The organism is uncultured Planococcus sp. (genome assembly GCF_947501725.1).
In the GTDB taxonomy this organism is placed as follows: domain Bacteria; phylum Bacillota; class Bacilli; order Bacillales_A; family Planococcaceae; genus Planococcus; species Planococcus donghaensis_C.
Window position 1 is genome coordinate 457,915 of record NZ_CANMXD010000001.1, and the last position, 57,671, is coordinate 515,585.

Sequence of the window (57,671 nt, forward strand, 5' to 3'; positions counted from 1 at the left end):
CCCGGATCGCTGGGAAGTCTTCCTGAACGGCAAAGAACTGACTGAAAATGCAGCGACGCCTGCAGACGAGTCATTGGCACCGACAGTCACGAGCTTTGCGGTGACGGAAGAGCTGAAAGCAGGAGACAAACTGACAGCGGTATTCTACGACACGGCCGGCAACAAACAAGTGGTCGACCTATCGACGGCAACACCTGAAACCGTCAAACCGGTCATCTATATCGACAAGCCGGATGTCCTGTCGGTGCATAAAACCAAAGAAGTGGCAGTCGCTGGACGCGTGGAAGAGGATTCGAAAATCGTTTCCCTGACAGTCAACGGCGAGCCCGCAACTGAATTTGACGGCAAGACCTTCAGCCACAAGCTGATAGTGGCGGATGGCTCCCATTACGTCAAAGTCAAAGCCATCGACGAATTCGGCAACGAAATGGAAATTCGCCGCCAAGTGCTGGTCGATACCACTCCAGCGGTCATCACCTTGACAGACGTGCCGAAAACAGTCGGCCTTGACCAGGACGAAGTGGAGATCACTTTCAACGTCAAAGACAATTTCGACGAAATCCGCGCGTATTACTTTGACAGCGAAATTTTCGCACAAGACCTGACAGCCCCTTACCAACTGAAGAATTTTGACCAGGACATCACCACCACCGTGCCGGTACCGGCCGATGGAGCAAATGAAATCAAGCTGAAAGTCATCGATTTGGGTGGCCACGTAACAGAGGCCGTCTTCACCATCACGAAGGCAGCTCCAACCAAGCCAGGAAAACCGGACAAGCCAGGCAAGGGCAAACCCGACAAGCCTGAGAAACCAGGAAAAGGCAAACCCGATAAGCCAGGGAAGCCTGTTAAAAACTGAGTAGGAATGGAGTAAGAGCAGATCAAGAACAGATCAAGAGCGTGAGAATATTTTAATAGAAAAAGCCGGAAGCAGCTGCTTCCGGCTTTTTCTATTGAATTGTGTGGGAATTGTGCGGGTGCCAGGCACCGATTACTGTACTTTTATCAATTCTGACGAAATTTTACCATCGAGGCCGACGGTTTTAACCGCGCCGAACCCTTCGACCATATAATATTTATAGCCCGTATCGTGGTTAACGGAAGAATCATACGGCACTGTAACTTCGACTGCATTGGTAAAGGTTTTATAAGGTGTTTTGACAGTGACGTCGACTCCGGTAATTTTACTTACTGGTGCAAAAGGGTTGTCGATATTAAACACTTTTCCTTTTTTGATCGGATAAACCAATTCGGTTATATATTCAGAGAAAGGGAAGCCGATATTATACATATCGTAGGTTTCGTCTTCCGTATAGAAAATATCTTCTACGTCTTCATTATAGTTTTCCCAAAGGAAGCCGAGTGGTTCGCCATTAAGGTGTGAATCGTCCGTATAACGCGCATTCAGTACTACACCGTCAGCTGAGCGATAGGAATAAACCTTTGTTTTATCACGCAAATAAGAATTTTCCATGTGGGTATCGTTCTTGAATACAGGTTCCAATCCGCGGGCAAGGAATGCCGAGAACTGGCCGCGGGTCACGTTGGTTAACGGACGATAGGTTCTGTCGGGATAACCGGCGGTGATATTGTAGGAAACCAGTTGTTTAATCGGCTCGAACGCTTTCATATTCGCAGAGACATCCTTAAAGTCAGTGGCACCCCAAAGAGGCATCGTGAAAATATTCGACAGCAGGATTGCCATGTCCCCGCGGGTGATGGGTGCATCCGGACGGAAGGTCTTATCGGGATAACCATTCAAATAACCGGCTTCTTGTGCAGCAGCAATATAGCCGCTCGCTTTACTGGATTTACTGACGTCTTTAAAGCCAGTCGCTCTCTGCGTGCCATCCAAATCCTTCAATTGGCCGATCATGATTGCAGCTTCTGCGCGGGTGACGGTTTTGTCAGGACGGAACGTGCCATCCTCATATCCGGTGATGACTTTCTTGTCGACAAGATAATCGATCTCGTCATAGAAACGGTGGTTCTCAGGCAAGTCGGAAGCAGCCAAAGCAGGCGTGCCCATTAAACTGAACGCCAGTACAGCACTACTCAGAATCAATGTCTTTTTCACAGTTATCCATCCTCTCGGGTATCTGAAATTTTCTACATGAACAGTATACCCATAAGAGTTACAAAAATGGAATTATTAAGAAGATTTCTTTTTGAATTGTTCGAGAATTGTGTGGGTGCCTGGCACCCACACAATTCTCACACAATTTAACTCATCAGAGCAAAGGCGCGTGCACCATCGCCGCCGAGCGATTCCAGAACCGCTCACTCACTTCTCATACCACAACTCAGTAGACAGGTCGCGTATCCCACAACATTAAGCTGAGGTGCGCCACCGGAGTGGACGGAGCGATAAGACTGGCAAGCAGAGCGCTGCCCGGCTTATCGCGGGAGTCCACTCCAGAGCACCGAAGCGGCTTATAAAAAATTCTCACTCCATCCCGATCAGTTGATTTACTGTATCCCCTTGAGGATTATCCACACGGATCCGCGCATGCCCTTCCGCGTAATAATGCTTGTAGCCATTGACCGTGACTTCCACAACATCCTCAAATGTTCCGTAATCGGTGGTGACCGTTTGGCCGACAGCTGTGACCGTGAAGACTTGATTGTTTTCATCTGTGAAGGAATCACCCAGCCGCACCGGATACTGAAGATCCAGCACATAAATATCTTGCGGGATGAATTGAAGGCCAAACGTGCGATGCGTTTCAATTTCCCCGTACAAAGCTTCACCTGTGCCGATGTCCGAAACGACAGACCACATGAATCCGTACTCACGGCCGCTCCGGTCAGGCACATAAGCATAGCTGTGGCGTTCGATTCCTTCAGGCGTTTGGTAGATATAGGTTTTTGTCTTGTCTTTCATAAATGAAGCCGGAATCGCTGCTTTATTCTTGAAAGCAGGCTCAAGCCCGCGCCCTAAAAATGCCGCAAACTGTCCGCGCGTCACGGATGCAGACGGACGGTAAGTATTGTCCGGATACCCGATGGTGATGTTGCCGGCCAAAATACGCGAAATGGCTTCATAAGCTCTCATGTTTTGCGACACATCTGTGAAATCCACTTGTGCAGTAAGGCCAAGACTGAAGAGGCGGTCGACGATGATGGCCATATCTCCGCGCGTAATCGCAGCATACGGACGGAAAGTGCCATCCGTAAAGCCGGAAACATAGCCGGCTTCTTCAGCCGAAGCAATATAGCCGCTTGCCCGTTGGTTGGCCGTTACATCCGGAAACTTCGTCTCGCGTTGAGTACCATCCAAATCCTTCAGACGGCCAATCATAATCGCCGCTTCGGCACGGGTGACAACAGCATCCGGCCGGACCGTGCCATCCGGATAGCCGGTGATCACATCACGCTCCATCATATAATTGATCTCTTCATAAAACGTATGCTGCTCAGACAAATCAGGAGCGGCCAAAGCAGAAGGAACAACCAGCAGCAGGACCAAAAAGAACATCGTGACTTTTCCAATTTTCTTCATAGCTCTCATCCTTTCTAAAACTTATTTTCGTATCCTTACCTGCATTTTAACAGGGAAGGAAGCCGATAACCATAAATAATACTGATTATTCTGATTAATTAGAGGCATTTGGATGGGGAATGCTGGGATACTTTACGTCCGAGAAACCTAAAGAAAATTGTGTGCGTGCCAGGCACCCACACAACTCCCACACAATTTAACCGGCTCAAGCGAAGGCGCGTGCACCACCGCTGCCGAGCGATTCCAGAACCACACACTTACTTCCATAGCACCACCCAATAGACAGGTTGCATATCCCACAACATAAAGCTGAGGCGCGTCCCCGGAGTGGGTGGAGCAATAAGACTGGCAGTGTTTAGCTGCCTGGCTTATTGTGGGAACCCACTCCAAAGCGACCGAAGCGACTGATAGAACCCTGCAAAAGCTACCATTGCCCACACAACTCCCAAACAATTTAACCGGCTCAAGCGAAGGCGCGTGCACCACCGCTGCCGAGTGACTACAGAACAGCACACTCACTTCTCGTCCAACCACAAAGTGGATATGTTGAGTAATACCCCACATCCAGCGGCAGGTGCGCCACCGGAGTGGACGGAGCGATAAGACTAGTAGCGTACTTCAGCTACTCGGCTTATCGCGGGAGTCCATTCCAGAGCACCGAAGCGACTGATAGAACCCGGATGAATTGTGTGCGTGCCAGGCACCCAAACAATTCCCACACAATTCCACTCTATTTTCTTTTTGTAAATATCTTTTAATATTTCGGTTGTCGTATATAATTTAGTTGTTAGACTATTTAGTCATAAAGAAGAGGAGATGAAAAGATGGCGATCAGCAGAAAAATTTCCATGATTCTCGCAGCGTTTGTCCTCGTTCTCAGCGGGTTGTTTACAGCCGTTCCAACACAGGCGGCAGCCGACGAAGTGACGAGAGGCGAGTTCATCAAGCATTTGGTGACGTCCCTGAAACTGGATTTAGGGGACGGCTCGACCATCAGCTTCAAGGACGTCGATAAGGAGCTGGCTCCATACGTTGAAGCGGCTTACGACCTGAAGTTGACGAGCGGAAAGTCCAAGACGGTCTTTGCACCGGATGAAAAACTGTCCCGTGAGCAGGCATTCTCAATCGCTTCACGCGCAGTCATGACGGACAAAGTCTATTCGACAGGCTTATTGAGAAATTTTAAAGATAATCGTTACTTAAGCAAAAGCCTGTTGAAGGACCTGGCCAAAGGAGTCGGCATCGGCCTGCTCAAAGGTTATGGTGACGGCACCGTAAAACCATCGAAGCCGGTTTCTCCAGGCGAGATGCGGGCGATTGTCCAGCGCTTGCTGAAAGAATACCAGCCGGTCGGCGGCAAGAATGTCACCTTGCGAATCCTAGGGACCTCCGACCTCCACACCAACTTCGTCAATTACGATTACTACCAGGACAAAGTATCGAACAGCCTGGGCTTGGCGAAAACAGGTGTGCTGATCGAACAGGCGCGCCAAGAAAACAGCAACACGCTCCTATTCGATAACGGCGACTTGATTCAAGGAACGCCATTCGGCGGCTATAAAGCAACCGTTGACCCAATCGAAGAAGGCGAGTTGCATCCGGCCTATGCCGCACTTGATTCGCTTAATTTCGATGCTTCGACTTTAGGCAACCATGAATTCAACTTCGGCTTGGATTATTTGGACGAAGCCTTGGACGATGCACCGTTTCCAGTGCTGAACGCCAATGTCTACGACGCTGAAACGAATGAAAACCGTTACGAACCCTACACGATCATCGACAAGGAAGTGGTCGATGGCAAAGGCAAGAAGCACACGATCCAAGTAGGTGTCATCGGAGTCGTCGCTCCGCACATCATGAAATGGGACCGCGCGCATCTTGAAGGAAAAGTGATTGCAGAAGACGCAGTCGAATCAGTCGAGAAATTTCTTCCGGAAGTGGAAAAAGCGGGAGCAGATGTAGTCGTCGTCCTGTCCCACTCAGGAATGGGTGACGAAACCCATGAAATCGGTGAAGAAGACATCACCTACCAGCTTTCTGAAGTGGAAGGCGTCGACGCCATCATCACCGGCCACAACCACGATGTGTTCCCGGGCTCTTACGGCGACTTGAAAAACGTCGACCAAAAGCAGGGAACCATCAACGGCACACCAGTCGTCATGCCGGGCAACTTCGGCAGCCACTTAGGCATCATTGATTTGCAGTTGTCGCAAAAAGGCAAGGAATGGAACGTCGAATCGGGCAAAGCGCAATTGCGTGAAATCGATGCCGAATCCGACGTCGTCGCACAGCAAGTCATTGACGCTGTCAAAGAAACACACGAAGCGACCATCGAATACGTACGCAGCCCAGTCGGTGAAACCACAGCGCCGATCAACAGCTACTTCTCATTGGTTCAGGACGATCCATCTGTCCAGATCGTCAACAATGCACAAACCTGGTACGTCGAGCAGCAGGTAGCAGGTACAGCCAATGCCGACTTGCCGATCCTATCCGCAGCAGCGCCGTTTAAAGCAGGCGGACGCAATGGCGGCAATTACTACACAGACATCGAAACCGGTGAAATCGCCATCAAAAACGTCGCCGACCTTTACGTCTTCGACAACACGGTATTCGCCTTGAAACTGACAGGCAAAGACGTCAAGGAATGGCTGGAGATGTCAGCAGGTCAATTCCAGCAAATCAATCCGACAGCGACAGGCGAACAGCCATTGATCAACAACGATTTCCGCACCTATAATTTTGATGTGTTGGACGGCGTCACTTACGAAATCGATGTCACCACTCCTCCAAAATACGACGCGGAAGGCGTTTTGATCAATCCAAACTCGAACCGCATCAAAAATCTTTCATACGACGGAGCGCCGGTAACCGATGCCCAGGAATTCCTGGTCGCAACGAATAACTACCGCGCAACCGGCAACTTCCCAGGTGTCACCGATGCCGTAGAAGTCATCGACTATGCCTATGAAAATCGGCAGGTCATCATCGACTACCTGCTGGAAATCGGAACCATCGACCCTTCAGCAGACGCCAACTGGAAATTCGCACCGATTGCGGGCGACCAGAACATCGTCTTTGAAACCTCGGCCAACGCACAAAGCCTGATCCCAGAAGGCAGCGGCATCACTTACGTAGCCCCAGCTGCCAACGATTTCGCCAAGTACCGAATCGTGATCGAATAACACAAAAAGAGCTTTCCGCCCATTGCGGAAAGCTCTTTTTATTAATTGTGTGCGTGCCTGGCACCCACACAATTTGGACAGAATTCTATAATTCGCTTCGGCGCTTAGGAGAGGGTTCCCGCAAGAAGCCAGGCAGCGCTCCGCTTGCCAGTCTTCTTGCTCCACCCCCTCCATTGACGCGCTTCAGCTTAGAGTGTTGCTGGAATACGCAACAAATTTCTTTTGTGAGAGGGAGAAGTAGGCGTGGAGTGAATTGTGTGAGAGTTGTGCGGGTGCCTGGCACCCACACAATTTGGACAGAATTCTATAAGTCGCTTCAGCGCTTAGGAGAGGGTTCCCGCAAGAAGCCGGGCAGCGCTCCGCTTGCCAGTCTTCTTGTTCCACCCCCTCCATTGACGCGCTTCAGCTTAGAGTGTTGCGGGAATACGCAACAAACTACTTTTGTGAGAGGGAGATAGTGGGCATGGAGTTCTAGAATTGCTCGGCAGCGGTAATGCACGCGCCTTCGCTTAGTTGTTTAGGGCGCGACGGGTTCTATAGGTGGTTTTAATCTTTCTAGATGAAGAGGTGACGTTTCTATCTCACCTTTTGTTGTCTTTACCTGAACCGTTCTCCTTCTTACATGAATTTCATGAAAAAAATCATATTTTCTATGTGGGCAAAGCCTGGCAACAGAGCAACATTCCCTATTCCCGGCTGTTCGCCACGCGAACAGCTTCCATTCAGGGGCCTGAACTCCTTAGAACCAGTGAGATCCATGTAGAAATGGAGTAAGTTCAGGTAGAGAGTGAAATGCTTCAGGTAGCCGCTCTAAAGATTGAGATAGGAACCCCGAAGATGAAGGTACAGCCGCACAACGTTCATGTAAAGTTTTCAATACGTCACTACATCGATCCAGTTCACTTTCCATGATGCCGGCTTTTCGTAAACGAAAAGCAAAAGTACAGGAAACCACTCTCAAACAATTCCCTCCACCCAAGCGAAGGCGCGTGCACCACCGCTGCCGAGCGATTCCAAAACCCCACGTTCACTTCCCACACACCACCGAGTAGATAGACTAAGTATCCCCACACCACCCAGGTGAGGCGCGTCCACGGGCTGGGCGGAGCTATGAGACGAGTGTTCTTCTCGGCTCATGGTGTGAGCCATGCCCTAAGCGACCGAAGCGGCTTATAGAACCCGGATGAATTGTGTGCGTGCCAGGCACCCACACAATTCCCAAACAATTCAACTCATCCAAGCGAAGGCGCGTGCACCACCGCTGCCGAGCGATTCCAGAACTCCTCACTCACTGATCACACACCACACCCAGTAGACAGGTTGCGTATTTCACTACACCAAGCTGAGGCGCGTCAATGGAGTGGGTGGAGCAAGAAGACTGGCAAGCGGAGCGCTGCCCGGCTTATTGTGGGAACCCACTCCTAAGCGACCGAGGCGACTTATAGAATTACCCGAAACCTACTCAAACTCCGCAGCCAAACCTCTGACCATCTCCAGATGCGCTTCGATATTCTCTTCCGTCACCAACACACCAAAATCCTCCGGCACATCCGCATCCGCATCCGCATCCACATCCACACCTTGCTCCATACGCTTGGAAATCAATGCGCCGATCTCCGGATAGAAATGGTGGCCATCATAATAATTCGTAATTTCGTTCGTCACGCTATTCGGGTACATGAAGTTCCACACACTGCCGTTGACCTCCACCAAATCGCGGAGCCACGTTTCGTATTCATCCAACAGGCCGGTCCCGACCAGCGATTTGAACAACTCCGTAGAAATCGGAGTCGTGTAGATGATCTTTTCCGCTTCCGGATGGCTGTCACGAACCTTCTGCATGATTTCCTTATACTTGGAATAATAAACATAATTGTCGCCGTAGAAAGTGTTTTCAAAACGCGTAATCTTAGCGGCAGTATCTTCTTTGATTTCCTCTTCCGACAGCCTCTTCGCAAACGCATCACCGTTGCGGTTGTACAACCGGTCCGCATTGACCTCGTCCGTTGCGGACAACTCCAGGTTATCGGCGGCATAGCCCAGTACATCAAAAGATAATAAGTTCTTAGCGCGGTAGAACGGCTGCTGGACTTTCGTTTCATAGCCAGTGATGGCGCGGGCATTTTTTGCCTGCTCCTCACTGGATTTGAAGAAATCAACGCCGATCAACACCCGTTCGTAATCGGGATTCTGGTCAAACGCATACAGCAGCATCGTGTAATATTCACGCATCGATAAATTGGCCACTGCGTAATTATAGACATCCCATTCCGCGAATCCCGCCGGCTGCACATAGGTGCTGCGGCTGCTGCCGAGAAGGAGGGTATCCGCATGGGTCGGGTGGTAAAGCTGCTGTGCCGTCTTTTGTTCGCGCTCATCGGCGACAATCTGCACATCGTTGAGTCCGTGGGCGTGGCTGTAATGCCACAACGGATCCATCCAAAAATTAAAAGCGGCAACAGTTAAAGTCAATACAGCGAAAATCGCCATAACGGTAATGCTGAATTTTTTATCGTTCATGGGATCATCTCCTAGAAATTAAAGTACAGGAATTCACTGACTTGCTGCAGTTGCATGACGCTATAGAAAAGCAGAACTGAAATAAAAATCGCCGTGCGTGTATTGTTCTGTTTCTGCTCCATGATTTCAATGGAATTCTTCGCAAAGAACACCAGTGCCAAACCGACCGCCATCGTCAAAGCGATTTCCCAGGACGACGCAGTGAACGGCAAGGCTCTCAGCCACTCTTCGCCGAGAGAAGGGAACAGGGAAACAAACCCGCTTGGCAAGTAGAATCCGTTGAATCCGAACATCGCTTTCAGGACAATCACCGCATCCGACAGCGTCAACGCACGGAAGAACACCCATGATAGGTGGACGAATAAAAACGTCAGCATCCAAGCCGAGACTTTATTCATACTGTAGCCGGCACGTTTCCACCAGCGGCAGATGACACTGGCGAAGCCGTGCATCGCGCCCCAGATCAGGAACGTCCACCCCGCACCGTGCCAAACACCGCTGATGAAGAAGATGATCAGGATATGGATATAGGTGCGGACGGCGCCTTTCCGGTTGCCGCCGAGCGGAATGTAGATATAATTCGTCAGGAAATGGGACAACGTAATATGCCAGCGTCTCCAGAAATCCTGGATATCGAGTGCCTTATAAGGTGAATTGAAATTGAGCGGCAGGCGGATATTGAACAGCAGGGCCAGTCCAATCGCCATGTCCGAATAGCCGCTGAAATCGAAATACAATTGCAGCGTATAGGCCATCGTCGTAAACCAGCTGTCGACGAAAGTCAGCGACTCGACATTGCCATAGCCTTGATTGGCCCATTCTGCAAACGTATCCGCAATCGCCACTTTCTTGAACAGGCCGACCGCAAAAATCAGCAGCCCTTTGGAAATGTTCTCATAGACGATGCGGTATGATTCCTTCGCCGAAAACTGCGACATCACTTGGCGGTGATGGACAATCGGCCCCGCGATCAATTGCGGGAAAAACGATACGAACAAACCGTAATTCAGGAAATTGTATTCCTTCGTCTCCAATCGGTAAGAATCCACCAAATACGCAATTTGCTGGAACGTGTAGAAACTGATCGCGAGTGGCAATAAAATATTCTTCAGGACCAGATCTTCACCGAAAACCACATTGATGTTTTCAACAAAAAAGTCATAATACTTATAATAGCCGAGCAGCAGCACATTAAAGAGAATGCCGACAGTCAAAATGCCTTTCCGGAAAGCTCCTCCGCGGTTACGCCCAAGAAAAACCCCGATGGCATAATTGAGCAGCATCGAAATCAAAATCAGCGGCAGATAGGCAGGGTTCCAATAGCCATAAAAAAACAAGGAAGCCACCAGCAACCAAGTTTTCGCAAACGGAATATGGATGCGCCCAAGAACGTAATAGAGAACCCAAACAATCGGCAGGAATAAAAAGATAAATTCAAAAGAATTGAAAATCATGTTCGGACACCTTCACTATACTAGTATTAATCGCTTGAAAAATCAGTTGCTTACAAAATCTCACCAAAAACATCCAACCAAATCAACAGGAAAGCGATCATCATTCCATATCAACCAAGTAAAGTTTCATAACCCATTTATTATAACTTGCCCCCCATAAGTTGTCATGAAAATTTTAGTGGTCTATAAGACTCAAAAAGCATTAATTTCTAAAGGGGGATGTGAAGAGTTTCTTCTATAATAGCGAATTGTGTGAGAGTTGTGCGGGTGCCTGGCACCCACACAATTTGGACAGAATTCTATAAGTCGCTTCGGCGCTTAGGAGAGGGTTCCCACAAGAAGCCGGGCAGCGCTCCGCTTGCCAGTCTTCTTGCTCCACCCCCTCCATTGACGCGCCTCAGCTCAGAGTGTTGCTGGAATAAGCGACAAATTTCTTTTGTGTGGGAGGGAGAAGTAGGCGTGGAGTGAATTGTGTGAGAGTTGTGCGGGTGCCTGGCACCCACACAATTTGGAAAGAATTCTACAAGTCGCTTCAGCGCTTAGGAGAGGGTTCCCACAAGAAGCCGGGCAGCGCTCCGCTTGCCAGTCTTCTTGCTCCACCCACTCCATTGACGCGCCTCAGCTTAGCGTGTTGCGGGAATATGCAACAAACTATATTTGTGAGAGGAGGTAGTGGGCATGAGGTTCAAGAAACGCTCGGCAGCGGTAATGCACGCGCCTTCGCTGGGCTTGGACAAGGCGTGATGGGTTCTAAAGGTGTTTTTTCTCTCTCTAGATGAAGAGGCGACGTTTCTATCTCACCTTTTGATGTCTTTACCTGAACCGTTCTCCTTCTTACATGAATTTCATGAAAAAATCATATTTTCTATGTGGGCAAAGCCTGGCAACAGAGCAACATTCCCTATTCCCGGCTGTTCGCCACGCGAACAGCTTCCATTCAGGAGCTTGAACTCCGTAAAACCAGTGAGATCCATGTAGAAATGGAGTATGTTCAGGTAGGAAGTGGGATGCTTCAGGTAGCCGCTCTAAAGATTGAGATAGGAACCCCAAAGATGAAGGTACAGCCGCATAACATTCATGTAAAGTTTTCAATACGTCACTACATCGATCCAGTTCACTTTCCATGATGCCGGCTTTTCGTAAACGAAAAGCAAAAGTACAGGAAGCATCCCTCACTACCACTCTCATGGGTACAACAGGGGAATTGTGTGGGTGCCAGGCACCCACACAATTCCCGAACAATTCACTCCACCCAAGCGAAGGCGCGTGTACCATCGCTGCCGAGCGACTCCAGAACCGCTCACTATCTTCCGCCCACAAAAAGAAGTTCGCTAAGTATCCCCACAACACCCAGCTGAGGCGCGTCCACGGGCTAGGCGGAGCTATGAGACGAGTGTTCTTCTCGGCTCATGGCGTGAGCCATGCCCTAAGCGACCGAAGCGCCTTATAAGAAAACTACTCAAAAAAACCACACAATCTCCCTCCACCCAAGCGAAGGCGCGTGCACCACCGCTGCCGAGCGATTCCAGAACCGCTCGCTATCTTCCACCCACACAAAAGAAGTTCGCTGCGAGTTCCCACTACTACCCCCAGCGGCAGGTGCGTCCAGGAGTCCATTCCAGAGCACCAGAGCGACCTCCAGAACCCAACTCAAATTGTACGTATGCCAAACACACACCCCCAACCCAAAACCAATTTCACTAAATCCTGTAATCATGATATGATAGTTTAGTTAATGCTTAAGAATAAAAGGAGAACATGTCTATGAAAATTGCGGTATTATTGCCTTGCTACAACGAAGAAATGACGATCGGCAAAGTGATCGACGACTTTAAACGAGAACTTCCAGAATCGACAATATACGTCTACGACAACAACTCGAAAGACAAAACCACCGAAGTGGCTTTGGCCCACGGTGCAGTCGTGCGCCAGGAACCGCGCCAAGGAAAAGGGAACGTCGTGCGTTCGATGTTCCGTGAAATCGATGCGGACGTCTACGTCATGGCCGACGGCGACGATACATACCCGGCGGAATTCGTCCATAACATCATCAAGCCCGTGATCGATGGGGAAGCCAATCTGGTCATCGGTGACCGCCTGTCCAACGGCACGTATTTCAATGAAAACAAACGGAAATTCCACGGGTTCGGCAACACCCTTGTCAAAAACCTGATCAACCGTCTGTACAAGAGCAACATCAACGACATCATGACCGGCTATCGCGCGTTTGACCGCTTGTTCGTCAAATCGCTTCCGGTCACAAGCCCGGGCTTCGAAATCGAAACCGAGATGAGCATCCATGCGCTGGACAATAAATTCCTCATCAAGGAAGTCGCCATCGATTACCGCGACCGTCCGGAAGGCAGCGAATCAAAACTAAACACCATCCAAGACGGCATCAAAGTGCTGCGCATGATCTTCACGCTTTTCAAAGACTACAAGCCTTTATTGTTCTTCTCATGCTGGGCAGTCCTGTTCTTTATCCTGGGCCTCGCTGCAGGAGTTCCTGTCATCGTTGAATACATTCAAATCGACTTTGTAACGCGTATCCCATCTGCAATCCTGGCAGTCGGTTTAATGATGCTGGCCACACTGGCATTTGCCTGCGGACTCATCCTCGATACAGTCGCCGGCACGCACCGGAAACAATTCGAACTTGAATTGATCCGCATCAGTGACCGGATAAAAGGTGATAAAACTCTATGAAAAAAACGTACCTACTGGGTGCTGCATATTTTGTTGCAGCACTTTTCCTTGCATTTACAGCCATTTTTTATTTCCAACCAATCCGAAACGCGCATCCGGTACTGATCGGTGCCGTGACGCTCGTGCTGTTCGGACTGCTTTTTTACAGCCGTTCGTTCGTCCAAACCGTCAAAAGCTGGCCGCGCGGCAAGAAAATCAGCCTGGCTATTTTCATGCCGTTGTTCACTGTTCTCGCAGGGCTCAGTCTGCTCGGCAACCAGGAATACCTGGCTGATAACCATTGGCTGGTCAAAACAGCCGTCTACATCGGCTTGTTCCTGACGATCGCAGTTATCGTCATTTCCATCATCAAGCTGCTGCTCAGCATCCGGATGCCAGAAGGCGAACAGAAAGTGTCGCCGCTCTATGTGCTGCTTTACATGCTGCCGATGCTCGGCGCTTCGCTTGTGATGTTCATCGCTTTCTATCCGGCCGCGATGACACCGGATTCCCTGTCGCAATGGGAACAATCCGAAACCCGTGAGTTCACCAACTGGCATCCCGTGATGTTCACGTGGCTCATCATGTTCCTGAGACAAATCTGGGACAGCCCGGGCATCATCGCTTTATTCCAGATCTTCGCCTTGGCGTTGACGATGGGGTATATGGGCTACCTGATGAAACGCTTCAAGGTCAATCCGTGGATCATTTGGGCCGTGCTCATCGTAGCCGCCATCGTTCCGGTCAATTCGATCATGTCGATCATCATCTGGAAAGACGTTCTCTACAGCGTTTCTTTATTATTTTTCTCATTATTGATCTTACTGCTCGTCAAAACGAAAGGACTGGAGACCAAGAAAGTTTCCTTCGTTCTTTTATTCCTTTTAGGGTCGTTCATGCTGGTATTCTTCCGGCACAACGGTTTCCCGGTATTCGTCATCACCATGATTGCGGCGCTCATCATGTACCGCCGCATGTGGAAGCAGCTGCTTCCGATGACGCTCGGCATCATCATCCTCCACCAGGTCATCACTGGCCCGGTGTATACAGCGCTCGACGTCGTGCCATCCGATCCGCAGGAAGCACTCAGCATTCCGACCCAGCAGATCGCCAACATCGTCACCAAAGACGGCGACATGACCGAGGAGCAGCGGGAATACATCAATCGCCTGATGCCGCTCGAGCTGTGGCCGGAGAAATACAATCCGTCCAGCGTCGATCCGATCAAATTCTCATGGGGCGAATATGATCGCTTTGTAATCTACGACGATCCAAAGCTTTACGCCAAGCATTGGTCGCAGCTGGTCATGCAAAATCCCGGCCTTGCCATCGAAGCCTTTCTTGATGAAACGTCCTTGGTCTGGCAGATGCGCCTGGAAGAAGACGGCCACATGAACCGTTTCGTCACCAATATCTACCATGGCAATGAATTCAAGCTGCTCAATACCGTCATTTATCCAAAAGTCACGTACGGCGCCCAGCTTTATTTGAAAGTGGACACGGAAGCCGAAGAGTTCCTGTGGCGTCCGGCTGTTTACCTGTTCCTGATCACGCTGTTCATCTATGTCGCTTATCTGCGCAACAACTGGCGCATCTGGCTGATCCTGTTGCCGATCGCCTTGAACACGGCAGCGGTCATGGCAACGATGCCGGCCCAGGATTTCCGCTACTTGTTCAACACATCGCTGTTCATGTATGCGGCTTTCCTGATCAGCCTCATCAATTTCGGTCCCAAAGGTGGACATCTTCGTGAATAAGCCAGAAAAAACGGCACCCATCGGCATCCTGCTGATGATCCTTGCCGCCGTTTCGACGGCGACCGGCCAATTGCTGTGGAAAATGTCAGACGCCATCCTGGATTTGCACATGCTCGGCGGCTTCATGCTGTACGGCATGGGTGCAGTCCTGATGACCGCGGCTTTCCGTTTCGGCAAACTGTCCGTGCTGCATCCATTGCTCAGCCTGGGCTACGTCATCGCCATCTTTTACGGAGCTTTGTTTCTGAATGAAGCCATCACGTTCAATATTTCGATCGGCACCTTGCTGATTTTGATCGGCGTCATCGTCATAGGGGGTGACAGCGATTAACATTCTCTTGATTTTATTGCTGGTCATCATGACCTGGGTAGGCGCATTCGGCGGCTACTTCCTGAAAAAAGCATCATCCTTCAATATCAACATGGAACGCAAAGCCTTCATGCTGCGTCTGCTGTTCGGGGTGTTCCTCTATGGCGTCAGCGCCATCCTGAACATTGTCGCGCTGAAGTTCCTGCCCTATACGGTCGTCTTCCCATTGACGGCGATCACGTATATTTGGACCATGCTCATATCGTATTTCCTATTAAAAGAAAGCATCGGCACCCGCAAAGTCGTGGGCGTCCTGCTGATCGTCACCGGCGCTTTTGTGCTGGTGGGCTAATAGACAAAAGCTGCAGAAAGACTCGGATTGCCGAGCTTTCTGCAGCTTTTTTTGAATTGTGCGGGTGCCTGGAATTGTTTGAGAATTGTGTGGGTGCCTGGCACCCGCACAATTCTCAAACAATTCATCAGGGTTCTATAGGTCGCGTTGGTGCTCTGGAATGGACTCCCACGATAAGCCGAGCAGCTGAAGTGCGCTACTCGTCTTATCGCTCCGTCCACTCCTGGATGCACCTGCCGCTCGGTAGCGGGGATTAGGCGGCAAATCTACTTTGGTTAGGGGAGGGGGAGTAGGTGTGTAGTTCTGGAACCGCTCGGCAGCGGTGGTGCACGCGCCTTCGCTTGGACAATGACAGTTTTAGGTGGGTTCTAGAAGTCGCGTTGGTGCTCTGGAATGGACTCCCGCGATAAGCCGAGTAGCTGAAGTACACTACTAGTCTTATCGCTCCGTCCACTCCTGGACGCTCCTGCCGCTGGGTGTCTGGGATTACGCAGCAAATCTACTTTGTTGGGGGGATGGGAGGTAGGTGTGTGGTTCTGGAATCGCTCGGCAGCGATGGTGCACGCGCCTTCGCTTGGACAATGACAGTTTTAGGTGGGTTCTAGAAGCCGCGTTGGTGCTCTGGAATGGACTTCCACGATAAGCCAAGTAGCTGAAGTGCGCTACTCGTCTTATCGCTCCGTCCACTCCTGGACGCACCTGCCGCTGGGTGGCGGGGATTAGGCGGCAGATCTAACTTTGTTGTGGGGAGGGGAGTAGGTGTGTGGTTCTGGAAACACTCGGCAGCGGTGGTGCACGCGCCTTCGATTAGCGAAAAAAATGAACCGGGTTCTCTAAGCGGAACACGTTGAATTGAGATAAGGATGGAGATTGTTTATATAAAGGAGCAAAAGATTCAGCTATACGTATGAAGAGTTCATGTAGCCGCTCTAAGAGTTCAGGTAGAAGCTTCAAAAGTTCTAGTAAAAGCCTCAAATATTCAGTTAGAACTCCCGAAAACACAGCTGTTTTGCGGAGTAGCAGCTAATATAAAACACTTCATCAACTTCATGCATACATAATTTATTTCCACTATCCTCCATCTTACCCCCAGAAGAAGCACATGCCCAACGAACCACTCCTCGGTACCTAAAGTATTATACACAATTTCGTAAATAAACTCTCAAGGACAAAAAAATATAAAATATTTTCCATTTAACTATATACTCACTACCATTTAGGAAAAAATTATATCTAAAGACTGGTAAATATTACGATTTATGATGCAAATTAGCCAATAACGTTGTATACTAATTAAATATTTAGAAAATAACGTCTTTTAACCTACATTTAACTTTAAGATTTTATTATATAAGCAATAACTGGTACAAAAGACGTGTCGAGTAGGGATATACAACCACTCAGCTCGTCCCGAAATCACCTAATCGAGCAAGGGAGGCGGACAGCTATGAGCGCCAAAACTATATTGATCACCGGTGGCCACGGATTTATCGGTTCCAACATGATCCACTACTACTTAAATAAATACCCGGATTATCAAATCGTCAACATCGACTATAACACCGAAGCCGCTAATCCGGGAAACATACATTGTCCGGATCAGAAAAACCGCTATGCCTTTCGCCGAGTCGACATCCGGAATGTCTATGCCATCAATCATTTGTTCGAGCAGTATGACATCACCGATATCCTCCATTTCGCAGCGGAAACGCGCAGCAGGGAAAGTGTCGGGGAAATTCGCCTCTACGAGCAGACCAATGTGCTTGGCACGATGAACCTGTTGTATGCCGCGCAAAGTGCATGGATGGATGATGCCCATCAGCCGAAGCCAGCCTATAAAACAGCGCGTTTCCATCACATTTCCTTGATGGACTCGGGACATAACACGCTGTATACCCTGAGTAAAGCCAACGCCGATGAAATGATCCAAAGCTTCCATAAAAAATATGGGTTGAACATCGTCACCACCGCAAGTCCCGAAATCTTCGGGCCGATGCAGCAGGATGACGCACTTGTTCCTCTTTCAATCCAGCAAGCGCTGGACGGCAAGCTGGAAATCCCGGGAACAGATGGGAAAGAGCGGGACTGGCTGTTTGTCAGCGATTTATGCGAGGCGATCGACACCGTCTTCCATTTAGGCGACGCGGGGAAACGATACGAAACAGGCTCCATTGCACGGTTATCGGACAAGGCGATTGTCCAGCAGATCCATGCCTTATCGAATGGAGATTTCCCGGGAAATAATCTGGATACATCACATGTCGGACAAACGGATGTACCAATCGAGCCTGCAACCGCTTCCATCAATCAAAGCGAGATCCCAGGATTTGAACCTTCGATTCCGTTTCGAACCGGGTTGTCGATTACGCGTGACTGGTACACCGAAAAATACAAATATGCAGACTTGGCCAAAAAACAATAGCAGACATTTCATCAGATGAGGTGATTTCATGATTACATTCAACAGCGACAATATCTTCAATATAGAAAGACGGACACAGCCCATAAAATCGATTGCGCTCATCCACAAAAACATGAAAATAGGCGGGGTGGAAATGCTGGTGGTCCGTATGGTCAAATGGCTCAGTGCCCGCGGTTACCATGTGACGCTTTTCCTGTTCAGCAGCGGGGGGCCTTTGTTGCGTGAGCTCGAGTCGGTCAAAGGCGTGACCATCGTCGTTGATGAAGATCCGAAAGATCCTTCAGTCAATCTATGGCTTCTCACCAAAATGCTGAGTATGCGCCTCGACAAACAATTCGACCTGGTTTATTCGTTCGGGCCGATGTCGTTCCTATTGTCTTATCTATTGCCTGCGACAAAGCGGATGTCCGGCGTCTACCATCCGGAAAGCTACAAGCAGGAGCGCATGGGCGGAATCGTCAAAACCTTGAAGTTGATCGATCCGAAATTCTACAAAAAACTACTATTTATGAATCCTTCCATAAAAAAAATGACAGAAGAAGCCATCGGTGCGCCATTGGACAATGCAATCTTCCCGATGCCGCTCGATTTTTGCGGCCCAACGAAAAGCTTATGCAACTTCAACTCGCGGCGCATCGTCTCTATTGGTCAGCTGGCGCATTTCCGCACTTATAATTACTATATGGTCGATATCATGGAAAAGCTCATCAAAATCGATCCGGAATTTACTTATCACATTTACGGAACAGGGCAAGGCGAAGACGACCTGCGCAATAAAATCGCCGAATCTCCTGCGCGCGACCATATTTTCATGCATGGGGCATTCACCTATGCAGACAAAAAACGTGCCTTGCAGGATACGTTTTGTTTTATCGGCATGGGGGTTCCGTTGATTGAAGCATCTGGCTGCGGCATTCCGGGAATTACAGCCAAGATCAACGATTGGGACGGAGTAACAGAAGGTTTTCTTCATCAATTGCCGCCATACGAAAGCGGCGATTCGTTCTCGAAAAACAGCGAACTGTTCAGTGTCCAGGCACAAATCGAGAAATTGCTGTCGAGTGAAAAAGAGTACCAGAAAATCTCCAAATGGGACCGCATCAAAGCGCGTGAATTTGAAAGCGATCACGTGATGGAGAACTTCATCAAAGAAGCGGAAACCAAGCGGTATACGTTCCGGTTGCATTAAAAAAGCCACCGCAACCTTGAAGTCCGAGTTGACTGAAAGTTTAAACGATAAAAGTAAATAGTTCAAATATCAAGAATTTACAAACGAAAACATGACATATAGACTAGTAATGAAGAACTGGAAGCCTTATAATGTAAATATAAGAAGAGAAAAGATGCGCAAGACCTATATAAACCAGTGGGAAGTGAGGTGAAGGGCTTATGACGAAGTATGACTCTTATAGAGAAAAAGTAGAGCAGCGGCATAACAAAGCCTTGGTGGAAGTCATGAAGGACCTCTATATCAAGGACAATGTGGGCCCCTCTGTTGGTGCCAAACAGCTTGGCATGCCGAGACAGGCCTTTGTGTATTTTGTTCGTGAATACGATTTAAAGACACTCAAGTTCGGCGATCCTAAAAAAAAAATGATGATTTTGCCGATGCGCCAGATGATCCGGTAAACTGAATCATTCACCTGAGCCCGCTCCTGACCACAGGAGCGGGCTTTTGTGTGGGGAAAAAAGGGGCAGGGGTGAAGAAATCGTTCCAGGCCGTGTACTTTCGCAGAAACGTTTGTTTCTGCATCATTTTGTGTGTTGAACTGGAGAAGAGGGCGATGCTCTTTATTGGTAGCTGCTTGTAGAATCGCAGCCTGGGAACACATCCCTGTGTCGGCCGCAAATTGAGGAGCATTTGAGTCCGGCACAGGGACGAAAACGGATGAGCCACAAATTAAAGAACATTGGTGGCTCATCCCAGTACCCCGCATCATTTTCTTCACACAAAGCGAAGGCGTGTGCACCATCACGCCGAGCGATTTGAGAACCACATGCTAACTTTCCACCCCCAAAAACACACAAGTTTGCTGCGAGTTTCCACAACCCCCAGCGGCAGGTGCGTCCAGGAGTGGACGAAGCGATAAGACTGGCGAGCGAAGCGCTGCCCGGCTTATCGCGGGAGTCCATTCCAGAGCACCGGAGCGACTTCTAGAATTCATCAAAACCTACTCCGTTAATCTCTCTTTATTCATAACTCCTTGAAGAATCTTAGCTTGGGAGCACATCCCTGTGTCGGCCACAAATTGAGGAGCATTTGAGTCCGACACAGGGATGAAAACGGGTGAGCCACAAATAAAAAACATTTGTGTCTCACCCAGCAATCGACAAACCCAAACCATTTCTTCTCTTCAAGCGAAGGCGTGTGCACCATCACGCCGAACGATTCCCCAGAACCACGCGCTAACTTTCTACCCCAAAAAACACACAAGTTTGCTGCGAGTCCCAAATCATCCAGCGGCAGGTGCGTCCAGGAGTGGACGGAGCGATAAGACTAGTAGCGCACTTCAGCTACTTGGCTTAGCGCGGGAGTCCATTCCAGAGCACCAACGCGACTTATAGAAAATCTAAAAAAATCCTCTACCAAAAGAAAAAGAGCGCCACCCCGGGACGGGGTTGCACTCCTCACTCAACACTTTTACATATTCAAATGCTCTTTCAACGTCGACTGGATCTCCGCCAACTCGGCATCATCCATTATATAATACCAGATGCCATTGATCGTCTCTCCATACCCATCCTCCACCATCAGCTGCTCAACCGTACCGATCGCGTCGCGGTAGTTCGACTGCACATCCATCATCTCGTCGAACGTCATATTCGTGCGGACGTTATCACCAAGGGCAGTAAAGATATCTTTGTAGTTCAGCAAGCTATTCACAGACGCACCTTTTTTCATGATGCCCTGGATCACTTGCTTCTGGCGATTCTGTCGGCCAAAGTCGCCTTCCGGATCCTGTTTGCGCATTCTTACATAATCCAATGCTTCTTCGCCGTTCAACTCCAGCGTGCCTTCAGCAAACCCGTCAAATGCTAATGTATTATTGACTTCAACACCATCAACCGCATCAACAATGTCCTTAAAACCTTCCATATTCACCTGCATCACATAATCAATCGGAATATCCAACAGATTTTCTACAGTCGCCATCGACATTTCGATGCCGCCGAATGCATACGCGTGGTTGATCTTATCCATCGTGCCGCGTCCAACAATCTCCGTGTACGTGTCACGCGGAATCGACACCATCTTCGTCGATTGTTCCGCTGGATTAACCGTCATCACAACCACTGTATCCGAACGGCCGCGGTCATCTTCGCGTTCATCGACACCCAGCAGCAAGACCGAAAACGGATCTTCCTGACTCAGGTCAACAGCCTGGTCCGTCGTGCGCTTCTCAGAGGCTTCGCGTTCAATCGGCTCGTGGATTTCTTCGAGCGTGTTCGTGAACGTGCTATATACCGTAAACAGGTAAATCCCGAGGCCTATAACGATCAGTCCAAGAATCCCTACGATCCACGGCCATTTTTTCTTCTTATTCTTTTTGTCTCTTCTGCTCATCAAGCTTTGCCCCTTTTAGTTGGCGATGAAATACGCCTGTAATTCTTCTGCCCATACCTGAGCGCCTTTGGTGTTCGGTAATCCGTCTTCCGCCAAATATTCCTTCAGCAACTCATCATCTGTATCTGGCCAAGCGGACCAGTGATTAATATAAGCATAACCGTTTGTCGACGCAAATTCATTCAATGCAGTCACTTGCGACAAATAATAGCCAGCGCCATAAATCGGCTGCGGGGGATGGAGGACTACAAACGCGTCTTCCTTCTCAGCAGTCAGTGCAGCGTCAAACTCTTCGATATGCTCACGTTCTTGTTCGATGGCGATACGGTCGTTGTTCATCAACGTCATCGGCTCAAGCAACACCACATCATAGCCTGCCGACAGATCGACATTCGCCAGGGACTCAGACGTTCCTTCTATAGAAACGATATCCGCCTCGATAAAGTTGCCATACGCTTCCGCTAAAGAAGCTTCCAATTGCTCCGCGTAGCCGGGTTCACCCGATTCCAAAGCGGCAGAACCCGCAATCAGCAGCTTCACGCTTTCGCCTTCGCTATTTCGTGTTTCAAAAATCGCCTGAACCTGTGAGTCCATATTAGCGATCAATCCTTCGATGTTCACAGAATTGTCATTTGTTTCGGTTTCCGGTTCTTCGTCTGCTTTATCGGAGGACTGGGCACGCGCTTCCTCCGGTTTATCCAATACATTCTCAAGTTTATCCTGCCAGGTCAAATAGCTGAATACTAATGCAATCACACACACAAGTACAGCCAAAACGGCTCCAATTTTATACAATTTCATCGAATACTCCTTTCAAAAAACATCCATACTTACAAATAAAGATAGCATAAATCATTCTAATAGCCTATAAAACATTTTAAATTTGGAAGTTCTTTCGACTCTTTCCTATGCTATACTATTTTAAGTTGTTTATAAAAGAGACTGGCAAGAATATGCTAATTAAAGGAGATACTTACTACATGGAAGAAACCATCAGCTTACAAGACCTGTTCAAGACCCTGAAAAAACGGGCTGGGTTAATTGCACTCATGACGATATTAGCCATCACCATCGCGGGCGTTGTTTCTTTTTTAGTCCTGACACCGATGTATCAGACATCCACACAGATCTTGGTCAACCAGGAACAGACTGAAGCCAGCCAATTGACGAACCAGAACATCCAAACCGATCTTCAATTGATCAATACATATTCAGTCATCATCAAAAGCCCAGCGATATTAGATGAGGTATCAAGCCAATTAGGCCTTGATATGTCCGTCGAGCAGCTGAACAGCAAAATTACCGTCGCTACCGCTGAGAACTCTCAAGTGGTCAACGTGACGGTACAAGACGAAGACCCGGCACAGGCAGTGGAAATCGCCAATAAAACCGCGGAAGTCTTTGAAGGCGAAATCATGGGATTGATGAACGTCGATAACGTTTCGATCCTATCACCGGCCGTACTGAAAGAAAACCCATCACCGGTTGCACCGAACCCGATGCTGAACATGGCAATTGCCGCAGTAATCGGTTTGATGCTTGGCGTTGGTATTGCGTTCCTGCTTGAATACTTGGATACGTCCATTAAGACAGAACAGGATATCGAAGAATTCCTAGGCGTACCGTTGCTTGGCGTTATTTCTCCAATAAAAGAAGAAGCAAAACTGGAACAAACCACATCAACGAAGAGAAGGGTGGGCTAACGCAATGGCGAGAAAGAAAAAAGTCCTGCAGGAAACTGCACGTAAACTCATCGCATTCACAACACCCCGCTCGTTTGTAGCGGAACAATTCCGTACCTTGCGCACCAATATCAACTTTTCATCACCAGATGCAGAAATCCGTACGCTCGTCGTAACGTCTGCAGCTCCATCAGAAGGAAAGTCGACAACGTCGGCAAACCTGGCCGTCGTTTTCGCACAGGAAGGCAAGAAAGTCTTGTTGGTGGACGGCGATATGCGCAAACCGACGACGCATTATACGTTCCGTATGGGGAACACAGTCGGCTTGTCGAGTGTATTGACGCGCCAAAACTCCATCCAGGAAGTTATCCGCCCAACAGCGGTTGAACGCCTGGACTTGATGACGTGCGGTCCGATTCCGCCGAACCCGGCAGAGCTGCTTGCTTCCAAGTCAATGACAGCGTTGATCGAACAATTGAAAGAAATGTATGACTTGATCATCTTCGATGCACCGCCTGTTCTTTCCGTAACCGATGGGCAGATCTTAGCGAACAAATGCGAAGGCACGATTCTGGTCGTCAGCTCAGGCAATACCGAAAAAGAAATGGCGCTAAAAGCCAAAGAAGCCATCGAGTCATCAAACAGCCGTCTGATTGGCGCGGTACTGAATAATTACGCTCTGGCAAAAGACAGCTATTATTATCAATATTACGGGAATGCAGAGTAAAAAGGATTTTCCTTTTTACTTTTTTTTAAGCGCACAAGGAGGAACAAGAAATGATCGATACCCATGCCCATATCCTGCCCGGACTTGATGACGGAGCGGAAACGATGGAACAGACAAAACGAATGCTGGAGAAAGCTGTTGACGAACAGCTGACCGGCATCATCGCCACACCACATGCTTTTCACCCGAACTTCCAAACAAACCTCGCAGCGCTAAATAGGCAATTGGAGCTTGTCAATAGCTATATTGCACAAGAACAGCTGCCGATTAAAATCTACAGCGGACAGGAATGCCGCCTGGGTGAAAAACTGCCGGAAAAGTTGCTGGCGAAAGAGGCGTTGACGATGGCGGGTTCCCGTTACGTTCTTTTGGAGCTTCCGTCATCTGGCATACCCGCTTACACCGTACCGATCATCCAACAATTGATCACCAATAATTACGTGCCGATTATCGCCCACGCAGAACGCAACCAGGGCATCATTGAAAAGCCGGAGCGTTTAAAGAAACTCTTGCTCCACGGAGCCATGGCACAAGTCACAGCGGGATCCGTTGCCGGAAGCTTCGGCAAAGCCATTCAGCGTACGGCCATGACCCTGATCGACGCCAACTTGATCCATGTCTATGGCTCGGATGTCCACAGCCTGGACAAGCGGCCATTCCTGTTCAACGAAGGCCTCGATTACCTGGAGAAAAAGAAGCAGCATGACATGGTCGATATTTTTTTGGAAAACAACGAACGCATCCTGTTGGATGATCATCTGCATGTGCTGGAACCTGATGACATTCAAAAAGGGAAATGGTGGAATATATTTGCTTAATAAATAATAAAAAAGTATTAATTTGTTTTAAAAATCCTATCATTTCCATTTCATAGTATGTTAGAGTTAGATAAGATTTTTACAAAGCTATGTATATAGTACTGGGAAATGAAAGGATTGACTGCGTTGTCGTTGAAAAACCGTGTATCTTTATTACTAATCGTTGACTCATTAATTGTATTTTTCTCAATATTCGTCGGTTATTATGTGCTTTACCCTTACCAAGCTGTTCTGCAGAACCAATTCCTGATGGCAAGTGCGTTAACCATTTTCATCGCACATCACGCATTGGCGATGTACTACGGCTTGTACCGGAAAGTCTGGGAATACGCTTCAATCGGGGAATTGACGTCCATCTTTAAAGCGGTCAGCTGGTCCATCGTCGTAATTGGTCTAGTCCAATACATGTACAGAGGCGATGTCCTATTCCGCGCTTTAGCCATTACCTGGATGCTGCATCTTATCCTGATCGGTGGATCGCGCTTGTCTTGGCGGCTATTCCGTGATAACAAGATGAAACCCAAAGGTTCAGAGCTGAAGCGAACTTTAGTGGTGGGTGCCGGGAAAGCGGGCAGCTTAGTAGCTCGCCAATTGTTGGCCAATCCCGAAAACGGCTTGTTGCCTGTGTTATATGTCGATGACGATAAGAACAAACAAGGCCTTGATATTTACGGTGTCCGGGTCATCCACGGCACCACGAAAGACGTTGCGGAAATCGCCAAGGACAACCTGATTGATACGATCATCATAGCCATTCCTTCACTCGGCAAGCAGGAAACAGCCGAGCTGATCAAGACCTGTATGGACTCCGGTGTTCGGACACAAACGATTCCCCTTATTGAAGACATCATGACTGGGAAAGTGTCCGTAACGGATATCCAGGACGTTAAAATCGAGGATCTGTTGGGCCGTGATGAAGTGAAGCTCGATATGGACAAGATTGCCAATCAGCTGACCAGCAAGACGATTCTCGTGACAGGCGCTGGCGGTTCAATCGGCTCTGAAATTTCACGCCAAATTGCACGCTTCGGACCGAAAAAGCTCTTGCTTCTCGGCCACGGGGAAAACTCGATTTACTTGATCGACATGGAGCTGCGCCAAAATCTGTCTCCTGATACGGAAATCATCCCGATCATCGCAGACGTCCAGGACCGTGAACGTATCCTGGAAATCATGAAGACCTACAAGCCGGATGTCGTCTATCATGCAGCGGCGCATAAGCATGTGCCGTTGATGGAAGGAAATCCGATGGAAGCGGTCAAGAACAATATCTACGGCACGAAGAACGTCGCAGAAGCGGCGCATTTGAGCGGAGTAGGCAATTTCGTTATGGTGTCTACCGATAAAGCGGTAAACCCACCGAACGTCATGGGCGCCACGAAGCGCTTTGCAGAAATGATCGTCCAGAACTTGGCGAAACGCAGCGACACGAAATTCGCAGCGGTACGCTTCGGTAATGTATTGGGTTCTCGTGGATCGGTTATTCCGTTGTTCAAGAAACAAATCGCGGCAGGTGGACCGATTACGGTGACAGATCCGCGAATGACCCGTTATTTCATGACCATTCCAGAAGCATCACGCTTGGTCATTCAAGCCGGAACGCTGGCTGAAGGTGGAGAAGTATTCGTATTGGATATGGGCGAGCCTGTGAAGATTGTCGACTTGGCACAGAACTTGATCCGTCTATCCGGTTATTCAGAAGGCGAGATCGGCATTAATTTTTCTGGTATTCGTCCTGGCGAGAAGTTGTTTGAGGAATTGTTGAATGATAACGAAATCCAGACCGAGCAGGTGTTTCCGAAGATTTATATTGGGAAGGCGAATCCGGTTAGTGAGGGTGAGTTGACTTATCTTTTGGAGAAACTGCCTGATATGGGGAATGATGAGGTTAAGGATGTATTGGTTGGGTTGGCGAACAGAAAAAATGTAGCAATTCCAAAAGCAGAAGTTGGTTCTGCGTAATACTAAGTAACTTGAAAAATTGCAGATAGAAAGGAGAACATGATGTTCTCATTTACGAAAAGAATTATAGATTTTACTTTATCCCTATTAATTGTTATTGGTTTATCTCCTGTTCTTCTGCTTCTATGTATTTTGATAAAGATAGACTCGCCAGGCCCCATACTTTTTAGACAGAAAAGGATTGGGAAAGACAAGAGGGATTTTAATATCTTAAAGTTTCGGACGATGAAAATGGATACGCCAAACGATATGCCAACACACTTGCTAGAAAAACCTGACTTTTTTATTACGAAAACAGGTAAGTTTTTACGCAAGACCAGTTTGGACGAATTGCCTCAACTATTTAATATCCTTAAAGGTGAAATGAGCATCATTGGTCCGCGGCCGGCACTTTGGAATCAGTATGATCTAATTGCGGAGCGAGATAAATATAAGGCGAATGATATTTTGCCTGGTTTGACTGGTTTAGCGCAGATTAGCGGTAGGGATGAATTAGCGATTGAGGTTAAGGCGAAGATTGATGGAGAGTATGTTGAGAAGATGAGTCTGGTATTGGACTTTAAGATATTTTTTGGGACTTTGTTTAGTGTTTTGAAGAGTGATGGGGTTAAAGAAGGAAAATAAGAGGTGTGCTAATATGCGTATTTTAGTAACTGGTGAAAACAGCTATGCAGGCCGACAATTTGAGAAGAGAATGCTAGAGCTCAATAGTGATTGGGAAATAGATTTTATATCGGTTCGCAACAATGAATGGAAAATGAAAGAGTTCTCGAGTTATGAGGCTATCTACCATGTTGCTGCTATCGTTCATCAAAAAGAAAAGTCAGAAAATGAATCATTGTATTATAAAATAAATCGAGATTTGACATACGAACTTGCGGATAAAGCTAAATTAGAAGGTGTTAAATCATTTGTCTTTTTAAGTACAATGGCTGTCTATGGGCTTATTGGGAAAATTGGAGAGGAAACAATCATTTCTAAAGATACTGTGGAAACTCCTACTTCTTACTATGGCAAAAGTAAATTAGAAGCAGAACACAAGATAAGCGTCCTTCAGTCTGATGATTTCCAAGTTTCTATGTTACGAATTCCTATGATTTATGGTTATGGCTGTCCAGGTAATTATGCTTCTTTAAGTAAGTTAGCTAAAAAAACGCCTCTTTTCCCTAAAATTAATAATAGGAGAAGTTTAGTTTATATAGATCATTTATCTGACCTTGTAATGTATTTAATAGACAATAAAGCACATGGATTATTCTTAGTGAAAAATCCTGAAGATGTTAACACTTTAGTTATGGTAAATGAAATCGCAAAGAATAATAACAAAAGAATTATAAATTCTAATATATTATCATTATTTATTAAATCATTTGGTAACAAGTTCAGTATTACAAGAAAAATGTTTGGAAATATTATTTATAAAAATGAAGATTGTAAAATAGATGGTTTTCAATACACTAAATTGAGTTTCGAGGAAAGCATCACTCGAGCTGAAGGTAAAGAACTGGGTGGTTAAAATTAAAAAAGATGTAGCTATACTTTGTCAATATTTTTATCCTGAACATGTATCTTCTGCTACTTTACCGACCGAATTAGCAATAGGCTTACAAAAGAAAGGTTTAGCAGTGGGGGTCGTAAGCGGCTATCCCCAAGAATACATTAATGAAAAAAAAGAAGAAAAAGAACTGCCAAATGATTTAGATGGCATTGATATAAAAAGAGTAAAATATACTACATTTAATAATAAAAGTAAGTTTGGTCGGATTTTTAATTTCTTTTCCCTATTTCTTGCTATGATTACAAAGGTTTTTTATCTCAAAAATTTTAAAAAAATCATTGTATATTCTAACCCACCAATTTTACCGTTAATTCCATATGTATTAAAGAAGATTTGTAAGATTGAATTCATTTTTGTGGCTTTTGATGTTTATCCAGATAATGCTTTGAAAATGAAAGGGATCAAAGAGAATGGTCTAATCCATAAACTTATGGACTTCGTGAACAAAAGAGTTTATAAAAATGCATCTCATGTAGTTCTTTTAGGGAATGAAATGAAAAAATATGTTATTGAAAACAGGATTGCTGAAAAAGAAAGTAATTTAACAGTAATTCCAAATTGGTTCTCTAATGAAAAAGTTTTGGAAAGCAACATTGTTTTAAATACAGAATTTAAAGAAATTAAAGCGCAATATCAATTTGTAGTCTTATATTCTGGAAATATGGGTTCTTTCCAGGATATTGATACAATATTAAATGGCATTTTAAACTATAAGAATCGCAAAGATATATTCTTTGTTTTTTCTGGTCACGGTAATAAAGTTGAAAATGTTAAAGGGTTTTTAAAGGATAATGATATTACTAATGCAAAAGTGTTTGGGTTTTTAACGGGACAAGATTATGCGGATGTATTAGCTATAAGTGATTTATGCTTAGTGAGTTTAGAAGCAGGTATAGAAGGTCTTGGAGTGCCAAGTAAAACTTATGGATATTTAGCAGCCGGTAAACCTGTTCTGGCTATAATGAGTTCAGAAACAGATATAGCAAGAGATTTGAAAGAATTTAATTCTGGAGAGAACATTCAACAAGGTGATATAGATGGATTTGTTGACTCAATCAAAAGATATTATGAAAATAGAGAACTTACGAATAAACAGTCTTTGAATGCAAGGACTTTATACGAATCTAAATATACGAAAGAAATCAATGTAGATAGATACTATAAGTTACTGGATTTATAATCTAAAGAAAAGAAGTGAATTAACATGTTTAAAGATAAAACTTTACTTATAACAGGCGGAACAGGTTCATTTGGCAACGCAGTTTTAAATAGATTTTTAGATACGAATATCAAAGAAATCCGTATCTTCTCAAGAGATGAAAAAAAGCAAGAAGACATTAGAAAACGTCTTAATAATCCTAAAGTGAAATATTATATTGGGGATGTTAGAGATATAAATAGTATAAATACGGCTATGAAAAATGTTGATTATGTATTCCATGCAGCAGCTTTAAAGCAAGTACCTTCTTGTGAGTTTTTCCCTATGGAAGCAGTCAAAACAAACGTATTAGGCACAGAAAATGTTCTTAATGCTGCTATTCAAAACGAAGTGAAAAAAGTTATTTGTCTTTCGACAGATAAAGCTGTTTATCCAATCAATGCGATGGGGATTTCAAAAGCTATGATGGAAAAAGTAACTGTAGCAAAATCTCGGACTGTAGATGTTAATGACACTAATATCACAGGTACTCGTTATGGAAATGTGATGGCGTCACGTGGATCGGTAATTCCTCTATTTATTGATCAAATTAAAGCTGGTAAACCTTTGACTATCACGGATCCAGAAATGACGAGATACTTAATGTCGTTAGAAGATGCAGTTGAATTAGTTTTATTTGCTTTCTTGAATTCAAATCAAGGAGATATTTTTGTTCAAAAAGCGCCGGCCTCTACGATCGGGGAACTTGCTCAAGCACTTAAAGAACTGTTTAAAGTCGAAAATCCAATTGAAGTGATTGGAACTCGTCATGGAGAAAAATTGTATGAAACTCTTCTAACCAGAGAAGAAATGGCTGTCGCTACAGATATGGGCGGCTATTATCGCATTCCGGCCGATAACCGCGACTTGAACTACAATAAATACTTTACTGAGGGTGAAGAAGAAATCTCAGAAGGTTGGGAATATAACTCTCACAACACGCACCGTTTAACAATGCCGGAGATTAAAAAACTTTTACTTACATTAGATGTTGTTCAAGAAGAACTAGCAAAAATGGGTGTGACGCAATGACCAAAATTTTAGTGACAGGTGCCAATGGATTTGTCGGTAAAAACTTAGTAGCAGAATTAAAAAATCAGGGATATGAAGAGTTGTATATATTTAATAGAGAGAACTCTTCTGAGGACCTTGAACAGTTCACGAAAGATTGTGATTTTGTCTTTCATTTGGCAGGCGTCAACCGTCCTCAAAATGAAAGTGAATTTATGGAAGGCAACCATGGGCTAACTTCTCAATTGCTTCAGCTTCTAGAAAAAAATGAAAACAAAGCTCCAGTATTAATTACTTCTTCTATCCAGGCTGAAAATGATAATCCTTATGGGAAAAGCAAGAAAGCCGGAGAAGATGAATTGTTTGCCTATGCTAAACAAACAGGTGCAAAAGTATTTATCTACAGATTGCCGAACTTATTTGGAAAATGGAGCAAGCCAAACTATAATACAGTAGTTGCTACATACTGCTATAACATCGCTAGAAATTTAGATATCCAGGTTAACAATCCTACAGCTTTACTGGAACTGGCCTATATTGATGATGTGCTTGAAGAGTTTCTCCGAGCTTTGGAAGGCAATCCAACCATCAGTGAAGATCTATGTGTTGTGCCGGTCACTCATAAGATTGAGTTGGAAGACCTAGCTGATCGGATTAAGAGTTTTAAAGAAAGTAGAAGGTCTTTAGCTGTACCAACAATGAGTGATGAAATGACGAAAAAATTATATAGTACATATCTTAGCTTCTTGCCAGAAGATAATTTCTCATATGATTTGAAAATGAATGTCGACAATCGAGGTTCTTTCACAGAATTCCTACGCACGCCTGACCGCGGTCAAGTTTCGGTTAATATTTCTAAATCAGGAATTACAAAAGGAAATCATTGGCATCATACGAAAAATGAAAAGTTCCTTGTGGTGAGCGGCAATGGTCTAATCAGATTTAGAAATATCGACTCAGAAGAGATTATTGAGTATTACGTAAATGGCGAGAAATTACAGGTAGTTGATATTCCAACAGGCTATACACATTCAATAGTGAACGTAGGAGAAACAGATTTAGTTACAGTTATGTGGGTGAACGAAAGCTTTGATCCAGAGAAGCCTGATACTCATTATTTGGAGGTATAAGGATGAAGAAGTTAAAAGTAATGACTGTTGTAGGAACAAGACCTGAAATCATCAGACTTTCGGCAGTTATTAATAAATTAGAAGAATCAACTGCGATTGAACATATTCTTGTACACACAGGACAGAACTATGACTACGAATTAAATGAAGTATTCTTTGAAGACTTCAACTTAAGAAAACCAGATTACTTTTTGAATGCTGCAAACGGTACGGCCGTTGAAACAATCGGTAATATCCTTGTGAAAATTGATCCGATTCTTGAAGAAGTTAAACCAGAAGCTTTGCTTATCCTAGGAGATACAAATAGTTGCCTATGTGCCATTGCGGCTAAAAGAAGACAGATTCCAATCTTCCATATGGAAGCTGGAAATCGCTGCTTTGACCAACGTGTACCAGAAGAAACAAATCGAAAAATTGTTGATCATACAGCAGATATTAATTTAACGTATAGCGATATTGCCAGAGAATATCTATTAAGAGAAGGCCTTCCTGCAGATCGCATAATTAAAACTGGAAGCCCCATGTTTGAGGTACTTAACTCAAGAAAAGAAGATATTGAGAAGTCTAATATAGTTGGAAAACTGAATCTTGAGGAAAACCAATACTTTGTAGTATCTGCTCATCGCGAAGAGAATATTAGTTCTGAAAAAAACTTTATGGATTTATGTGATAGTTTAAATGCCATTGCAGATAAATATAGTATGCCAATTATTATTAGTACTCATCCAAGAACACAGAAAATGATTGACGCAAAAGGCATTAAATTTAATTCTTTAATCAAGACGATGAAACCTTTAGGCTTTAATGATTATGTGAAGCTTCAGATGAAGTCAAAAGCTGTTCTTAGTGACAGTGGGACAATTAGTGAAGAATCATCTATTCTTGGATTTAGAGCACTTAATATTAGACAAGCTCACGAAAGACCGGAGGCTATGGAAGAAGCTTCTGTGATGATGGTTGGGCTAGAGAAAGAAAGAATAATACAAGGGTTAGAAATTTTAGAGACACAAAAAGAAAACACCTTGAGAAAAGTTGAAGATTATAATATGCCTAATGTTTCCGAGAAAGTAGTTAGAATAATCCTCTCTTATACTGACTATGTTAATAATGTAATTTGGAAAAAGGAAGTTTAAATTGATATGAAAATTATGATTATTGCAGACGGACATTACTTTAAAGATTCCAAAGGTGATATTTATGTTCAGTCAATTTATGACTACAATTATTTTCGGAGATATTTAAAAATATTTAACGAAATTTTTGTTTTGGTGAGGGTTACACAAGTTAATAAAATAGATCCGAAATATAAGCTCGTTTCTGGACCAGGATTACATTTTTTAGAAATCAGTAATTTTAAAGGGCCGGTAGAGTATGCAAGAAATTACTTTAAATTAAAAAAAGAAGTATTAGAATATACTCATGCAGTGGATGCAGCTATTTTTAGAATTCCTAGCGCAATTTCAATGCCGTTTATAAAACAATTTATTAAACAAGGTAAGCCATTTTCTTTAGAAGTAGTGGCTGATCCATGGACAACCTTCGCTAAAGGTACTATAGACAGTATTTTTAGGCCTTTGATTAGAATTAGTTGGACTTACAAGCAAAAAAAATATTGTAAAAAAGCTAATGGCGTTGCATATGTAACGAAAGAATATTTGCAAAAACGCTATCCTTCTAAATCGATTCTTAATGAGGAATCGGCACGTTTTTTTCATACTAACTATTCTTCTGTAGTTATTAACAAGAATTTGATAGGAGAACCAAAGAAGTATCTAATTCCAAATAAACTTACGATATCACATGTTGCAAATTCTTTTAGCTCATATGGAAAAGGTCACGTCATACTTATGGATGTTGTAAAAAAGCTCAATGATAATGGAATTGATGCTAGTATTATATTTATTGGTGATGGTCCGATGATGTCCGAGTTTAAGAAGTACGCATTTGAGAAAGGAATTCAGAAAAATGTTTCCTTTTTAGGATTTTTATCAAATAGTAATGAAGTTATTACCGAAATAAAAAAGACTGACTTGTTTGTATTTCCCACAAAAGCAGAAGGCTTACCAAGAGTCGTAATTGAAGCAATGTCAGCAGGTTTGCCAGTTATTAGTTCACCAGTAGGCGGGATTCCAGAGATATTGAAACCTCAATTTATGGTTGACTTTAATGATACAGAAAAGTTGTATGAAAAAATAGTTTACTTATCAAAAAACATTGATTTACTAGAAGCAGAGAGTAATAATAATATTGAAATTGCTAAAGAGTATACAGTAGAGAAATTATCTAAAAGAAGAAATGAATTTTATTCTAGATTTATGGAATTTATATCATAGGGCATTGAGAGACATATATCTTAATAAAATACTTTTCGAGGAAAATAAAAGTAATAATCAAAGCCGTTTTGGAGGATATCTAATGAATCTAAGCAAAAAGAAAGTGATATATTCCAAATATTTGAACTGGACTTACATAGATATATTTTTATTTCTTCTAGGAATTGTAATGATTGGATTTTTACCTGAGCATGATTTAGCTTTGCAATCGGTTGGTTTCTTTATTGTCATAATTTCTTTATATTTATGTTACAAATTTAAAGATAATGAGTTGTTATTATTTTTATTTGCTATTATTGGGTTTATTAATATTTCAATAGGTGTGAGTGATGGGATTTTAAAAGGCATACATGTTGCAGAATGGCAGTTGCAATTGAGAAGTACGATCTATAATGTCTATACAATGAAAAGTGTTCTTTTGTTACTTTTAGTAATTAATATTTTTCTGTCATACTCATGGAGTAAATCGCTCGATAATCCATTAGAATTTAAAAAAATAATAAAAAGAGATAATTTTGTCATTTCAATTACAGGAACATTTATAATGTATTTAATATTATTCACTGGTTATGATTTTTCTGCTTACAATAGTAATTCTTACATTAGTAATACAAATCCTCTAATTGAATATGCAGTAGTAATTTTTGTATTTGTTTGGTTTTACTCTGGTGAGAATAAGGTGTTGCATTATCTCAGCATTCTGTATGCAATTCTATATATATTTCTGTCGTTAACACTAGGAGATCGCTCAGCCTCTTTTTTGATGGTGTTGGCACTTTATTTATTGTATATCAGAAAAAAATCTCTCAGATTTTGGAAAGTAGCAAGTCTAGCAGTCTTAGCCATAGTATTAGCTAACTTTTTTGCAGAATATAGAGAAGGAATGAATTTAAGTATAATTTCTTCTATAGAAAATCTTATGAATAGGGGCTTATATTCTGACACAGTTTCATATAGTTACTATGCTTCTATCACCTTAAGTGCAACTTATCATGTAGAGGATACTCTAATCTATTTTTTTGAATACTTAAAGACTTGGTTTCTGGGATCGAGTTTTGACGGAAAAGGTAATATTGTTAATTACGTAAAAGATAATTTTTTCTATAACGTAGGTGGTGGCATATATCCAGCATATTTTTATTTTGGTTTAGGTTATTTTGGGGTGTTAATAAGCGGGATAGCACTATCACTTATACTAAAATATGTTTACTTATCTAAAAACATCTATTTTTTTCCAATTCAAATATTGATACCTATTATGTCATTGAGATGGTATTTATACGGTCCAACCACTTTATATAGAAGTATTTTTATAATTACTAGTTTATTAATTATCATATGTGTTGTTGTAGACAAATTAACAAAGAAAAAAGTATATAAAAAAAGTCAAACATCGTAAAGTGAAATTAACAGAATTGACGTGATTTAGATGTTTAAAAAAAATACAACAGTATACAATGTTTTCATTCTTGGAATAGGTACTATACTAGCTCAAACAATAAATTTAATTGTTCAACCAGTCCTTACTAGAATAGTTAGTCCAGAACAAATAGGCATATATACTTTTCTGATTTCAATTGCTAATTTGATAATTCCTGTCGCTTCATTGAAATTAACTATGTTAATTGTAATAGAAGAAGATGATCAAGAGGCTGAATACTTAACAGACATAAGCATAATAACAACTATTATAGTGACCATTATGTGTTTTATCATTTTATTAGTATTTTTTTTAATAGGTAATAATATTTTTACTGAAATAGGGCCTCTGATATTTTTACTCCCACTTATCATACTAACCAGTGGAATGAAATTTATTTTTTCTAGTCATAATAATAGATTCAAAATGTACGGACTCATGGCAAAAGTAGATATATTAAGAGAATTTTTTAAAGGTATTGTTCAAATAACCGGTGCTATATTTACTAATGGAGGAAATGCACTAATTATAGGATATCTAGTAGCTCCACTTTTGGGATTGAAAATACAGACGAAAGACTATTTTAAAAATTTGAGTAAAAGAAAATTTATATCTTTAGAAAATGCATTTAAAATTTTTATTTCGAATAAAAGACATGTATTTTATACAGTACCAGCACAATTTGTTAATTCTTTTTCTTATACATTAATCACTATTTCAATTATTACATTATTTTCTCCAAAAGAAGCAGGATATTATGCAATAGCTTATATGGTATTGGGTTTACCACTGGTTTTAGTCTCGAGCAATGTTAGCAAAGTATATTTTCAAAATCTTAAGAGTCTCAAGAGTGAAGGGAAATCAATTTTCAATAGTTTCCTAATTTTCACTTCTATTCTGAGTATTACATCTTTATTTTTCTTTTTAATTTTAAGTTATTCAGCTCCCATGCTCTCCAAAATTATTTTTGGAAATGGATATGAAGAATCAGGAGTATATATATCTATTCTCTGCTTGATGTATGGATTACGTTTTATTGCAACATCTATTAGTGGGGCATTTGTTTTCTTCAATAAACAAAATTGGGATATGTATTTTCAATTTTCATTAGTAATGATGGGTTTGTTAGCTCATATTTTTACGGTCTATCTTAGTTTGAATATATATCAATATTTATTAATGATAAGTACCGGCTATGGTGCTATTTATGCACTAATAGTTTTGGTAATTGGAATATATTCAAAAAAAATAAATTATAAATCTATAACAATGTAGATTATCATATTAAGTCGAACGGCTAGGAAATAAAAATAGCTCAAGTGGGTACACAGTAGTTAACGCGAATCAACTAAGGAGTGTCCCCAAATGAGCTATGCCCATATCGTAACACGGGAACGTGTGTTAATCGAGAGTTATTGCCTGGAAAAGAAATCGCTGTCCTTCATCGCCACGCAGTTGAAACGAAGCAAGAGCACCATCAACTATGAGTTGAAACGCTGTAAGCCGTATAACGCCTTGTTGGCGCAGTTCGATTACGATGCCAAGCGGGAAAACTGTGGCTGCCGGCGATCGGTAAATCAAGAAGACATCGACTATATTTTGTCCAAACTCAAGCTGGTTTGGTCGCCTGAAAGCATTGTCGGCCGGTATTGGGAAACGCAAAAGAAACCCTTTCCCATCAGTGTCTCGAGCACCTATCGGTACACGGTACTCAGCCTGTTCAAGCTGTCCCAGAAGCTCCTGATCCGCAAAGGGCGGAAGCTGAAAAACAACGTCACGGAGACCCGGAGCGAGGTCGGACACTGGGAAGCCGATACGGTCATCGGCAAGTCCCACAAGAGCCAGATTCTCACGTTGACTGAACGCACCAGCCGGTTCGAGATTATCTACAAGCTGGCGGCGAAGACAGCGATTGAGACCGCGCAGGCCATCATCCAGGTGTTGAAAAACTTGCCAAAGAAAGTGGTGAAGTCCATCACCTCCGACCGTGGCAAGGAATTTCATCTGTGGGAAGAAGTCGAGAAAGGACTGGAAGTCCCGTTTTACTTCGCCGATCCCGGCGTACCGGGTCAGCGCGGCACCAACAAAAACAGCAATGGCCGCATTCGGCGCACCTATCCAAAAGGAACTGACTTCAGCCGGATGACTCAGAAGGAAATCATGGATTTTCTCTTGACGTTCAACTAGGTCCCTCGGAAAGTTTTGAATTATAATACGCCCTTTGAGGTATTCATGAGTTTCTTGCCGCGTTCGACTTGGATTGACGATTTACATAATAAAAAATGGTAGAATTTTAATAATACAGAATGGGGTTTTTATATGAAAATATTGATAACTGGAGCAGCAGGTTTTATAGGATCAACATTAAGCAAGAAATTATTGAATTTAAATCATAAGATAATTGGTATTGATAATTTGAATGATTACTATTCGGTTTCATTAAAAGAATCTAGATTAGAGTTATTAAGTAATAATAATTTCACTTTCTTTAAAACTGATTTAGAAAATAATAAGGAGATTGATGAAATATTTAAAGAAGAAAAACCAGATGCAGTAGTAAACTTAGCTGCTCAAGCGGGAGTTCGATATAGCATTGAAAATCCTCGCGCTTATATAGATTCAAATATTGTAGGCTTTATGAACATACTCGAGGCTAGTCGTCACAACGAAGTTAAACATTTAATTTATGCTTCATCTAGTTCAGTATATGGAGCAAATACATCATTGCCTTTTTCAACTCATGATAATATTGATCATCCACTCAGTTTGTATGCCGCTACTAAGAAAGCAAATGAATTAATGGCCCATACATATAGCAGTCTTTACAATATACCTACAACTGGATTAAGATTCTTTACGGTCTATGGACCATGGGGGCGTCCAGACATGGCATTATTCATGTTTACTAAAAATATTCTTGAAGGCAAGCCTATTAACGTCTTTAACAATGGTGAAATGATGAGAGATTTTACATATGTTGATGATATTGTAGAAGCTATTACGCGTTTGGTAGAAAAACCTGCTCAACCAAATCCTGAATGGACAGGAGAAAATCCTGATCCAGGTACGAGTTATGCACCTTATAAAATTTACAATATCGGAAATAATAGCCCTGTTCGTTTAATGGACTTTATTGAAGCTATTGAAGAAAAAACTGGCAAGAAAGCGATTAAGAACTTTATGCCGCTACAAGCAGGAGATGTTCCAGCTACTTATGCAAATGTAGAAGACCTCTACAGAGATATTGATTTTCAACCAGAAACAAATATCAAAGATGGCGTAGGGAAATTCGTTGACTGGTATGTCAGCTATTATGGAGTGAAATTATAATGAACAGAAAAATTGGCGTTGTAGGGTTAGGGTACGTAGGTTTACCAGTAGCAGTAGCATTTGGACATGAACATCATATTGTAGGATTTGATATCAATGCAAACCGAATTTCTACTTTAATTGGTGGTACAGATTACACAAATGAAGTAACTGATGAAGAATTGAAAGAAGTAAACATCGACTTTACAGCGGATGCTTCAAAATTGAAAGATACAGATTTTATTATTGTAGCGGTACCAACGCCGATTAACGAGCACAACCAGCCAGATTTAACGCCTCTTCTTAAAGCTTCAGAGACTGTTGGTAAAAACTTAAATAAAGGAACAATTGTGGTATTTGAATCTACAGTTTATCCTGGAGCAACTGAAGAAGAATGTGTACCAGTACTTGAAAAGTTTTCTGGATTAAAATGTGGTACAGACTTTTTTGTAGGCTATTCGCCAGAACGTATTAACCCAGGTGATAAAGAACATACTTTTACTACAATTACTAAAGTAGTTTCAGGACAGACTCCTGAAGTTCTTGAAATTGTAGCTGATACATATTGCAGTGTAGTGAAAGCTGGAGTACACAAGGCTAGCTCAATTAAAGTTGCAGAAGCTGCTAAAGTCATTGAAAATACGCAGCGTGATGTTAACATCGCATTGATGAATGAATTGGCATTAATCTTTGATCTTCTTGACATTGATACCGCTGAAGTGTTGGCCGCAGCAGGAACTAAATGGAACTTCCTTAACTTTTCACCAGGGTTAGTGGGAGGACACTGTATTGGAGTAGATCCGTACTATCTTACTCACAAAGCTCAAGCTGTCGGGTACCAACCAGATGTGATTTTGGCAGGGCGTCGAATAAATGATGATCTTGGTAAGTATATTGCAAGAACTTTAGTAAAAAAATTAATCAAAAAAGGTATTGGCGTTCAAGGAGCAAAAGTTACTGTATTAGGTCTTACCTTTAAAGAAAATGTTCCAGATTTACGTAATTCAAAAGTAATCGATGTGATTCGCGAATTGCAAGAATATGATATTGATGTGCAAGTAACAGATGCAGAAGCTGGTTCGAAAGAAGCCGAGCATGAATATGGAGTGACTTTAATTCCTTATGATGATTTAGAAAAAGCTGATGCTGTAGTATTAGCTGTTCCACATAGAGAGTATGTACAGAAGAGCTGGGGAATTATTCGGTCTTTATTGAAAAATGAGAAAGGCATACTTGTCGACGTGAAAAGTATTTTACCACAAAATGAAAAGCCTGAAGAGGTTGAGTTATGGAGATTATAATTTCCCTATAGTTCTCTATATTACATTTTTACAAAATCCAGTATTGCTAAGCGTTTTGCTTTCATTGGAGAAAAACTCTCAGAAGATTAGCTATTTGTAATCTCTCGGAAATGACTAGAAAAATGTATAGAGAAGGAGAAGAAATGATTTTAAGCGTTATATTAGGAGTTACTGTGGATGCACCTATGTGGATTGCGCATTTAAGCGAAAGCGAAGCAAATCATATCGTGGTATTGGATTATGATTATGTAGGAGAGGCGGAATATAAAGGAAACGTTCTGTATCTATCTCCACTGGATGTAAAAAACTATATGAACAAATTTGACTCAGTGAATTTTTATAAATCCTTGTATGTCTATCCAGGTATGGGAGGCAGAATGTCCTCTTAATAAAATCGCGCCCCTGTGTTGAAGAAGATTCAGTTTATTCACGAAATATGTAGACCCGAAAAACCAAAGCTAGACCCAGAAAGGGGGTTTAAGCTTTGGACTGGGTATAATTAAGAAATCGCGCCCCTGTGTCAGAGACAATTCAGCCTATGCACAACAATTGCATGCCAAAAAAACCGCATCGAGGAACCCCAACGGTTTCGAGGTGCGGCTTTAGCATGTTTATGGGAAGTGCTAAATAGTCATAACTGTTTCGTACACAGGGACCGTTTGGGAACTGCTGGAAAAAAATGCAACAGCGGCTCCTGTATGTTTAGCGGGGAGGTGTCTTGCTATTGCGGGTCAATCTTTCATGATTCCGATTAAATCATAGAGATAATAACGTCGGTTTCGTTGGCGATCGTTTCCGAATACCATATTCAGCTGAACAAGCTGCTTCAGGCTTTGGCGGATCGTGACAGGTGCAAGGTCCGTCAGCATCTCCAATTGTTTAACGTCCGCAATTGGTGAATTGAACATCGCGCGCCAAACTTTTCGCTAATCGCGTCCCTGTGTTGAAGAAGATTCAGTTTATTCACTAAATATGTAAACCCAAAAGTCCAAAGTCTGATGCAGCAGGAGTTTCAGGCTTTGGACTGGGTATAATTATCTGAATAGTTAAATACCTATAATTGTGTCTAACACAGGGACCATTTGGGAACTGCTGGGAATTCTCGACTTTTGAAAATCGCGCCCCTGTGTCAGAGACAATTCAGCCTATGCACAACAATTGCATGCCAAAAAAACCGCATCGAGGAACCCCAACGGTTTCGAGGTGCGGCTTTAGCATGTTTATGGGAAGTGCTAAATAGTCATAACTGTTTCGTACACAGGGACCGTTTGGGAACTGCTGGAAAAAATTGCAACAGCGGCTCCTGTATGTTTAGCGGGGAGGTGTCTTGCTATTGCGGGTCAATCTTTCATGATTCCGATTAAATCATAGAGATAATAACGTCGGTTTCGTTGGCGATCGTTTCCGAATACCATATTCAGCTGAACAAGCTGCTTCAGGCTTTGGCGGATCGTGACAGGTGCAAGACCCGTCAGCATCTCCAATTGTTTAACGTCCGCAATCGGTGAATTGAACAGCGCGCGCCAAACTTTATGTGTAGAGGGCTGGGCTAACCTTGCCAATCCCGACTGGTAGAGTTCCTCTGCCTGATTTAATTTATCATACTGGTGGCCAGCCATTTTAATGGTAGCATCCAGGAAAAAGCTAATCCAGGATTTCCAATCGGGCACTGGTTTGCCGATGCCACGGACACCGTTTAACAACGCGTAGTATTTGAATTTCTCTCGTTCCAATTCTTCGCTCAAGAAAAAATAAGGTGTTTCGATCAGCTTGCTCTGCAATAAATAAAGGACGATTAAGATGCGTCCCAACCGGCCATTTCCATCCAGAAAAGGATGGATCGATTCGAATTGGGCGTGTATGATGGCTGATTTGATTAGTGGATGCAATTCGTCCAACTGCTCTTCTGCATAGGGATTGCCATTAATGAACCGTTCCAAATTCGTCATATACTGATCCATCAATTGAGGTTCAGGTGGAATATAGGCGGCATCTTTCAATTGATTAGTAGGGCCGATGAAATTTTGGACACGCCGATAGTGACCTGCAGCACCGGATGAGCCTCTTGCGTTTTTCATGAGGACTTCATGGATTTGTCGGATTAGCCGTTCGGATAAGGGATATCCCGCTTGCACCGCTTCAATCCCGATTGCCAGCGCTTCCTGGTAATTTCTCACTTCGGTCTTTTCCCAGTCGTCCTGGTGATCCAATTGATCCTCCAACATATCATGGAACGTCACTTGCGTCCCTTCAATTCTTGTCGACTGTACGGACTCCATTAATGTGATCAGTTCTAGGAATGATTGATTGACAACTGAATAACGCAATTTCTCTTTTAACTTCTCCAATTTGGCCGAAGCTGTCACGACTTTTTTATAAAAAAACAATTCAGTTTCACTGTCAAATTCAATCGGGAGGTAGGGCAAAGTATATGGCTGTTTCAAATGATCACCTCTAACATAAATTTTTTCATATTTTTTATTTTAACATACTTAATCAGGATATAACGATATTTTTTGAGTGTTTTATAACTTTAAAATGCATCCCTGTGTCAGAGACAACTCGTCCCTTCAGGTAATAAATCGCGCCCCTGTGTCAGAGACAATTCCATCTATGCAAAACAAATGCATGCCCAAAATGCCGCATCGAGGAATCTTAAGGGTTTCAAGGTGCGGCTTTGGCATGTTTATGGGAAGTGCTAAATAGTCATAATTGTTTCGTACACAGGGACCATTTGGGAACTGCTGGGAACCGGTGCCCTCTGAACCCCCTGCATTCTACATCACCGGCGGCTCCATATCCTCCACATGCACGTCTTCTTCCGCGTTCTGCGCATAGGTCAGGCAGTACATGCAGTAAGCTGTATTGTTCTTCTCGAAAGGTTCCGGCAGCAAACCCCGCAGCAGCTCCCGGTCCAAAAACACCGGTGCCGGGAGAGTATCGTCCCAGTAAAGCGGAAACGAACTATAGGGATACTGCTCCAGGCGCTCGACCATCGGCTGCTTCGTCTGGATCGGGTTGCGGTGGATATAGCTGCTGACGGTGAGAAGTCCTAGGCGCGAATCGACTTCCTTGGCAAAATAGCGCTTCTGGTAGATCCGGCCGATGTGGCCGTAACGTTTGGCATAAGATGCGCTATAGCGCCGGTTGACCAGCCCCATGATTTTGTGCAGCGGATCGCGCTCGGTTTTAATCAGGATGTGGTAATGGTTGGTCATGAAACAATACGCCAACAGCTTGAACGGGTAATCGGCATAGACGTGCAGGAAGGCGCGTTTCAATTCGAACATGTCTTCCTTCGTCCGGAAAATCGGCTGCCGGTTGTTACCGCGCATGATGACGTGGTAATAGGCATGCGGGTTGAACGCTCGTTTTCGGGTCATGGCTCACCTCATCAGTGAACTATGCGTACGCGAAGCGCTGATCTTCCACTCGAGCGCTTCATCGACTGCCGTGTCCGTTACTTCGTCGTCGCCTGACAGATCGGAAATGGTCCGGGCCAGCCGCAGGATTTTCATCGTGGAGCGACTGCTCAGCTTTTCCTGGAAACTGACCGATTCGATCCGTGCCAATTGTACAGGGGTGAACTGCGTTTTTTCCTCGAACAGCTTGAACGGCACGATGGCATTCGTGTAATTGGCGCCATAGCGGATTCGCTGCAGGGCGCGGGCAGCCCCCGTCAGTTTGCGCAGTTCTTCCGAAGTGACTGCGGTCGATTGTGCCAGAACGCCTTGGTTTTTCATTTCCAGCACAAAATCAACCCGGTCGATGATCGGACCCGTGATTTTCTGCATATATTTCAAGCGGGCTTTGTCGCCGCAGGTGCAGTATTTCTCGTGGGAGCCGTAATAGCCGCAGGGACACGGGTTGGTCGCAGCAATCAGGTTAATGGCTGCGGGGAATTGATCGGACCCTTCGACACGATTGACCACGGCAAAGCCGCTTTCGAGCGGCTGGCGTAAGGTACCGATGACACGCCGCGGGAAATGGCCCAGCTCATTCAGGAACAATACCCCGCGATGCGCCAGCGACATTTCGCCGGGCTTCGGGTAGCGGCCGCCGCCGACAATCGCTCCTTCCGAAGACGAATGATGCGGACTGCGGAACGGCGGGCGCTCGGATAAGGAGCGCGCTTGTTTGGCGAGCTGGTAGATGCTGTAGACTTCCAAAATCTCGTCATGCGCCAAATCTGGCAGAATCGTATGGAAGGCATTGGCGAGCAGACTTTTGCCGCAGCCGGGCGGACCGCTCATCAGCACATGGTGGCCGCCCGCCGCTGCCAGTAACAATGCACGCTTCGCATCATCATGGCCGCGAATGGCGGAAAAACAGACGTGCGGAATCTTTTCGGTATCTTCATAGAGAATTTCGGGTTGCAGTAGGGTGAGGTCGTCGTCAAAAAGGGAAGTTTTTCCGCTCAAGTGGGAAAGCAGTGAGGGCATATCCGGCATGCGGATCAATTCGACATCCGCCGCTTGCGCAAACAGGGAGATTTCGATGGGTGGAATGTAGATGCGTTTAAAGCCCAGCAAAATGGCTTGGTGGATGGTAGGGATCATGCTGTGGAAGGTCGTCAGTTCACCCGACAAGGTCAATGCCGCGATAAAGCAGGTGTGCTCGGGAATCTCGAGTGGCTTTTTCTCCATGGCCTGCAAAACCGCCAGCAGCATCGCCGCGTCGTAGGACGTGCCTTGCTTTTTCACATCGGCGGGCGACAGGTGGATGGTGATTTTCTTCATGTCGATGTCTTTGCCCAGGGCATGCAGGCAATTCAAAATCCGTTCTTTCGACTCTTTGATCGACGCATCCGGCAAGCCGATGATGACGCATTGTTCTTTGTCTTCCCGCACCGTCGCCTCGACCCGGATCACTTGTCCGGCAAGGCCGCTCATGCCGACACTGTAGATGTAACTGGATATACAAATCCCTCTTTTCTATTTAGTTTGGCTGTACCTTTTCATTGTAGGGGAAGTGGTTGATATTATCGAAATATTTTTTCGATTCGAAAAGGTAATTGATTAATCGATTATAATCGATTATAATCGATTTATATATTAATTGATTTAAAAATGGAGGAGACGGGGGTGATGCATATGTTCGAAGAAAGCCAAAAACTTGAGTTGAAGCGTGAAATAACAGAAGGACTGAAAAAAGAAATTATAGCTTTTGCCAATACAGATGGAGGAGAAATACTAATTGGAATTGAAGATGACGGTACAGTGGTCGGCTTGACAAACGCCCAAAAAGACTTGGAAACCATCAGCAATATATTGAGGGACAGCATAAAGCCGGATATATTGGTGCATAGCTCCGCTGAAATCTTGACCATTGATGGCAAGCAAGTAGTGAAAATTGAAATTACACGCGGGTCGAGAAGACCTTATCATCTTGCAAGTAAAGGGATGAAGCCTTCCAGTGTTTTTGTCCGGCACGGCACATCAGCCAGTGCGGCATCAGATGAAGCGATTCGTCAAATGATCATAGAGTCAGATGGTACTCAATATGAGAACATGCGATGCATCAATCAATCCTTAACTTTTCATGAAACGACTCAATTGTTTGAAGCTGAAGGACTGGCCTTTGGAGCAATACAGCAAAGAACACTTGGAATCATTAATTCTGATAATTATTATACAAACCTGGGACAGCTCTTGGCGGATCAGTGCGAACACTCCATTAAAGCTGCTCGCTATAAAGGGATTACCAAGTTGGATTTTCAGGACCGCAAAGAATTTAAAGGTTCTGTTATGAAACAAGTGGATGAAGCTTTTGACTATATGCAATTGCATAACGCCACATCCGCAAATTTTAACGGGTTACATCGCAAGGATACAACAGAATATCCAGTTTTCGCTTTACGGGAAGCATTGGTAAATGCAGTAGTACACCGGGATTACGGTTTTAGCGGAAGTATATTGATTCATATCTTTGATGACCGGATTGAAATTGTATCTATTGGCGGTTTGGTACAAGGATTAACTTTGGTGGATATTGAATTGGGAATCTCACAAAGCAGAAATCCAAGACTGGCTAACTGCTTTTACCGGATGAAATGGATTGAAAGTTACGGAACTGGTTTACAACGGATCAAGGAAAGTTATCATGGTTCAGGTAAACAGCCTTATTGGAATATTGGTCCGAACTCTTTTGTTGTGGTGTTGCCGAAAAATGAATTAGAAGAAACCATCAGCCAGGATTCTCCCGAGATCGTACAATGGATTGAAGAAGCAGGCACATTCACCAGTAAGGAACTTGAAGATCATTTAGAGAAAAGTAAATCATACGTCAGAAGTTTGTTGGAATCTTTGATGGAAGAACGGATTATCGAGCGCATTGGTAAAGGACGAGCTACCAAATACAGGAAGAGAATCTAAATCCATTCGCGTTGTTCAAGTTCGATTTGACGAGGATGTTAAACGTCAAGCTATAGAAGTTTCAAATAATAGGGTAATAGCTAGAAGTATAGCCATTACTGTGTTCTCGAGACATGTTAGCTGCGCTTTCCGTGAAGCATTTCCAAAGCGAAAGAACTGGCTTTAAGAAGTGACTCTTATGCTCAATCTATCTACCAATGCAATTGTCAGAATTGGCTTCTTGTTTTATTGTTAGGAGAGTCGAATAGTTGAAAGAGGTGGCTGTGGTGTCAAAATGTCAGGATTGCCAACAGAATGAAGTGTTTGTCCATTTCGGTGAAGAAACGCTCTGCCTGGACTGTTATAACGGGCGGATGGAAAAACGGTTTGGGGTTGCAGCAGCCAGTTATCCGGAAGGTGTCGCCATTCGAGACGGATTAGGCGAAGTCCATCATTTTCAATTGCGCAAACGCCTGGATCCAATCGGTATTTTCATGGAAGCGGAAGAACTGAAACCTGGTGGATATCACTTTAAGCTGCAGGGAGATCTATACTGTGACCAAGGGAGGCTGCTTTTAGACTTGATAGAGAAAGCCGAACGGGGAATGGCTGAACACTATGTGGAGAGGCGGACGTTCCCTAATGGCCAATCGTATGATGCGATCAAGAATAGGCTGGCTGGAAGAATTGAATGGAATCCGGCAGACGAAGATGTTCCGTTGCTGGTGGTTGACGGCAACTCATATACATGGGAAGAAGTCTGCAAATGCTGATGGCTTTCGAAGGGTTTCAAGTGAAACTTGATATGGTGGATCCGTATGAGGAGATCGAGTGGGAATAGAGCGGGCACCTGCTCTATTTCCAATTAATGAGCAGATGAAGAAAGAAACCTCCACTTTTCACGAATTAATTATCTTACTATTCTAAAAAAAACAACGTCCGTTCCTAGTACCAGTCCTATTTGAAATTTTCTACTGTTTACTCTAAAAAGTTCCTTGAATTCCGTTTGAAAGGGTCCGGACTAGGGAATTAATTGATATCTTGAGATAACATAGGAGGAACACAGGTGGAACGTTTTTTGCAGGGGGTTGCTGATTTTTCAGCTTGGTTATGGGGGATTCCGCTTATCACCATGCTATTGATATCAGGTCTTTATATGACAGTTAAACTTGGATTTTTTCAATTCCGTTATTTTGGCTATATTGTCGGACAGACGTTCGGCAGCGTATTTAAAAAACCGAAAGGGGAAGGGACCGTCACTCCGTTTCAGGCGCTGACGTCTGCTTTGTCTTCCACCATCGGAGCAGCGAACATTGTCGGTGTGCCGGCGGCGATTATGTTCGGTGGGCCGGGAGCGGTTTTTTGGATGTGGGTCATTGCGCTGATCGGCATGGCGCTCAAATTCGCTGAAAGCGTACTTGCGGTTGAGTACCGCGAGAAAAATAGCATGGGCGAGTTTGTCGGCGGTCCCATGTACTACATGACGAAAGGGTTAAACATGAAGTGGCTGGGCATTTGGTTTTCATTTGCCTTGATGATTGAGTTGATCCCAAGCATCATGGTCCAAGGGAATTCGATCGCGACTACAGTACAAGCGACCTTCAACATTCCGTTGTTGTGGACGGGGATTGCGACCGCTATCCTTATATCCATTGTTGTGTTCGGTGGCATCAAGCGAATCGGTAAGGTCACAGAAATTTTCGTTCCCTTTATGGCATTGATTTACGTCGGTGGCGCGATCGTGATTTTGTTGATGAATGTCCGTGCCGTGCCCGAATTCTTTATGCTGATTTTCAGCAATGCCTTTTCGCCTGCTCCTGTTATGGGCGGTTTTGCAGGGGCAGCGATTGTGGAAGTGATCCGGTGGGGATTTGCCCGCGGTCTGTATTCAAACGAAGCTGGACTCGGTACAGCCCCGATTGCCCATGCAGCTGCCATGACAGATCATCCTGTTCGACAGGGATTCTGGGCAGTCATTGGCGTGGTTGTCGATACGCTGATTGTCTGCACGGCAACCGCTTTTGTAATTTTGTCTTCGGGTGTTTGGACGGAAGACGGGGCAATGGAGAATTCCTCTGCTTTGACGAGCCTGGCATTTGAATCTTATTTCGGCCAATTTGGTGCAGTTCTCGTAACCATTTCATTGATTTTCTTTGTCCTTTCTACGATTTTGGTTGTTATTTTCTACGGCGCCAAGCAGGCTGAGTTCCTGTTTGGCATGAAAGCGTCTTATGGCATGCAAGTGGTGTATATCCTTGCGGTTGTTTTGGGCGCGGTCGGAGCAGCAGAAGTGATCTGGGGATTCCTCGATATCATGCTGGCAGCTATCCTCATTCCGAACGTCATCGCCATCTTGCTGTTAAGCAAAAAAGTAAAAGCATTGACCATCGAGTTTTTTACATCGGATGAGTATTACATAAAAGACCAAAAAGAGAAACAACGAAACAAAAAGAAAAAAGCAGCGAGAGCGGGTTATGATTCGTAACATCAGCTCTGCGTCAAAAGCCTTGAATTCCCGAGAAGGGAAGTTCGGGGCTTTTTTGCTGGTTGTCCAGAATATCAAAAAAGCGTGTTGTTGTGTTAGAGGAAAGTTAGATTATGTACAACAATTACATGCTGAAAATGCCGTAGGGTTTTCCTCTCAGTAAAGTGGAGAAGACCTATACGGAATGGAAGCTCTTGTCTCTTATGGGAATAGATTGTAATCATCTTTGAAATCTGACAGAGCTTTGTCAATTCAGTTTCCAGTATCTATAAATAATTGGTTTATAACATTTCTAATCTGTGAATAAAGCAGGTTATGCTGGTTCCAAAACAAGAAAAAGCCTTTCCGATTTTAGTCGGAAAGGCATCTTTTAATAGCAAGAATAACGCAGCTGGTGTTTAACGCATGTGCCCCAGTGAGCTTATTCGCCAAGCAAAACTTACTTATTGGCCAACCGTTTCTTTTCGTTCTTTTTCGTATTCGGAAATTACTTTATTGACAGTTTCATAATCTAATCCGTACATATCAGCAATATTACGAACAATGGATTTTTTATAGGCTTCACTCATGATTTGTTTTGGGTTATCTCTTAATTCAGGATCATAAAAACTTTCAAGATTTGAATACTCTTTGTTTGTAAGGCCTGTATGTGAAATATCATCAGTCACTATTAGATTCACATTTCTTCCAGCGCGTCTCCTATTCATCACAATTCAGCTCCTTTTCTTTTCTATGATATTCTCTATCCGATGCATTTATTTTCTCCTCAGGCAGTACTGTGATTATTTGGAATTTTCCACTTGGATATAGACGCCCTACAACTTTAAGAAGTCGTCCCTCTTCAGTTTCGCAAAAAACATCGAAAGCATGTCCTTCCATTATCTTTCCAATCGGAAGTGAAGGAGGTTTCTGCTGATTAAGTCTCACAACCCAACAGGGGTCGTCTAAAGCATCTTCAAGCTCTGATAAATAAACACCCTATTTTTCTTCAATTTTAGCTACTGCATGGGGTTTGATAAAAAAATTTTCGTATGTTTTTTCAAAATAATTGATCCAAGCCTCACTAGTCATTAGGTTAATTCTATCCTCCTAATTATATCATTTTCAGAATTGTTTATGAAATAACTGACCTTTATATTATCACTGTTTTTAAAGGAAAGTAAAATCTGAACTTGACTGAGTATGGCAAAATGAAAAAGCTGCTTGTGCGGAGATTTGAGCCACTAATTCCAAAGGGTAAGTACAGGTACAGCGATTGCATAGTAGGCAAGCGTCCACTAATAAAGGCTTGGCTTTTTAGAAAAAAGATCTCCCTCCAAATCTTAATAAAATGAAGTTGCAACTATTTTAATAATGGTTGAGAGTCGGGGACACCATCGCAAAAACGAGGGAGATACCGTGACGGTCACTTTGTACTTGCATGATTAGTTTATTCGACCAATCAGTGAATCAGGTTCCTGCTCTATTAATCTGCCTTTTCTTTTCAAAACGGTTATACATGGCAATAGTGACGGCAGCCAGCAGAAGGACTGTGGCATTTTGCCACGACAGGAGCGGGGCGGATAGGCTTGAAATCAGCAGCTCCAATGCGAACAGCAAGACCAGCAATAACCCGGTCGGCACATCAGCGCGTTTGGCAAGCAGCCGGATTGCCAGGATGCTCACCACAAGCAGCAGGCCGTGAAGTGCGGCTTCTACCCAATTGTTTTCCAAGCTTTGCAGGATGGTTTGGTACGATAGGAAAAACAGGAGCCAGGCAACAGGCGCTTGCCTCGCCAGGTCGTCATGCTTTTTCTGCGCCAAAACCAGATAACCAGTGACGAATGCTAGCCCGAGCAGATGCCCATTTAAGCCGCCATTAAAATAAAGAATGGATAAAGGCATATCGAGAAAATAGTCGAAATTAAAAAGGATGTAGCTGAACTTCCAGACGAGGATATAGAGCGTAATGGCATTCCCGTACCATTCGCCGGATTTATCTCCCAGTACAAATCGCATCATCAGGCTTGCCGCTAAGGCTCCCAAAAGGACAGCAACCCATACAGCGGGCACGGTCAAGTGAAAAATCGGTACATAGCTCACAGCCGCATCTCCAATCGGTTTCTATTCATTTAAGAAGATTCCTCCAGTTGTCTTGAAAATCTAGTGCTCAACGTTTTCCATTATAGCTGAAGGTGCTATGTTTTATTGATACGAAGATCCATATTCTTAGCGTACAAGATAGCTGGTAAGCCGAACCGTTTCTTTAGTTGATTTGCATGGACTGTATTTACCAGTCTTTATTAATCTGAAAATTAGTTAAGTAACTGGGATGGAAAATGGTAAACTTTATGCATACTAAACAGAATTACTGAACCTGAGAAGGAGTGAAAACCTGATGGATATACTGGTTACAGGGGGAGCCGGCTATATCGGTTCTCATACTTCCATTGCTTTGCTTGAAGCCGGACATTCGGTCATCATTGCTGATAATTTCTGCAACAGCAAACGTGAGACGATTGAAAGCATTCGGCGGATTGCGGGCAGGGAAGTGACTCTTTACGAGGTTGATCTAACGGATGCCCAAGCGGTTGAAGCGATTTTTAAAAATCATCCGATTGATGCCGTCATTCATTTTGCTGGGCTGAAGGCGGTGGGGGAATCCATCCAAAGGCCACTCGACTATTATTACAACAATGTGGTCAGTACCCTGGTGCTTGTTCGCTCCTGCCTCAGCCACGATGTGAAAAAGTTCGTCTTCAGCTCTTCGGCGACGGTGTATGGGGATACCGATTCGGTGCCGTTTATGGAAACGATGGATCGGTTGGTGACGACGAATCCATACGGAGAGACGAAAGCGATGAGTGAGCGGATTTTAACGGATGTTGCTAAAAACAACGCGGATTTCTCTGTATCCATTCTTCGGTATTTCAATCCGGTGGGAGCGCACGAGAGTGGATTGATCGGTGAAGCTCCTAACGGGACGCCATCCAATCTCATGCCTTATATTACGCAAGTGGCAAAAGGGAAACTGAAGGAATTGAAAGTCTTCGGCAATGATTACCCGACTGTGGACGGTACAGGGGTGCGTGATTATATTCACGTGGTGGACTTGGCTGATGGCCATATTGCAGCATTGGAAAACCTTACGGAAGGCGCTCATATCTATAACTTGGGAACGGGCAAAGGAACCAGTGTGATGGAATTGATAAAAGCCTTTGAAGAAGCGAGTGGCATTGAGATCCCTTATGAGGTGATCGAACGGAGGCCGGGAGACATTGCGCTATGCTACGCAGATGTGTCGAAAGCCGAGCGGGAATTGAATTGGACCGCCAAACGCGACGTTCTGGCGATGTGCCGGGATGCGTGGAGGTTTGAGCGGGACAATTAGGTTTCATGAGAATCGAAAAGCAGCAGGCTCCTGAGTTGATGGGAGCCTGCTGCTATTTTGTTTAGAGATGCTGTTCATTTATTCCACATCAATCAATTCAAAAACCGTTCCGTTGTCATTCACCGTTTTAACCTTGGCGAACCCTTCGACGAAGTATTCTTTATAACCGAACTCCACCGTCACTTCGACGGCATTGGTGAAGGTGCGGTAAGGCGTTTCCACCGTTACGCCAACAGCTGTGATCGTATGCGTGACATCACTCGGAGTGAGCGGCTTGCCTTCAGCAGACGGATAGATGCTGTGGGTAGTGCCGACTTCAATCGGATAACCGAGCAGCGGCGGATCGAATCGGTCGACTACCGGATATGCATGGATCAGATTTTTTCGGGTTTCCACTTCTCCATAGATGTAAGTTTCATTGATAGCCGGCACATTCCGTGCCCAGCTAAAGCCGATCGGTTCATCAGCCGGACTCTTTGTATATTGGTAGGTATGCGTTTCGATGCCGTGCGTACCGGTGTTATACGTATAGGTTTTCGTCTTATCTTTCATGTACGAGTGGGGAATCCGTGCATCGTTCTTGAACTCGGGTTCGAGCCCGCGTGCCAGGAATGCGGAAAATTGTCCGCGCGTCACATGTGCAGTTGGCTTGAACGTATGATCGGGATAACCGATGGTGATGTTGACTGACAGGATTTCCGAAATCGCTTCATAAGCCTTCATGTTCGGCGACACATCCGTAAAGTCGGCTGTCACTGAAAAGGGTGTCGGGAATACCTGGGCTAAAATGATCGCCATATCACCGCGCGTAATCGGAGCATCCGGACGGAACGTGCCATCGGGATAGCCGTTGATGTAACCGGCTTCCTGAGCTTCAGCTATGAAGCCGCTCGCTTTTTGGCCTTTCTTCACATCTGAAATTGTGTGGGGGCCTGGCACGCACACAACTTAGAGAGACATTCGCACTTGGATATGTTTTATCCACATAAAAAAAGCAGAGCAGTAAAATTACTGCTCTTGCTCGTTAATTGCATTGAAGAACACATCGGCTACTTCTTTTTCTTTAATCCCTACTAATCGGGAATAAATATAATCCTGATCTAACTCGTTCGCTTCATAGAGTTTCGTCATCCATTTCAATTGCTCTTTTTCCTTCCAATGCACAAGCGCTCTTAATCTATCGCAAAAGATATCTTCCGGACTAATCATATGAACAATGCATCCGTCATCTGTCAGCACATCTCTTACTTTGTCATAACTGCCTTCCAGATAGTTGTCAGGAATTTCAACAGAGACTTGCAACTCTTTTAAATAGCTGTCTTTGCCTTGCCTTTCAAAACCCAACTCAACTAGAGCCTCCATGATTTTTTCATGTGACGTTGCAACAAAATCGATATCAACAGTCGCGTATTGTCCAGTAGTATAATACTCAACACTGAGGCCGCCGACTACAATCAGTTGAATTTCCGAATGCTTCGTTTCTACATATTCCGTTACAATCCCAGCAACTCGAATGTTTTTGTCTGCTAACGGGAGTTCTTTTAAATTTGCCAATTTTTCTTTATAAGGTTCCGCTCTGTTTTCCATATTCTTTTTCAAACATCAGAAGGATTTTTGTCTCATCTTCGGAGCGGGGGCGTTGTCTTCCCGGTTTTAAATCAGAAACAATTTCTCCTGTCCTCTCTTCTAAAGTTTTCAGAAAATCGTCAGGCAGAGTCGACTTGGAATTTCGACGCTCCTTCATGGCAATGCTTGCAATTTCCAGTTTACGTTTGGGCTCCATTGTCGATCACCTCTTTTCTATATAATAGCATATTTTTGTTGCAATCAATAAGATTGTAATTCTGTATATAAGTTGTGTCTTACCATAGAATAAAGTTGGAATTGTGCGGGTGCCAGGCACGCACACAATTCCCACACAATTCATCTCGATCCCCTGAAATGCCTTTTTTAGGTTTTTATAGTATCTTTTTGTATACTATGCCACTTTAAAGTGCGTACTTATCATCTGGGAGATTAGTGCTTATACTGGGAGTAGAGACTTTAGAGCATGGGGGATTTTGTTCCCCGCTTCCCGCAACTGCGGGAGAAAGAGAAAGGTGGATTTACTTTATGGAAAAATATCGGATCAATCCAGACAACGGCATCGAGTTTGGCATCTATACACTTGGCGATCATCTCCCGAATCCTGCGACAGGCGAACGGATTTCTGTACAGGAGCGGATTCATGAAATCATCGACTATGCGGTGCTTGCAGAGCAGGCAGGCGTTGACTTTTTCAGTGTGGGCGAAAGCCATCAGGAATATTTTGCGACACAAGCGCACGCGGTGGTCCTTTCGGCGATTGCGCAGGCGACGAAGAAGATTAAAATCGCCAGTTCTTCTACCATCATCAGCACATCCGATCCGGTTCGGGTCTATGAAAACTTCGCGACGCTTGATTTGATTTCTGATGGCCGCGCGGAAATTGTGGCAGGGCGCGCTTCCCGGGTCGGACTTTTCGACTTGCTCGGGTACGATCTCCATAATTACGAAGAGTTATTTGAAGAAAAATTCGAGCTGCTGCGTCTGATCAATGACAACGAAATCGTCAATTGGAGCGGGGAATTCCGTGCACCTCTGCGCAATGCGCAAGTCCTTCCGCGGCCGGTCAACGGTTCGATGCCGATTTGGCGGGCAGTGGGCGGTACGCCTGCCAGTGCGATGAAAGCGGGATACGCAGGTGTGCCGATGTTCATGGCTCACTTGGGTGGCGCCACATCGCAGTTTAAACGGACGGTGGACAGCTACCGTGAAGCAGCGCGTGCAGGCGGGCATAATCCTGACGAGCTGCCGATTGCGACCGCCGGCTTTTTCTACGCAGCAGAGAATTCCCAACAGGCACTGAAAGAGCTATACCCTCATATCAATGAAGGTATGAAGCGCACCAATGGCGGCGGATTTCCGAAGCAGCTTTTTGCGCAGGGCGTGGATCCGCACAATATTATGAACATCGGCAGCCCTCAACAAATCATCGAGAAAATCCTGCATCAGCACGAAGTGTTCGGGCATCAGCGCTATATCGCGCAAATCGATTTTGGCGGCATGCCGATGGACAATATCAAGAAAAACCTGGAGTTGATCGGTACAGAAATTTTACCGGCAATCAAAAAATACACAGCTAAGAAATAAGGAGGAATTGGAATGAAGATTGTTGGATTATCCGGTTCCCAAATCGGTTCGAAAACAAGAATCGCCGTTGAGGCAACACTCAAGGTCATGGCGGAAAAATACCCGGAAGTGGAAACGACGTTGATCGATTTGGCTGATTACAAGATGGAGTTCAGCGACGGCCGCAATTACTTGGATTACAGCGGCGATACGGGCTATGTAACGAAAACGATCATGGAAGCGGATGCCATCGTCATCGGCACGCCGATTTTCCAGGCATCGATTCCGGCTGCCTTGAAGAATATCTTTGATTTATTGCCAGTCAATGCGTTCCGCGACAAAGTCGTCAGCATGCTGGTGACGGCAGGGTCCGCCAAGCATTATTTAGTGGTGGATACGCAGTTGAAGCCGATCCTTGCGTATATGAAAGCGCAGATGGTCCAAACTTTCGTGTTTATTGAAGAAGTGGATTTCCATCAAAAGGAAATCATCAACCACGACGTGCTGTTCCGCCTCGAGCGCCTGGCAGAAGACACCGTGGTATTGACGGAAACTTTCACGAAGATCCGTGAAGAAAAAGAAGCGGAATATGATTTTTAATAAGAGTTGAGAGGAGCCGCTGCGGATGCAGGGCTTCTTTTTTTCGCTGATTTTATTTTCTTCAGCGTCTTGTATTACAGGTGGAAGGCAAAGGGTATGGATATGGAAAAGCGGAGTGCAGGAAGGAGTGGGCGTATGGGCCAATCCAACGTATTTGTGAATGGAAAGATCTTTACGTCGAATCCCGAGCAAGCTGTTGCATCGGCGATGGCCATAAAGGACGGGCGAATCGAGTGGATCGGGGACGATGTGGAGGCACTTTCAATAGAAGGGACTCGGATCGACTTATCGGGGAGACGGGTGCTGCCGGGTTTTATCGACGCGCATCTGCATCCGTTATTCCTCGCAAATATCGCGAGGCAAGTAGCATGCACCGCTCCGCGCGTGCATTCGATTGCTGATATGATCGACGAATTGAAAAAACGTCAGGAAGCGCAAACGCCAGGCGACTGGATCGAGGGCTGGGGCTACGACGAAGGAAAGCTCGCGGAACGGCGGACGCCCAACCGCAGCGACCTCGACCGGGTCAGCACGGATTCGCCGATTGTCGTGACCCGCACTTGCGGACATACCGTCTCCGTCAACAGTAAAGCGCTGGAACTTGCAGGGATCGGCAAAGAGACAGTTGATCCCGCAGGCGGCAAAATCGACCGGGACGATAGGCGCGAACCGACAGGCATCCTGCGTGAAAGCGCCCGTTTCCTGGTACTCGATCTGTTGCCGAAACAGACGATGGATGAGCAGGCGCAGCTGATTGCGGGCTTGACTGACGAACTGTTCAGCTACGGCATTACGGGTATCACCGATCTGATGGCGCTGACGCGGCCGGTCGATTATGTGGAATTATACAAGCTGGCCCGCCGGAAAGGGTTGAAGCAGCGGACCGCTCTTTATACGATTTGGTCGGATGCGAGAGCTGATGATGTCTTGACGAATGAAACGACGGATACGACGCAGCCAGTCTTCATCAGCGGCATCAAATTGTTTGCGGACGGCAGTGTGTCGGGCAGAACAGCATGGGTCGATCCGGCATACAACGGGACAGACGATGAATATGGGATTTCGACGATGGAAACCGATGAACTTTTGGAAGCAGGGGAAGCCGCAAAGCAGCACGGCATCCAAGTGGCCGTCCACGCGATGGGGGAGCAGGCAATTTCGCAGGTGGTTGACGCATTTCACGGACAACAGGCGTGGCTAGAGGATGCGCCGTCTATCCGCATCGAGCACGCGGCGATGCCGACGGCGGATGCGATGCGGAAATCGGGGGACGCGAACATTGCCTTCGTGCCGCAGCCGGTTTTCCTGTTCGCTGAAATCGAAAGCTATTTGCATAACCTCGGCGCCGAGCGCACCAAATCCACCTACCCGATCCAGAAGATGATCGGCGCGGGCATTCCGGTTGCCTTTTCATCCGATGCGCCGGTGAACGGCTGGACCGAACCGCTCAATCCGTTTGTCGGCATCCAGGCCGCCGTGACCCGGATCGCCTACGACGGCACCGATACCGGA

At 44.6% G+C, this 57,671-nt stretch carries 48 protein-coding genes (2 of these 48 only partly in view); 33 read left to right on the top strand and 15 right to left on the bottom strand.

Annotation, left to right across the window (positions count from 1 at the left end; all coding sequences use genetic code 11):
- Nucleotides 1–859, top strand: partial view of a S8 family serine peptidase gene (locus Q0785_RS02135; RefSeq protein ID WP_298824636.1) — the 3' portion only. It extends 2,948 nt beyond the left edge of the window; only the last 859 of its 3,807 coding nucleotides appear in the window; the start codon falls outside the window, past its left edge; it ends in the stop codon at nt 857–859.
- A 132-nt stretch (nt 860–991) separates the two neighbouring features.
- Here the strand turns inward: Q0785_RS02135 and Q0785_RS02140 are convergent, their stop codons facing one another.
- Nucleotides 992–2,077 carry an S-layer homology domain-containing protein gene (locus tag Q0785_RS02140; protein WP_298824639.1) on the bottom strand — a complete coding sequence of 362 codons (1,086 nt, stop codon included), beginning with the start codon at nt 2,075–2,077 and terminating at the stop codon, nt 992–994.
- 369 nt (nt 2,078–2,446) lie between these two features.
- The gene (locus Q0785_RS02145) at nt 2,447–3,502 is read right to left on the bottom strand and encodes an S-layer homology domain-containing protein (protein ID WP_298824642.1); all 1,056 of its coding nucleotides are present in this window, start codon (nt 3,500–3,502) and stop codon (nt 2,447–2,449) included.
- An 824-nt stretch (nt 3,503–4,326) separates the two neighbouring features.
- On the opposite strand from Q0785_RS02145, the gene Q0785_RS02150 reads away from it, so the two are divergent.
- Nucleotides 4,327–6,687 carry a bifunctional 2',3'-cyclic-nucleotide 2'-phosphodiesterase/3'-nucleotidase gene (locus tag Q0785_RS02150; protein WP_298824645.1) on the top strand — a complete coding sequence of 787 codons (2,361 nt, stop codon included), beginning with the start codon at nt 4,327–4,329 and terminating at the stop codon, nt 6,685–6,687.
- A 1,458-nt stretch (nt 6,688–8,145) separates the two neighbouring features.
- On the opposite strand, the gene Q0785_RS02155 is transcribed toward Q0785_RS02150, so the two are convergent.
- Together Q0785_RS02155 and Q0785_RS02160 are read right to left on the bottom strand one after the other, a co-directional pair.
- Complete coding sequence (locus Q0785_RS02155) at nt 8,146–9,207, bottom strand: hypothetical protein (protein ID WP_298824648.1); 1,062 nt, start codon at nt 9,205–9,207, stop codon at nt 8,146–8,148.
- Between the two features lie 11 nt (nt 9,208–9,218).
- Nucleotides 9,219–10,661, bottom strand: coding sequence for an MBOAT family O-acyltransferase (locus tag Q0785_RS02160; protein ID WP_298824651.1), 1,443 nt, complete (start codon nt 10,659–10,661; stop codon nt 9,219–9,221).
- A 1,764-nt stretch (nt 10,662–12,425) separates the two neighbouring features.
- Here Q0785_RS02160 and Q0785_RS02165 point away from each other — a divergent pair.
- From Q0785_RS02165 to Q0785_RS02195, 7 genes are all read left to right on the top strand, one after another.
- The gene (locus tag Q0785_RS02165) at nt 12,426–13,367 is read left to right on the top strand and encodes a glycosyltransferase family 2 protein (protein ID WP_298824654.1); all 942 of its coding nucleotides are present in this window, start codon (nt 12,426–12,428) and stop codon (nt 13,365–13,367) included.
- The gene (locus tag Q0785_RS02170; RefSeq protein WP_298824660.1) at nt 13,364–15,103 is read left to right on the top strand and encodes a DUF6020 family protein; all 1,740 of its coding nucleotides are present in this window, start codon (nt 13,364–13,366) and stop codon (nt 15,101–15,103) included. The genes Q0785_RS02165 and Q0785_RS02170 overlap by 4 nt, the downstream gene beginning before the upstream one ends.
- Entirely contained in the window at nt 15,096–15,434 is a 339-nt protein-coding gene (locus tag Q0785_RS02175; RefSeq protein WP_223634683.1) for an EamA/RhaT family transporter, read from the top strand. The genes Q0785_RS02170 and Q0785_RS02175 overlap by 8 nt, the downstream gene beginning before the upstream one ends.
- Nucleotides 15,421–15,765 carry an EamA family transporter gene (locus tag Q0785_RS02180; RefSeq protein WP_298824664.1) on the top strand — a complete coding sequence of 115 codons (345 nt, stop codon included), beginning with the start codon at nt 15,421–15,423 and terminating at the stop codon, nt 15,763–15,765. The genes Q0785_RS02175 and Q0785_RS02180 overlap by 14 nt, the downstream gene beginning before the upstream one ends.
- Before the next feature lie 1,447 nt (nt 15,766–17,212).
- The gene (locus Q0785_RS02185; protein WP_298824667.1) at nt 17,213–18,187 is read left to right on the top strand and encodes a GDP-mannose 4,6-dehydratase; all 975 of its coding nucleotides are present in this window, start codon (nt 17,213–17,215) and stop codon (nt 18,185–18,187) included.
- 28 nt (nt 18,188–18,215) lie between these two features.
- Entirely contained in the window at nt 18,216–19,376 is a 1,161-nt protein-coding gene (locus Q0785_RS02190) for a glycosyltransferase (protein ID WP_298824670.1), read from the top strand.
- Nucleotides 19,377–19,576: 200 nt separating this feature from the next.
- Nucleotides 19,577–19,816 carry a hypothetical protein gene (locus tag Q0785_RS02195; RefSeq protein WP_298824673.1) on the top strand — a complete coding sequence of 80 codons (240 nt, stop codon included), beginning with the start codon at nt 19,577–19,579 and terminating at the stop codon, nt 19,814–19,816.
- Between the two features lie 1,012 nt (nt 19,817–20,828).
- Here Q0785_RS02195 and Q0785_RS02200 read toward each other — a convergent pair.
- Together Q0785_RS02200 and Q0785_RS02205 are read right to left on the bottom strand one after the other, a co-directional pair.
- Nucleotides 20,829–21,752, bottom strand: a complete 924-nt coding sequence (locus Q0785_RS02200) for a LytR family transcriptional regulator (protein ID WP_298824676.1) — start codon at nt 21,750–21,752, stop codon at nt 20,829–20,831.
- Between the two features lie 15 nt (nt 21,753–21,767).
- Nucleotides 21,768–22,553 carry an SGNH/GDSL hydrolase family protein gene (locus Q0785_RS02205; protein ID WP_298824679.1) on the bottom strand — a complete coding sequence of 262 codons (786 nt, stop codon included), beginning with the start codon at nt 22,551–22,553 and terminating at the stop codon, nt 21,768–21,770.
- Nucleotides 22,554–22,732: 179 nt separating this feature from the next.
- Between Q0785_RS02205 and Q0785_RS02210 the strand changes: the two genes are divergently transcribed.
- From Q0785_RS02210 to Q0785_RS02290, 17 genes are all read left to right on the top strand, one after another.
- A complete protein-coding gene (locus tag Q0785_RS02210; RefSeq protein WP_298824682.1) occupies nt 22,733–23,455 on the top strand; it encodes a Wzz/FepE/Etk N-terminal domain-containing protein in 723 nt (240 codons plus the stop codon).
- A 4-nt stretch (nt 23,456–23,459) separates the two neighbouring features.
- Nucleotides 23,460–24,161, top strand: coding sequence for a CpsD/CapB family tyrosine-protein kinase (locus Q0785_RS02215; protein ID WP_298824685.1), 702 nt, complete (start codon nt 23,460–23,462; stop codon nt 24,159–24,161).
- A gap of 50 nt (nt 24,162–24,211) precedes the next feature.
- Nucleotides 24,212–24,979 carry a CpsB/CapC family capsule biosynthesis tyrosine phosphatase gene (locus tag Q0785_RS02220; protein ID WP_298824687.1) on the top strand — a complete coding sequence of 256 codons (768 nt, stop codon included), beginning with the start codon at nt 24,212–24,214 and terminating at the stop codon, nt 24,977–24,979.
- Between the two features lie 126 nt (nt 24,980–25,105).
- Complete coding sequence (locus Q0785_RS02225) at nt 25,106–26,941, top strand: nucleoside-diphosphate sugar epimerase/dehydratase (RefSeq protein WP_298824690.1); 1,836 nt, start codon at nt 25,106–25,108, stop codon at nt 26,939–26,941.
- 39 nt (nt 26,942–26,980) lie between these two features.
- Nucleotides 26,981–27,565 (top strand): sugar transferase, encoded by a 585-nt coding sequence (locus Q0785_RS02230; protein WP_298824693.1) that lies wholly within the window; start codon nt 26,981–26,983, stop codon nt 27,563–27,565.
- Between the two features lie 13 nt (nt 27,566–27,578).
- Complete coding sequence (locus Q0785_RS02235; protein ID WP_298824696.1) at nt 27,579–28,457, top strand: NAD-dependent epimerase/dehydratase family protein; 879 nt, start codon at nt 27,579–27,581, stop codon at nt 28,455–28,457.
- Entirely contained in the window at nt 28,450–29,679 is a 1,230-nt protein-coding gene (locus Q0785_RS02240; protein ID WP_298824698.1) for a glycosyltransferase family 4 protein, read from the top strand. Before Q0785_RS02235 ends, Q0785_RS02240 begins: the two co-directional genes overlap by 8 nt.
- A gap of 24 nt (nt 29,680–29,703) precedes the next feature.
- The gene (locus Q0785_RS02245) at nt 29,704–30,729 is read left to right on the top strand and encodes a nucleoside-diphosphate sugar epimerase/dehydratase (protein WP_298824700.1); all 1,026 of its coding nucleotides are present in this window, start codon (nt 29,704–29,706) and stop codon (nt 30,727–30,729) included.
- On the top strand, nt 30,726–31,838 hold the full coding sequence (locus tag Q0785_RS02250) for a capsular polysaccharide biosynthesis protein CapF (RefSeq protein ID WP_298824703.1): 1,113 nt from the start codon (nt 30,726–30,728) through the stop codon (nt 31,836–31,838). The genes Q0785_RS02245 and Q0785_RS02250 overlap by 4 nt, the downstream gene beginning before the upstream one ends.
- Nucleotides 31,839–31,840: 2 nt before the next feature.
- Complete coding sequence (gene wecB, locus Q0785_RS02255; RefSeq protein WP_298824705.1) at nt 31,841–32,971, top strand: UDP-N-acetylglucosamine 2-epimerase (non-hydrolyzing); 1,131 nt, start codon at nt 31,841–31,843, stop codon at nt 32,969–32,971.
- Nucleotides 32,972–32,977: 6 nt separating this feature from the next.
- A complete protein-coding gene (locus Q0785_RS02260) occupies nt 32,978–34,171 on the top strand; it encodes a glycosyltransferase family 4 protein (RefSeq protein ID WP_298824710.1) in 1,194 nt (397 codons plus the stop codon).
- Between the two features lie 82 nt (nt 34,172–34,253).
- Nucleotides 34,254–35,570: a hypothetical protein gene (locus Q0785_RS02265; RefSeq protein WP_298824713.1), complete on the top strand. Its 1,317-nt coding sequence runs from the start codon at nt 34,254–34,256 to the stop codon at nt 35,568–35,570.
- A 30-nt stretch (nt 35,571–35,600) separates the two neighbouring features.
- On the top strand, nt 35,601–36,866 hold the full coding sequence (locus Q0785_RS02270; protein WP_298824716.1) for an oligosaccharide flippase family protein: 1,266 nt from the start codon (nt 35,601–35,603) through the stop codon (nt 36,864–36,866).
- 90 nt (nt 36,867–36,956) lie between these two features.
- Nucleotides 36,957–37,778: an IS30 family transposase gene (locus tag Q0785_RS02275; RefSeq protein WP_298824719.1), complete on the top strand. Its 822-nt coding sequence runs from the start codon at nt 36,957–36,959 to the stop codon at nt 37,776–37,778.
- Between the two features lie 132 nt (nt 37,779–37,910).
- Complete coding sequence (locus Q0785_RS02280) at nt 37,911–38,921, top strand: NAD-dependent epimerase (protein WP_298824721.1); 1,011 nt, start codon at nt 37,911–37,913, stop codon at nt 38,919–38,921.
- Nucleotides 38,921–40,201 (top strand): nucleotide sugar dehydrogenase, encoded by a 1,281-nt coding sequence (locus tag Q0785_RS02285; protein ID WP_298824724.1) that lies wholly within the window; start codon nt 38,921–38,923, stop codon nt 40,199–40,201. Before Q0785_RS02280 ends, Q0785_RS02285 begins: the two co-directional genes overlap by 1 nt.
- Before the next feature lie 143 nt (nt 40,202–40,344).
- Nucleotides 40,345–40,590: a hypothetical protein gene (locus Q0785_RS02290; RefSeq protein WP_298824727.1), complete on the top strand. Its 246-nt coding sequence runs from the start codon at nt 40,345–40,347 to the stop codon at nt 40,588–40,590.
- A 342-nt stretch (nt 40,591–40,932) separates the two neighbouring features.
- Here Q0785_RS02290 and Q0785_RS02295 read toward each other — a convergent pair whose 3' ends face one another.
- The 4 genes from Q0785_RS02295 to Q0785_RS02310 form a co-directional block, all read right to left on the bottom strand.
- Entirely contained in the window at nt 40,933–41,109 is a 177-nt protein-coding gene (locus Q0785_RS02295) for a hypothetical protein (protein WP_298824730.1), read from the bottom strand.
- A 432-nt stretch (nt 41,110–41,541) separates the two neighbouring features.
- Nucleotides 41,542–42,645, bottom strand: coding sequence for a Fic family protein (locus Q0785_RS02300; RefSeq protein WP_298824734.1), 1,104 nt, complete (start codon nt 42,643–42,645; stop codon nt 41,542–41,544).
- Between the two features lie 333 nt (nt 42,646–42,978).
- A complete protein-coding gene (locus Q0785_RS02305; RefSeq protein WP_298824737.1) occupies nt 42,979–43,584 on the bottom strand; it encodes a transposase in 606 nt (201 codons plus the stop codon).
- Nucleotides 43,585–43,587: 3 nt separating this feature from the next.
- A complete protein-coding gene (locus Q0785_RS02310) occupies nt 43,588–45,093 on the bottom strand; it encodes an ATP-binding protein (RefSeq protein WP_298824739.1) in 1,506 nt (501 codons plus the stop codon).
- A gap of 195 nt (nt 45,094–45,288) precedes the next feature.
- Here Q0785_RS02310 and Q0785_RS02315 point away from each other — a divergent pair, with 195 nt between their 5' ends.
- From Q0785_RS02315 to Q0785_RS02325, 3 genes are all read left to right on the top strand, one after another.
- Nucleotides 45,289–46,575 (top strand): RNA-binding domain-containing protein, encoded by a 1,287-nt coding sequence (locus Q0785_RS02315; protein WP_298824742.1) that lies wholly within the window; start codon nt 45,289–45,291, stop codon nt 46,573–46,575.
- Nucleotides 46,576–46,841: 266 nt separating this feature from the next.
- The gene (locus tag Q0785_RS02320; protein ID WP_298824744.1) at nt 46,842–47,327 is read left to right on the top strand and encodes a hypothetical protein; all 486 of its coding nucleotides are present in this window, start codon (nt 46,842–46,844) and stop codon (nt 47,325–47,327) included.
- 293 nt (nt 47,328–47,620) lie between these two features.
- Nucleotides 47,621–49,039, top strand: coding sequence for a sodium:alanine symporter family protein (locus tag Q0785_RS02325; RefSeq protein WP_298824746.1), 1,419 nt, complete (start codon nt 47,621–47,623; stop codon nt 49,037–49,039).
- A gap of 443 nt (nt 49,040–49,482) precedes the next feature.
- Here the strand turns inward: Q0785_RS02325 and Q0785_RS02330 are convergent, their stop codons facing one another.
- Nucleotides 49,483–49,749, bottom strand: a complete 267-nt coding sequence (locus Q0785_RS02330) for a hypothetical protein (protein ID WP_298824749.1) — start codon at nt 49,747–49,749, stop codon at nt 49,483–49,485.
- 739 nt (nt 49,750–50,488) lie between these two features.
- Entirely contained in the window at nt 50,489–51,121 is a 633-nt protein-coding gene (locus Q0785_RS02335; RefSeq protein WP_298824752.1) for a hypothetical protein, read from the bottom strand.
- Nucleotides 51,122–51,416: 295 nt separating this feature from the next.
- Between Q0785_RS02335 and galE the strand changes: the two genes are divergently transcribed.
- Nucleotides 51,417–52,409: a UDP-glucose 4-epimerase GalE gene (galE, locus tag Q0785_RS02340; RefSeq protein WP_298824755.1), complete on the top strand. Its 993-nt coding sequence runs from the start codon at nt 51,417–51,419 to the stop codon at nt 52,407–52,409.
- 78 nt (nt 52,410–52,487) lie between these two features.
- On the opposite strand, the gene Q0785_RS02345 is transcribed toward galE, so the two are convergent.
- The 3 genes from Q0785_RS02345 to Q0785_RS02355 all read right to left on the bottom strand — a co-directional run bounded on the left by Q0785_RS02345 (nt 52,488) and on the right by Q0785_RS02355 (nt 54,192).
- Complete coding sequence (locus Q0785_RS02345; RefSeq protein WP_298824758.1) at nt 52,488–53,321, bottom strand: S-layer homology domain-containing protein; 834 nt, start codon at nt 53,319–53,321, stop codon at nt 52,488–52,490.
- Between the two features lie 96 nt (nt 53,322–53,417).
- Nucleotides 53,418–53,996, bottom strand: a complete 579-nt coding sequence (locus tag Q0785_RS02350) for a hypothetical protein (protein ID WP_298824762.1) — start codon at nt 53,994–53,996, stop codon at nt 53,418–53,420.
- Nucleotides 53,971–54,192, bottom strand: coding sequence for a hypothetical protein (locus Q0785_RS02355; RefSeq protein WP_298824765.1), 222 nt, complete (start codon nt 54,190–54,192; stop codon nt 53,971–53,973). The genes Q0785_RS02350 and Q0785_RS02355 overlap by 26 nt, the downstream gene beginning before the upstream one ends.
- 329 nt (nt 54,193–54,521) lie before the next feature.
- On the opposite strand from Q0785_RS02355, the gene Q0785_RS02360 reads away from it, so the two are divergent.
- The 3 genes in view from Q0785_RS02360 to Q0785_RS02370 are tightly spaced (at most 12 nt apart) and all read left to right on the top strand, a layout consistent with a single transcriptional unit that may run on beyond the window.
- On the top strand, nt 54,522–55,580 hold the full coding sequence (locus tag Q0785_RS02360) for an LLM class flavin-dependent oxidoreductase (RefSeq protein ID WP_298824768.1): 1,059 nt from the start codon (nt 54,522–54,524) through the stop codon (nt 55,578–55,580).
- 12 nt (nt 55,581–55,592) lie between these two features.
- Complete coding sequence (locus tag Q0785_RS02365) at nt 55,593–56,159, top strand: NADPH-dependent FMN reductase (RefSeq protein WP_298824771.1); 567 nt, start codon at nt 55,593–55,595, stop codon at nt 56,157–56,159.
- A 6-nt stretch (nt 56,160–56,165) separates the two neighbouring features.
- Nucleotides 56,166–57,671, top strand: the 5' portion of a protein-coding gene (locus Q0785_RS02370) for an amidohydrolase (protein ID WP_298824774.1). It continues 222 nt past the right edge of the window; 1,506 of the gene's 1,728 nt are visible here — the first part of the coding sequence; its start codon is at nt 56,166–56,168; its stop codon lies beyond the right edge, outside the window.

Coding starts and splice junctions, on each gene's coding strand:
- Q0785_RS02350 (WP_298824762.1), bottom strand. CDS start 53,996: ATGGAAAACAGAGCGGAACCTTATAAAGAAAAATTGGCAAATTTAAAA.
- Q0785_RS02145 (WP_298824642.1), bottom strand. CDS start 3,502: ATGAAGAAAATTGGAAAAGTCACGATGTTCTTTTTGGTCCTGCTGCTG.
- Q0785_RS02195 (WP_298824673.1), top strand. CDS start 19,577: ATGACGAAGTATGACTCTTATAGAGAAAAAGTAGAGCAGCGGCATAAC.
- Q0785_RS02235 (WP_298824696.1), top strand. CDS start 27,579: ATGCGTATTTTAGTAACTGGTGAAAACAGCTATGCAGGCCGACAATTT.
- Q0785_RS02215 (WP_298824685.1), top strand. CDS start 23,460: ATGGCGAGAAAGAAAAAAGTCCTGCAGGAAACTGCACGTAAACTCATC.
- Q0785_RS02260 (WP_298824710.1), top strand. CDS start 32,978: ATGAAAATTATGATTATTGCAGACGGACATTACTTTAAAGATTCCAAA.
- Q0785_RS02315 (WP_298824742.1), top strand. CDS start 45,289: ATGCATATGTTCGAAGAAAGCCAAAAACTTGAGTTGAAGCGTGAAATA.
- Q0785_RS02220 (WP_298824687.1), top strand. CDS start 24,212: ATGATCGATACCCATGCCCATATCCTGCCCGGACTTGATGACGGAGCG.
- Q0785_RS02295 (WP_298824730.1), bottom strand. CDS start 41,109: ATGTTCAATTCACCAATTGCGGACGTTAAACAATTGGAGATGCTGACG.
- Q0785_RS02265 (WP_298824713.1), top strand. CDS start 34,254: ATGAATCTAAGCAAAAAGAAAGTGATATATTCCAAATATTTGAACTGG.
- Q0785_RS02230 (WP_298824693.1), top strand. CDS start 26,981: ATGATGTTCTCATTTACGAAAAGAATTATAGATTTTACTTTATCCCTA.
- Q0785_RS02205 (WP_298824679.1), bottom strand. CDS start 22,553: ATGAAATTGTATAAAATTGGAGCCGTTTTGGCTGTACTTGTGTGTGTG.
- Q0785_RS02190 (WP_298824670.1), top strand. CDS start 18,216: ATGATTACATTCAACAGCGACAATATCTTCAATATAGAAAGACGGACA.
- Q0785_RS02165 (WP_298824654.1), top strand. CDS start 12,426: ATGAAAATTGCGGTATTATTGCCTTGCTACAACGAAGAAATGACGATC.
- Q0785_RS02210 (WP_298824682.1), top strand. CDS start 22,733: ATGGAAGAAACCATCAGCTTACAAGACCTGTTCAAGACCCTGAAAAAA.
- Q0785_RS02310 (WP_298824739.1), bottom strand. CDS start 45,093: ATGAGCGGCCTTGCCGGACAAGTGATCCGGGTCGAGGCGACGGTGCGG.
- Q0785_RS02305 (WP_298824737.1), bottom strand. CDS start 43,584: ATGACCCGAAAACGAGCGTTCAACCCGCATGCCTATTACCACGTCATC.
- Q0785_RS02200 (WP_298824676.1), bottom strand. CDS start 21,752: ATGAGCAGAAGAGACAAAAAGAATAAGAAGAAAAAATGGCCGTGGATC.
- Q0785_RS02170 (WP_298824660.1), top strand. CDS start 13,364: ATGAAAAAAACGTACCTACTGGGTGCTGCATATTTTGTTGCAGCACTT.
- Q0785_RS02245 (WP_298824700.1), top strand. CDS start 29,704: ATGTTTAAAGATAAAACTTTACTTATAACAGGCGGAACAGGTTCATTT.
- galE (WP_298824755.1), top strand. CDS start 51,417: ATGGATATACTGGTTACAGGGGGAGCCGGCTATATCGGTTCTCATACT.
- Q0785_RS02275 (WP_298824719.1), top strand. CDS start 36,957: ATGAGCTATGCCCATATCGTAACACGGGAACGTGTGTTAATCGAGAGT.
- Q0785_RS02250 (WP_298824703.1), top strand. CDS start 30,726: ATGACCAAAATTTTAGTGACAGGTGCCAATGGATTTGTCGGTAAAAAC.
- Q0785_RS02270 (WP_298824716.1), top strand. CDS start 35,601: ATGTTTAAAAAAAATACAACAGTATACAATGTTTTCATTCTTGGAATA.
- Q0785_RS02360 (WP_298824768.1), top strand. CDS start 54,522: ATGGAAAAATATCGGATCAATCCAGACAACGGCATCGAGTTTGGCATC.
- wecB (WP_298824705.1), top strand. CDS start 31,841: ATGAAGAAGTTAAAAGTAATGACTGTTGTAGGAACAAGACCTGAAATC.
- Q0785_RS02150 (WP_298824645.1), top strand. CDS start 4,327: ATGGCGATCAGCAGAAAAATTTCCATGATTCTCGCAGCGTTTGTCCTC.
- Q0785_RS02290 (WP_298824727.1), top strand. CDS start 40,345: ATGATTTTAAGCGTTATATTAGGAGTTACTGTGGATGCACCTATGTGG.
- Q0785_RS02365 (WP_298824771.1), top strand. CDS start 55,593: ATGAAGATTGTTGGATTATCCGGTTCCCAAATCGGTTCGAAAACAAGA.
- Q0785_RS02160 (WP_298824651.1), bottom strand. CDS start 10,661: ATGATTTTCAATTCTTTTGAATTTATCTTTTTATTCCTGCCGATTGTT.
- Q0785_RS02155 (WP_298824648.1), bottom strand. CDS start 9,207: ATGAACGATAAAAAATTCAGCATTACCGTTATGGCGATTTTCGCTGTA.
- Q0785_RS02285 (WP_298824724.1), top strand. CDS start 38,921: ATGAACAGAAAAATTGGCGTTGTAGGGTTAGGGTACGTAGGTTTACCA.
- Q0785_RS02185 (WP_298824667.1), top strand. CDS start 17,213: ATGAGCGCCAAAACTATATTGATCACCGGTGGCCACGGATTTATCGGT.
- Q0785_RS02280 (WP_298824721.1), top strand. CDS start 37,911: ATGAAAATATTGATAACTGGAGCAGCAGGTTTTATAGGATCAACATTA.
- Q0785_RS02355 (WP_298824765.1), bottom strand. CDS start 54,192: ATGGAGCCCAAACGTAAACTGGAAATTGCAAGCATTGCCATGAAGGAG.